Below are 56621 nucleotides of genomic sequence, written 5' to 3'. Positions count from 1 at the left end.
GAATGCGGGGAGCACCGCGGGCCCCGGCGGGCGGTGCGAGAACAGGGCCGCCTTGCCGACCGCCGTGGCGACGGCCCTGCGGCTGCCGACGGCGTACGCCGCCTCCTCGTCCGCCCAGCGTTCGGTGCTGTACGCCACCGCCGTCCGCAGGGGCAGGAGGAACGGGTTGGCGCGGGCCGCCAGTTGCGTCACCAGCAGATAGCGGTGGTGGCGGCCGGTCAGGTGCGCGCGCTCATGGGCGACGAGCGCGTCACGCTCGCGGGCGTCCAGGCAGTCCATCATCGCGGTGGAGACGACGACCCGGCCGCCCCGGCCGCGGCCCGCCGGAAGGGCGTACGCGTACGGCTCGGGGGACGGGACCAGCGCGAGGTCCCCCGTGGCGCCGGGCCCGGTGGTCCCCGGCAGGGCGCGGGCGGCGCCGATCCGGGCCCGGGCGTGCCGCAGCAGCGTGCCGCCGCAGGCCACCAGCACCGCACCCAGCACGCCGATCGCGATCAGTCCCGCCTTCTCGTCGTACGGCACGGCGGCGCGCACCTCGGGGTCCGACCAGCCGTCGGGCAGCGGGTTGCCGGGGAGCTGGGCGGTGCCGACCACCATGAGCAGGGTCAGGCACAGGGTGCTGCACAGGGCCAGTGTCGAACCCACGACGGCCAGCAGCCGGGTGGCGCTCCTGGGGTGCAGATGCTGTTCCGCGAGACGCGCCATGGGCAGGGCGGTCAGCGGCAGGACAAGTGGCAGGTAGACGAAGACGCCCATCGCGATGACTATCGGCCTTCTGGAGCGGTGGGATCGCCGGGGTCGTCCGCCGCGCGGGAGAGCAGCGCGCGGAGCCTGGCCTCGTCGCCGGGGGACAGCGCGGACACGAACCGGGCGAGGACGGCCGCCCTGTCGCGTTCGCCGTCCAGGACGCGGCGCATCCGCAGGGCGGCGAGGCCCGCCTCGTCGGAGGCCGGGGTCCAGGCGTAGGAACGGCCCTGGCGACTGCGGGTCACGGCCTTCTTCGCGTAGAGGCGGGAGAGGATCGTGATGACCGTGGTGTAGGCGAGGTCGCCGTCGAGGTGCTCCTGCACCCAGCCGGCCGTCGCGGGGCCGTCCGCCGTGCGCAGCACGGTCAGGACCTGGGACTCCAGCTGTCCCTGGCCGCGCCTGGGCAGCCGTCGGCCGTCCCCGGTGCCGCCGTCGTCCGTGCCAGTGGGCCTGTTCATCCGCCGCATCCTACTGAGTGGCCGGATACGGGTGTGCCGCCCGCCGTGCTGCCGACGGCCACCCGCGGTTCTTCTACACAGTTGTAGAGTTTGCTGGGTTCCCGCACCACAGGCAACGCAACGTATGGAGACGTCATGGCCCTTTGGGATCGGATCAAGGAATCCGCGTCGACGATGCAGACGCAGCTGGAGGCGAAGAAGAACGACCTGAAGAGCGGGGCGTTCCGGGACGCGAGCATGGCCATGTGTGCCCTGGTCTCCGCGGCGGACGGTTCCATCGACCCGTCCGAGCGGCAGCGCGTCGCCTCGCTGATCGCCACCAACGACGTGCTGCAGAACTTCCCGGCGGACGACCTCCAGCGCCGGTTCAACGACTACGTCAACAAGCTGACCGCGGACTTCGCCTTCGGCAAGGTCAGCATCCTCCAGGAGATCGCCAAGGCGAAGAAGAAGCCCGCCGAGGCGCGTGCCGTCATCCAGATCGGCATCGTGATCGGTGGCGCCGACGGCGATTTCGACAAGTCGGAGCAGGCCGTCGTGCGCGAGGCGTGCTTCGCGCTGGACCTGCCGCCGCACGAGTTCGACCTGTAGGGCTTCCCCCGCGAGGCGTACGGCCCGGGCCCTCGGGCCGGGCGCCTCGCGGACGCCCCTGGACCGGTCCGTCAGAGCTCCTTCGCCGGCCAGTCCAGCAGCCGGGCACCGATCACCGCGGTCTGCAGGGTGTAGCGGTGCATCGGGTCGGAGGGGTCCGAGCCGGTCAGCTGGTGTATCCGCTCCAGCCGGTACGTCAGCGCGCGCACGCTCAGCGAAAGCCGACGGGCCGTCTCGGCGGCCACACAGCCCGCGTCGAAGTACACGGACAGCGTCCGCAGAAGCGGTTCCGCGCCGCCCCGAGCCTCCTTGAGCGGGCCGAGCTCGCTCCGCACCAGATCGGCCATCGCCTGCCGGTCCCTGGTCAGCACCGGGTAGACGAGCAGGTCGGCGGCGTACAGCACGGGGTCGTCGAGGTTCATCCGCTGGGCCAGATCGAGGGCGTCGAGCGCCTCGTCGTACGAGTGGACCACCCCGCCGGGGCCACGGTGCGGGCGGCCGACCGCGACCTGGCCGCCGTCCGTCGCGACGTGCGCCTGCTTCGCGAAGTACCGCAGGACGTCCGGCTGACTGCCGGGGGCTATGCAGACGAGGCGGCCGTCCTTCGTGGTGAGCAGGATCTTCCGGCCGCTGAAACGGGAGAGCAGTGCCGCCTCCACGCTGCGGGGCACGGCGTCGGACTCGCTGTAGGCCTCCGGGCCCGCCGCCACGGCGACGGCGTGGGCCCGTGAGAGCCGCAGCCCGAACCGGGTGGCGCGCTCCGCGAGCCGCCCCAGGTCGCTGCGCCCGTACAGCAGGTCGTCGATGAACTCCCGCCGCGCCGCCTCCTCACGGCGCACGGTGATGCGCTGCGCACGCTCGAAGCCCTCCGCGAACGCGTCCACCGTCTGTTCCACCGCGCCCAGCACGGCGTCGGTGACGGCCGCACCCGTGGTGGTGAGCGGCCAGGCCGCGCGGGTCTCCGCGAGATGGAGGCGCACCAGCGCGCGCAGCTGATGCCCGGCCTCCGCTGCCTCACGGCCGAGCGTGCGCCGGGTCTCCAGCTCGTCCCGGGTGAGACGGCGGCCGGTCTCCGCGACCTCGGCCAGGATCCGGTCGTAGCCCTCCAGGAACCGCTCGGGGATCTCGGGCTCCGCCACGGCACGCTCCTCCACACATCGACAGCATCGGCACCTCGCCATCCCGTCAACGCACGGAAGCCTGTGCCGGTGCCCGGCAGGGCGATCCCGCAAAGGCTGCCGGATTCCGGCAATGCGCCAGGACTGCCCCGGCTGACAGGATCGGTTCAGCAACACACGGGGGAATCACGGGGGTTACGGGGGATCACGGGGGAAGGAACCGGTTGCTGCGGGACCGTTCGCGGCGACGCAGCGCCGGTGCCCCCGTGCCGCCTGCCGCCGCCCGGTCTCCCCGGACCGTACGGCATCGCAGGGGGTGGGCCGGATGACCGAGTTCTTTTCCGCAGCAGTCGCGTTCCCGGCCGTCGTCTTCGGCGGCGCACTGGTGGTCGTCGTCTGTTTCTGGCTGCTGGTGCTGGCCGGAGCGGCCGGGCCCGACTCCTTCGACGCAGACCTCGACGCCGAAGCGGTCGGCTTCGGCGGGGTGCCGGTCTCCGTTTCGGTGTCGCTGTTCATCGTCTTCTCCTGGTTCACCGGCCTGGCCGGCTCGGTCCTGGTGCTCCGCAGCGGAGCCACCGGCACCCCGCGGGCCGCACTGCACCTCGCCGTCCTGGCGGGGGCGCTCCTGATCGCCTGGGGGGTGGTCCGCATGCTCGTACGCCGCTTCCGCCGGCACTTCCCCGCGGAACCTCCTCCATCCCGCGAGGACTTCGTGGGTCAGGTCTGCACGATCCGTACGGGATCCGTCAGCGACGACTTCGGGCAGGCCGAGGTCGCTGCCGCCGACGGGTCGACCGCGATCGTGCAGGTGCGGCAGCCGCTGCGGCCGTCCGCGCCCGGTGACGTGTTCACCTCCGGCAGTACGGGCCTCCTGTACGCGTACGACGCCGACGGCGAGTTCTTCTGGGTCTCGCCGTACGACGCGTCGCTCGCCCCGCGCCCGCTGCCGCGCAAGGCCGGCTGACCCCGCCTCCCCTTCTCCGGGCCCCCGGCCCGTGGTTCCGCGCGCCGTCGTGCGGACCGGGCCCCCCTTCCTCTTCCTCGTACGTCATCACCAGCCGCAAGGACTGACATGGATGCCATCTCCTGGGGCATCGGCGTGCTCGTCGCCGTTGTCCTGCTCATCACCGTCGCTCTGGTCTTCGTCATCACCCGTCTCTTCCGCAAGGTCGAGCAGGGGAAGGCCCTGATCATCTCCAAGACCAAGAAGGTCGACGTCACCTTCACCGGTGCGGTCGTCCTCCCGGTGCTGCACAAGGCCGAGACCATGGACATCTCGGTGAAGACCATCGAGATCCGCCGCACCGGGCGCGAGGGCCTGATCTGCCAGGACAACATCCGCGCCGACATCCACATCACGTTCTTCGTCCGGGTCAACAAGACCATCGAGGACGTCATCAAGGTGGCGCAGGCCATCGGCACGGAGCGGGCGAGCGACAAGGTCGCCATCCAGGAGTTCTTCGCCGCGAAGTTCTCCGAGGCGCTCAAGACCGTCGGCAAGCAGCTCGACTTCGTCGACCTGTACACCAAGCGTGAGGAGTTCCGGGACCGGATCATCCGGGTCATCGGGACCGACCTGAACGGCTACCACCTCGACGACGCCGCGATCGACTTCCTCGAGCAGACGCCGATGGCGCAGCTCGACGGAGCCAACATCCTGGACGCGCAGGGCATCCGGAAGATCACCGAACTGACGGCGATCGAGCACGTACGGACCAACGAGTTCCAGCGCACCGAGCAGAAGGAGATCACCCGGCAGGACGTCGACGCCCGCGAGACCATCCTGGAGCTGGAGCGCCGGCAGGCGGAGGCGGAGATCAAGCAGCGCCGCGAGGTCGAGACGCTGCGGGCCCGCGAGGAGTCGGCCACCGCCCGGGTGCAGGAGGAGGAGCGGCTCGGTTCGCAGAGCGCGTTCATCCGCACCGAGGAGCAGCTCGGCATCCAGCGGGAGAACCAGGCACGCGAGGTCGCCGTCGCGCAGAAGAACCGTGAGCGGGTCATCGCGGTGGAGAACGAGCGCATCGAGAAGGACCGGATGCTGGAGGTCATCGGGCGCGAGCGCGAGACCGAGCTGAACCGGATCGCCGCGACGAAGGAGGTCGAGGCCGAGCGCCGTGAGGTGGCGGACGTGATCCGGGAACGGATCGCGGTGGACCGCACGGTCGCCGAGCAGGAGGAGTCGATCCTGACCCTGCGGTCCGTCGAGGAGTCGGAGCGCACCCGCCGGTCCGTGATCATCGCGGCCGAGGCGGAGGCGCAGGAGAAGCTGGTCAAGGACATCAAGGCGGCGGAGGCCGCGGAGGCGGCGGCGGTCCACCTGGCGGCCGAGCAGCTGACGCTCGCGGACGCCCGGCTGAAGACGGCCGACCTCGACGCGCAGGCGAAGCTGCGGCTGGCGGAGGGCATCCAGGCGGAGTCCGCCGCGGCGGGGCTTGCGGAGGTCCAGGTCCGGGACGCGGAGGCCGTGGTCACCGAGAAGGCCGGTCTCGCGGAGGCCCAGGCGACCGAGGCCCGGCTCAGGGCCGAGGCGGAGGGCGCGCGCCTGAAGGCGCTGGCGGCCGCGGAGGGTACGCAGGCGCAGGCGACCGCCGACGCGGCGGTGATCGGCGAGAAGCTGAAGGCCGAGGCGGAGGGGCTCACCCAGAAGGCCGCGGCGATGGCCGCGCTCGACGAGGCGTCGCGCGGGCACGAGGAGTACCGGCTGCGGCTGGCCGCGGAGAAGGAGATCCGGCTGGCGGAGTTCGATGTGCAGCGGCAGGTGGCCGAGGCGCAGGCGACGATCCTGGCGACGGGTCTGGAGAACGCGGACATCGACATCGTGGGCGGGGACTCGGTCTTCTTCGACCGGCTCGTGTCGTCGATCTCGCTGGGGCGGAGTGTGGACGGGTTCGTCGACAACTCCCGTACGGCGCAGGCCCTTGCGGGGCCGTGGCTGGACGGCAGCTCGTCCTTCACGGACGACCTGACCCGGGTGCTGGGGTCGGTGTCCTCGGGGGACGTGCAGAACCTGACGGTGTCGGCGTTGCTGATGCAGCTGATGCGGGGGACGTCGGGGGCGGCCTCGGGGCAGGTACGGCAGTTGCTGGCGGCGGCGGAGGAGCTGGGGCTGGCGGGGATGACGGTGTCGTCGCTCGCGGGCGGGTCGTCGCTCGCGGGCGGGTCGTCTCCCACGGGTGGGTCGTCTCCGGCGCCGTCGAAGAACGGGGCCGCGCCTGCGGGGGTGGCGTAGCGGGGGGCTGTTCCTGCCCCGGGGCGAAGGGTTCGGCCCCGCCCCGGGCGAGGGTTCCGTCCTCAATCGCCGGACGGGCTTGATTGTGCCGGGCTGGGTGTGAGAGCGCGCCTGTTCGCACGGCGATGCGCTCCGGAGAGGGCGTTGTCAGTGAGTGTTATTTCGTAGGGAGCCGTGCGCATGGACCGTGACACCACACTCACCGACGGCGGTGCCTACGAGGTGCTCCGGCGGCGGCTCGCGGCGCAGGCCGATGAGCTCGTCCGGCGGGCCGAGGCGCTCAACGCGCGGCGGACCGAGGAGTTCGGGTCGACCGGGCTGCGGCTGCTCGCCACCGAGCAGGTGCACACCGAGCGCCCCTCGCAGGCCCGGGACCTGGTCGCCGTCGGCGACCGGCTGCTGTTCGGCTTCGAGCGCGGCCCCGGTGTCGGCGGGGAGACCGGGGTCGGTGACGTCCTCGTCCTGCGGGAGGCCGGCCTGGACGAGGTGACGGGCGAAGGGCCGCTGGCCGACGAGGCGTTCGTACGGGAGTTCGCGGGCCTGCACCGCTACTTCCGCGATGCCCGGCTGCTGCGGCTGCGCAGGGTCAACGGCCGGCTGATCGCCGTGTTCCGCACCGGGGAGAGCGCCGAGGACGTCCGTGTCCTGCGCTGGGCCCTGGGCCCGGACGGGACGCCCGGGGAGTTCCTGGACGCCCGGGGCGAGAAGGACCACGTCTTCCCGCCCTCGCACGACTTCGACTGGACCCCGGCCGGCCGGGACGCCCACCGGCCCGGCCGGCACCCGCACATCGCCGTCGCCGAGGACGCGCTCTTCGTCGACACCCTGGGCGGCACGCTCACCGTCAAGACCGAGGACGACACCGAGACCCCGGACGGGATCTACGAGGAGCCCGTCGACGAGCCGCTGCAGTCCCTGGCGGACGCCGACGTCGAGTACGCGCGGGCCGGGCCGCTGGTCCTGCTGCGGGTGCGCCCGTACAAGGAGGAGGCCTGGCGCCACCTGGTCTTCAACACCCTGCTCGGCCGGGTCCAGCGGCTGGATGCGATCGGGCCGTCCTGCCACCGGCTCCCCGAGGACCAGGGGATCATCTTCCCCGGCGGCTACTACCTGACCACCGGCGCGGCCAAGACGTTCGACACCGCCGAGGAGCTCACCGACCCGGTCTTCGAGGGCGCGGTCCGCTCGCCCAACGGCGAGGACGTGCTGTACGTCTTCCGGTCACGCGACGAGAGCCGCACCCTGCTCCTGCCGTACAACCTGATCCGCCAGGAGGTCGCCACCCCGCTGCTCGGCCGGGGGCACGCGCTCCTGGACGACGGCACCCTCGTCCTGCTCAAGGGCGGCGAGGACGGGCCCGCCCGTGTGCACCCGTTGCAGCGCTGGCGGACCCCGTACGCCTCCGACACCTACGCCGCCGCGCGCCCCGCCGGGACCGGCCCGCTCGCCCGGACCGGCAACGCCGACCTGGTGCGCGGGATCTCCGACTGCCTCGCCCTGGCGCACGGCATCCGCGACATGACGCCGACCGCCGCCGTGTACACCCGGCTCGTCGCCGACTGCGCCAGGGCCGGCGACCGCTACCACTGGCTCACCGACCCCGAGCTGGGCGGACTCGGCGAGCCCCTGACGGAGATCGGGGCCACCGCGGGCCAGGTCCTGGCCGAGTTCGGGACGGTGCAGGAGCTGACCCGGCAGGCCGCCGAGGCCCTGGAGGAGACGGCGGCCCGGCTCACCGCCCTGGTCCGCCGCATCCGGGGCGAGGCGCCGCGCACGGCGGCCGCCTGGGTCGACCAGCTCACCGAACTCCGCCGTACACACGGTCACTTGGCGACGCTCTCGGAGATGCGGTACGCCGACACCCAGCGCATCGCCAAGCTGTCCGCCGAGGCCGAGGACGACCTGGCGTCGGCCGCCCGGCGGGCCGTCTCCTTCCTGGCCCGCGAGGACGCCTTCGCCGGGTACCACGAGGAGCTCGCCGCCCTCACCGCCACCGCCGACGCGCTGACCGCGGTCGCTGACGCCTCGGAGGTCGGCGACCGGCTGACGGCGATCACCGAGGGGCTGGCGACCGTCACGGACGTGGTGGCCGGGCTCGACATCGGGGACGCCACCGTCCGTACGTCGATCCTGGAGCGGATCGCCGGGGTGCTGGGCGACGCCAACCGGGCCCGCGCCACCCTCGACGCCCGCCGCCGGGAGCTGCTGTCGCAGGAGGGCCGGGCCGAGTTCGCCGCCGAGTTCGCGCTGCTCGGGCAGGCCGTCACGGGGGCGCTGGCCGCCGCCGACTCCCCCGAGGCCTGCGACGAGCAGCTGGCGCGGCTGCTGCTCCAGCTGGAGAACCTGGAGTCCCGGTTCGCGGAGTCCGACGACTTCCTCGGCCGGCTGACCGAGCGCAGGACCGAGGTCCACGAGGCGTTCTCGGCCCGTCGGCAGACCCTCCAGGACGCCCGTGCCCGGCGGGCAGAGCGGCTCGCGGACTCGGCCGCCCGGGTGCTGGAGACAGTCACCCGGCGCCTGGCCGCGCTGGAGGACCTGGACGCCGTCCACACGTACTTCGCCTCCGACCCGATGGTCGCCAAGGTCCGGCGCACCGCCGAGGAGCTGCGCGAGCTGGGCGAACCGGTGCGCGCCGAGGAGCTCGACGGGCGGCTGAAGGCGGCCCGCCAGGAGGCCGGGCGCGCGCTGCGGGACCGCGGCGAGCTGTACGCGGACGGCGGCGCGGTCCTCAAGCTGGGCCGCCACCGGTTCGCGGTGAACAGCCGGCCCTTCGACCTGACCCTGGTCCCGCACGGCGACCGGCTCGCCTTCGCGCTGACCGGCACCGACTACCGGGCGCCGGTCACCGACCCGGAGTTCGCGGCGACCCGCCCGTACTGGGACCGGCTGCTGCCCTCGGAGTCCCGGGACGTCTACCGCGCCGAGCACCTGGCCGCCCGGCTGCTGGACGAGCACGGCGCCGACGCCCTGGCGGACGCGCGGGACCTGGCCGGACTCGTCCGGGAGGCGGCAGCGGCGGCGTACGACGAGGGTCACCAGCGTGGCGTCCACGACGAGGACGCCACCGCGATCCTGACCGCCCTGCTGGAGCTGTACGCCGGTGCGGGGCTGCTGCGGTACGAGTCCGCTGTGCGCGCCGCCGCGCAGCTGTTCTGGGCGCACGAGGCGGACGAGGCGCTCCGTACGTCCTGGGCGCGCCGGGCCGTGTCGCTGGCGCGGGCCCGCGACACCTTCGGGCTCGCCCCCGCCATCGCCGTGCTCCAGGAGGAGTGGGCGGCCGTGATGGGCGCGGGGAGTACGGCCGCCGTGTACCTCTTCGAGGAGCTGACGAGCGGCCCCGCCGGCTTCGTGACGAGCGCCGCCACCCGCGAGTTCCTGGAGAAGTTCCGCCGGGCGACCGGGACTTCGGCGTACGACGACGACCTGGCCGCCTTCGGTGACGACCTGCCGGCCCGGCGCCAGCTGGTCGAGGGCTGGCTCGGCTCGTACGCCGCCGCGTCCGGCACCGACGTGGACGCCGGGGACCTGGCGGAGGCCGCGGCCGTGGAGCTCTGCCCCGGCCTGGAGCGGTACGACCGCGACGCCCCGCTCACCGCGACCGTGGACGGACTGCTCGGCGACCACCCCCGTGTCGAGAGGGGGTCGCTGACCGTGCGGCTGGACGAACTCCTCGCCCGTACCGCCGAGTTCCGCGCCGAGGGCGTGCCCGGCTTCCGCGCCTACCAGCGGCTGCGCACCACGCTGGTCGACTCCGAGCGCGCCCGGCTGCGGCTGGACGACCACCGGCCGCGCGTGATGTCGGCGTTCGTCCGCAACCAGCTGCTGGACGAGGTGTACCTGCCGCTGATCGGCGACAGCCTCGCCAAGCAGCTCGGCACCGCGGACGCGGACCGGCGCACCGACTCGCAGGGCCTGCTGCTGCTCGTCTCCCCGCCCGGCTACGGCAAGACGACGCTCATGGAGTACGTCGCCGACCGGCTCGGCATGGTCCTGGTGAAGGTCAGCGGGCCGAACCTCGGCCACGACGTGACGTCCCTGGACCCGGCGCAGGCGCGCGGGGCGACCGCACGCCGCGAGGTCGAGAAGATCAACTTCGCGCTGGAGTCGGGCAACAACACCCTGCTCTACCTGGACGACATCCAGCACACCTCGCCGGAGCTGCTCCAGAAGTTCATTCCACTCTGCGACGCCACCCGCCGCGTCGAGGGGGTGCGGGACGGTGAGCCGCGCAGCTACGACCTGCGGGGCAAGCGGTTCGCGGTGGTCATGGCGGGCAACCCGTACACCGAGTCCGGGGACCGGTTCAGGATTCCGGACATGCTCGCCAACCGGGCCGACGTGTGGAACCTCGGCGAGGTGCTGAGCGGCCGGGAGGACGTGTTCGCGCTGAGTTTCGTGGAGAACGCGCTGACCGCCAACCCGGTCCTCGCCCCGCTCGCGGGCCGCTCCCGCGCCGACCTGGCGCTGCTCGTGCGCATGGCGTCCGGCTCCGGGCTCGCCGCGCGTGCCGACCAGCTGGAGCACGCCTACGCGCCGGCCGAGCTGGACCGGATCGTGTCCGTCCTGCGCCATCTGCTCACGGCCCGGGAGACGGTCCTCGCGGTGAACGCGGCGTACATCGCGTCGGCGGCGCAGACCGACGCGGCGCGCACCGAGCCGCCGTTCCGGCTCCAGGGCTCGTACCGCAACATGAACAAGATCGCCGAGCGGATCGTGCCCGTCATGAACGATGCCGAGCTGTCCGCCGTCGTCGACGACCACTATGCGGGCGAGGCCCAGACTCTCACCACGGGCGCCGAGTCGAACCTGCTGAAGCTGGCCGCCCTGCGGGGCACGCTCGGCCCGGCACAGGCCGAGCGCTGGGCGGCGGTCACCTCCGCCTACGTACGCACGCAGGCCCTCGGCGGGCCCGACGGCGACCCCGCCTCCCGGGCGGTCGGTGCGCTGGGCCTCCTCGCGGACCGGATCGCGGCGGTCGAGGCGGCCATCGAGCGGGCGACGGGCCCCGACGGGGTGACGCGGGCCCACGCCCCCGTCACGCGATGATCACCGACACGCCCGACTGAACCGGAGGGAGCAAGGCATGCTGGGTTCCGTGACCTCACTTCCCCAACAGCCCCAACGCCCCGCGAGCAGTGGCCACATGGTGGTCTGCGGCGACGACGCCCTCGCCCGCAGGCTCGCCGTGGAGCTGCGCTACGTGTACGGGGAGCGGGTCACGCTCCTGGTCCCCCCGGGCCGGGAACCCAGCAGGCCGGACCTGCCCCTGACCCAACGGGCGCGGGCGGGCGCCCTGTTCGGGCGGATGTCGGCCGCGATGATGCGCAACGGGACGGCCGGCGGGAACGGCACGGGCGACACGAACGCCGGCGTCGAGGCCGTCCGCATCATGGAGGCGCACGAGCCCTCCGACGACGTGCTGGAGGAGGCAGGCGTGGACCGCGCCGCCGCGCTCGCGCTCGTCTACGACGACGACGAGCTCAACATCCGCGCCGCCCTGACGGCCCGTCGGCTCAACCCGCGTCTGCGCCTCGTCATCCGGCTCTACAACCGCAAGCTGGGGCAGCACCTGGAGACGCTGCTCGACCAGGCGGCCGCCGTCGCCATGCCCGGTCTCGACCCGGCCGTGCTGGACGCCTCCACCACCGTCCTCTCCGACGCCGACACCGCCGCACCGGCCCTCGCCGCCACGGCCCTGACCGGCAGCAGCAAGGTCATCCAGGCCGAGGGACTGCTCCTGCGCGCCGTCGAGCGCACCCCGCCGCGTCCGGGCGAGCTCGCCGATCCGGGGCTGTGCACCCTGGCCCTGCTCTCCTCCACCAGCCAGGACCCGGCCGGCAGCGAGGGCTCCGACAGCAGCGGCGACGAGGGCCCGCAGCTCCTGCCCGACCTGGCGACGGTGAACGCCGCCACGGGCCGGGGCACGATCGTCCTGGAGGCCATCAGCCAGGCGGGGCCCGACCAGGCACCCACCCGCATGGGAGGCAGGGGCGCACCGCTCGGCCAGGTCTTCTCCCGGCGGCTACGCTGGTCGGCGCTGGGCGTCGCGGCGGCCGTCGTCGCCCTGGCCGTCGCCTCGGTGGTCACCACGGGGGACAGCCCGCTGCACGCCGCCTATCTGACCCTGCTGGACCTGCTGGCGATGGGCGACCCGGCGGTCGAGGACACCGATTCGGCGTCCCGCCAGGTCATCCAGCTGCTCTCCGGCATGGCCGGGCTCCTGCTGCTGCCGCTGCTGGTCGCCGCCGTCCTGGAGGCGTTCGGCTCGCTGCGCACCGCGTCCTCCCTGCGCCGGCCCCCGCGCGGTCTGTCGGGCCATGTGGTCCTGCTGGGTCTCGGCAAGATCGGTACGAGGGTCCTGGTGCGGCTGCGGGAGCTGGACATCCCGGTGGTGGTCGTCGAGGAGGACCCGGAGGCGCGCGGCATCCCGCTGGCCCGCAGCCTGCACGTCCCGACGGTCCTCGGCGACGTGACCCAGGAGGGCGTCCTGGAGGCGGCCAAGATCCGCCGGGCCCGCGCGCTGCTCGCCCTGACCAGCATCGACACGACGAACCTCGAAGCCGCGCTGTACGCCCGCTCGGTGAAGCCGGAACTGCGGGTGGCGCTGCGCCTGTACGACGACGAGTTCGCCACCGCCGTCTACCGCACCCTGCGCACGGCCCACCCGCAGGCCCTGACCCGGTCCCGCTCGGTGTCCCATCTGGCCGCGCCGTCGTTCGCCGTCGCCATGATGGGGCGGCAGATCCTCGGCGCGGTGCCGGTGGAGCGCAAGGTGATGCTCTTCGCCGCCCTGGAGGTGGCGGGCCACCCGCAGCTGGAGGGCCGGACCGTCGACCAGGCGTTCCGGGCGGGCGCCTGGCGGGTCCTGGCCCTGGACGCCACCCCGCCGGCCGACCGCCTCCCGGACCTGGCCGCCGTACCGCCGTTCGACCCGGACGGCCCCACCGGCCCCGGTGCCCCGGACCGGCCCTCCGGCCTGGTCTGGGACCTGCACCCGGGCTATGTGCTGCGGCGGGAGGACCGGGTGGTGATCGCCGCGACCCGGCGCGGGCTGGCCGAGCTGCTGCGCGGGCAGCGCTCGGTCTCCCGCCGCTGAGCGGGGGGCGGGGTCCGGGGGCCGGGCCGCCGGGGGCGCGCGGGCCCGGGAGCGCCCGCTAGCCGATGAGCGTCTCCTTCGGGCGGACCACGCAGAACTCGTTCCCCTCCGGATCGGCCAGCACGGTCCACGACTCGTCGCCGGTCTGGCCGACGTCCGCGTGGCGGGCGCCGAGAGCGAGGAGGCGCTCGATCTCGGCCTCCCGGTCCTCCGCGGCGGACGTCAGGTCGAGGTGCAGACGGTTCTTGCCCGCCTTGCGGTCCGTCACCGGCATGAAGCAGATGCCCACGGGTGAGGTCTCGTCCGGACCGATCACGACCTCCCTCTCCCGCTCGGACAGGATGCGCCAGCGCAGCGCTTCGGCCCAGAAGCGGGACAGGGCGGGCAGGTCGTGGGTGTCGATGACGATGTGGTGCAGCGAGACGGGCATGTCGGCCAGTGTTCCCGGCCTCCGCCCTAGAGGAACATCCCCATCGCCTGCCGCACCTCCGTGAGCGTCGCCTCGGCCACGGCGTTCGCCCGCTCGTTGCCGGCCCGCAGCACGTCACGTACGTACCCCATGTCCTGGGCGTACTCCGCCCGGCGGGCGCGGATCGGGGCCATCGCCGCGTTGACGGCCTCCGTCACGGTCCGCTTGAGACCGGCCGCGCCGCTGTTGCCGATCTCCTCGGCGACCTCGTGCGGGTCGCGGCCGAGGCAGAGCGCGGCCAGCAGCACCAGGCTCGACACCCCGGGCCGCAGCCCGGGGTCGTAGGTGATGTGCCGGTCGGCGTCGGTGGTGGCGCCCTTGATCAGCCGGGCGGTCTCGTCGGCGTCGGCGCCGAGGGCGATGGAGTTGCCGCGGCTCTTACTCATCTTGGTGGCGTCGGTGCCGAGCAGCAGGGGCGCGGCGGAGAGCAGCGCGTCGGGCTCGGGGAAGACATCGCCGTACCGCTCGTTGAAGCGCCGGGCGACGGTGCGGGTGATCTCCAGGTGGGGCAGCTGGTCCTGGCCGACGGGGACGAGGTTGCCCTTGCAGAACAGGATGTCGGCGGCCTGGTGCACCGGGTAGGTGTACATGAGGCCGCTGACGGCGGACTGCCGGGAGTGCGCGATCTCGTCCTTCACCGTGGGGTTGCGGCCCAGTTCGGCGACGGAGACCAGGGACAGGAACGGCAGCAGCAGCTGGTTGAGGGCGGGGACCGCGCTGTGGTTGAAGACCGTCGTACGGGCGGGGTCGATCCCGATGGCGAGATAGTCCAGGAGCAGCCCCTCCACATGCTCGGTGAGCCGCTCGGCCACGTCCCGGTCGGTGAGGACCTGATAGTCGGCGATCAGCACGAAGACGTCCACGCCCAGGTCCTGGAGGCGCACCCGGTTGTGGAGGGTGCCGAAGTAGTGGCCGAGGTGCAGGGCCCCGGTGGGCCGGTCGCCGGTGAGGACGCGGAAGCGTCCGGGGTCCAGGGCGAGCTGCTGTTCCAGTTCGGCGCTGCGGCGCACCGCGGGACTGACGGAGAGGTCGGCGGTCGTGGTCACGGGGGTCTCCTCGCTGGTGGTGTATGCGTGGAGGACGGCCCGTCACGGGGCACCGGGGCAGCGAAAAGGGCCGTCCGAAGATCGAACGGCCCTGGTTCCGTGCAGAGAAGGTGGCCGCTCCTAGGAGGAGCGCCACCAGTTTCGGCACGGTACGGAGGTCATGGCGCGAGTGTAGCGCGCAGCGGCCTTCCGGCACGGGAGCGTTTTCCTACTTGTCGCCGCCACCGACGTAGAAGAGCAGCATGACGAACCCGGCGAACAGGTGCGTCGCGAAGACGTAGACGAAGACGCGCAGGGCGACGCCGCGTTCCTTCCAGCGTTCGCTCTCGCTCATCAGGCGTTCCTCCGTCCGGCGGCCGCGGCGGGCGCCGTGTCCAGGGTACGCAGGGCCCGGTGGACAGGTGTCCTGGAGCGGGTGGAATAGGGAGAGGGGGTGCTCCGTTGTAGGGTGTGTTCACATAGTTCAACGTTCAACCAATAGCCACGGACCACGTGCTCAACACTTCTCGCTCAACACCTTTGGAGGCGGGCGCCATGCAGTTCGGGATCTTCACCGTCGGGGACGTCACCACCGACCCCACGACCGGTACGACACCGAGCGAGAACGAGCGGATCAAGGCGACCCTCGCGATCGCGCTCAAGGCCGAGGAAGTGGGCCTGGACGTCTTCGCGACCGGCGAGCACCACAACCCGCCGTTCGTCCCGTCCTCGCCGACGACCACGCTCGGCTACATCGCGGCCCGCACCGAGAAGCTGATCCTCTCCACCTCGACCACGCTGATCACCACCAACGACCCGGTGAAGATCGCCGAGGACTACGCCACGCTCCAGCACCTGGCCGACGGCCGCGTCGACCTGATGATGGGCCGCGGCAACACCGGGCCGGTCTACCCCTGGTTCGGCAAGGACATCCGTCAGGGCATCCCGCTGGCGATCGAGAACTACGCGCTGCTGCACAAGCTGTGGCGCGAGGACGTCGTCGACTGGGAGGGGAAGTTCCGCACCCCGCTGCAGTCCTTCACCGCGACCCCGCGCCCGCTGGACGGTGTCCCGCCGTTCGTCTGGCACGGCTCGATCCGCTCGCCGGAGATCGCCGAGCAGGCCGCGTACTACGGCGACGGGTTCTTCCACAACAACATCTTCTGGCCCATGGAGCACACCAGGAAGATGGTCGACCTCTACCGGCGCCGCTACGCCCACTACGGGCACGGCACCGCCGAGCAGGCGATCGTGGGCCTCGGCGGCCAGGTGTTCATGCGGAAGAACTCGCAGGACGCGGTGCGGGAGTTCCGCCCGTACTTCGACAACGCCCCGGTCTACGGACATGGGCCCTCCCTGGAGGACTTCACCCAGCAGACCCCGCTGACCGTCGGCTCCCCGCAGGAGGTCATCGAGCGGACCCTGTCCTTCCGCGAGGACGTCGGTGACTACCAGCGCCAGCTGTTCCTGATGGACCACGCGGGGCTGCCGCTGAAGACGGTCCTGGAGCAGCTCGACATCCTGGGCGAGGAGGTCGTGCCCGTCCTGCGCAAGGAGTTCGCCCGCCTGCGCCCGGCCGGAGTGCCGGACGCCCCCGTCCACCCCGCGGTCGCCGCCGCCCGCGCCGCCGCCGCAGACCCGAAGGAGCTCCGATGACCGTGCCCGCCACCGCCCCCCTGAAGATCGTCGCCGTCGCGGCCGGTCTCAGCAGCCCCTCCTCCACCCGGCTGCTGGCCGACCGGCTCGCCGGGGCGGCCCGCGAGAGGCTGGCGGCCGAGCAGGACCGCCGCGTCGAGGTCGAGGTCGTCGAGCTGCGCGACCTGGCCGTCGACATCGCCAACCACCTGGTCACCGGCTTCCCGCCGGCCGGCCTGAAGAAGGCGCTCGACGCGGTGACCGGGGCGGACGGACTGATCGCCGTGACGCCCGTCTTCACCGCCTCGTACAGCGGGCTGTTCAAGTCCTTCTTCGACCTGGTCGACAACACCGCGCTGACCGGCAAGCCCGTCGTCATCGCGGCGACCGGCGGCACCCCTCGCCACTCGCTGGTCCTGGAGCACGCGATGCGCCCGCTCTTCGCCTACCTGCGGGCCGTCGTCCTGCCGACCTCCGTGTACGCGGCGTCGGAGGACTGGGGCAGAGACGGGGACGAGTACACCGAGGGGCTGCCCTCCCGGATCCGGCGCGCGGGCGGCGAGCTCGCCTCCGCAGTGACGGGCCGGACCGTCTCCGGCGCCTCACGGACCCCGACCCTCGACGACGGCGAGGACGCGCTCGTCCCGTTCGAGCAGCAGCTCGCCGGACTGCGGGTCGGCTGAAGCCGGCCCCGGGGGCCTGAGCGGCCCCCGGAGTCCGTGTTGACTACAGTTGCTCCCTGTATGCCGTAAATGTTGAACACACTGGAGGCAGACATGGGCAGGATCGTCGTGGGCGTCGACGGGTCGGACCCGTCGATCAAGGCGCTGCGCTGGGCCGTACGCCAGGCCGAGCTGACCGGCGACACCGTCGAGGCGGTCAACAGCTGGGAGTACCCCGCGACCAGCTGGGGGTCCATGATGCCGGGCATGCCGGAGGACTTCGACCCGCAGGCGGTGGCGACCGTGGCGCTCAACGAGGCGCTGGAGGAGGCCCTCGGCGCCGAGGGAGCGGCGGCGGTCGAGAAGATCGTCGTGATCGGCAACCCCGCCCAGTCCCTGCTGGAACGCTCCAAGGGCGCCAACCTGCTGGTCGTCGGCGCCCGTGGCTACAGCGGCTTCAAGGCGACGCTGCTCGGCTCGGTCAGCCTCCATGTCGCCCAGCACGCGAGCTGCCCCGTCACCGTCGTCCGCGACTGAGCGGACGGTACGCACGAGAGCGGGCGGGCCCCCGGCACCCGGGGACCCGCCCGTTCGCCGTGTCCGCCTCCCGCCCGTTCGGCGTCACTTCCGGTCCGACGCGCTCTCCCTGCTGCCGCGGGTCACCCTCGCGGGTGTAGTAGGCGTAGAACATCGTGGCGAGCGTCCCCGCTCCGACCACCAGTCCGATGAAGCCCGACATCAGGACGCTCCTGCCGTTCAGGCTGGACAGGAAGCCGACCGCGCCTCCGGCCAGCACGCCGAACGCCGTCGCGCGCAGCTCGCGCGGCAGGGACCACCGGACCTGCGCGAGCAGGTAGCAGAGCGCGGCGAAGGCCACCCCGGAGACGACTCCGAGCCAGATCTGGCCGCTCGTGGTCGCCCCGCCGTCCCGGTTGATGAAGAAGGCCCAGAAGCCGAGGATCACGCCCAGCACCAGGGGCACCGCCCAGGCGAGCGCGGTGTGCCGGTGTTCCTGCTGGGCGGGGGCGGGGGCACGGGCATGCGTCCGCCGGCGCACCGGCATCGTTGCGTGTGTGGCCATGGCGCACAGCTCCTTCCGTCGCCCCCGTCCTCTCAGCGCACACCCGGCCGGGCCGCCCGGCAACTCGAATGGCGTACGGCCCGGAGCGCCCCGCCGCCGCACGGGATTGGCTGGTGCCTGTGCGGACCTATCTCTCAGCGGCTCTGTCGGCGGTACTGCTCGTCCTGCTCGCCGTGCTGGTCCCGTTGAGTGCGCTCTCGGCCTGGGTCGACCTGGAGCTCGACGACACCGACCGGTATCTCGCCGCCGTCTCCCCGCTGGCCTCCGACGACGACGTACGGAACACCGTGGCCACGCTGGTCACGGACGAGGCGATGAAGAACATCGACGTCGGGCCGCTCCAGGACACGGTCGAGCAGTTCCTGCACGAGACCGCCCTGTCGTTCACGACGACCGAGGCCTTCCAGCGGGCCTGGGACAGCGCGAACCGGACGGCGCACCAGGACGTGACCGCCTCGCTGCACGGAGAGGACGGGCAGGCGGTGACCATCGATCTGGCCCCGGTGATCGAGGAGGTCAAGAAGCAGCTGGTCAGCGACGGGGTGCCGTTCGCCGACCGGATCCCGGTCCGGGAGACCTCCATCACCGTGCTGTCCGCCGACCGCGCCGACGAACTGAGGTCCTCGTTCCGGTGGCTCAGGTACTGCAGCGTCTGGCCGGCCGTGGCGACCGTGGTGCTGCTCGTGCTGGTGCTGGGCCTCACGCTCGTACGCGGCGGTCTGCGGGCCTGCCTGACGACCGCGGCCGTGGCCGGTGGCGGGCTGGTCCTCGGCGCGGCCCTGCTGCGGATCGCGGTCGCCGTCGGCCGCGACCGGGTGCTCGACCAGGTGCCCGGCACCGACCGGGACGGAGCCGCCGCCGTGTACGACGCGCTGACCGCTTCCCTGCGCACGACGGTGTGGATCGTGCTGCTCGTGGGCGCGGTCCTGGTGGTCGGCGGTGTGGTCGGGCGGGCCGTGGCGGGCCGGCCCTCCAGGTCCTCCAGGCCCTCCTGAGCCCGACATGCGGGGGTGCGTGGGCCGGGCGAGAGTGGGATGCGTGAGAGCCCAGGGGGCGAGTGAGAGGTCTGCCGTATGCGTGCCATCGCTGTCAGCGCGTTCCGTGCGGAGCCCTGTCCCGTCGAGATACCGAAGCCCGACCCCGGGGCCGGCGAGGTCCGGGTGAAGGTCGAGTACGCCTCCCTCAACCCGCTCGACCGGCGGACCGCCGACGGCACCCCGGAACGCGCCGCGTTCCCCCTCGTCCTGGGTACCGACTTCGCGGGCCGGGTGGACATGATCGGCAGCGGCGACAACACCTTCCGGGTCGGCGACCCGGTCTTCGGCCGGGTGACGGCGCCGCCCCACGGCCGCTGCGGGGCGTACGCCGAGTACCTGTGCGTCCCGCAGGACTCCCCGATCGCCCTGGTGCCGCGCGACATGCCGCTCCAGCTCGCGGCGGCGCTCCCCACGGCCGGGACGACCGCCGCGCAGATCCTGTCGAGCACGGCCGTACGCAGCGGACTGAGCCTGCTGATCGTCGGGGCGACGGGAGGCGTCGGCAGCTTCCTCACCCAGCTCGCGGCGGCCCGGGGGACCGCGGTCGTCGCCGCCGTACGGGGCGACGAGCGGCGGCGGATGCGGGCGCTCGGCGCCACCGCCACCGTCGACACGACCACCGGCCCCGAGGCGCTGGAAACGGCCGTGCGCGATCTGTACCCGGACGGCGTCGACGCGCTCGTCGACCTCGTCTCCGCGGACTCCGCCTCGTTCGCCGCGTACACCGCCCTGGTCCGCGACGGCGGGGTCGCGGTGACCACCCGGGGCGTCGCGGCCCCGGCCGGCGTCGCCTGGGCCGACTTCCGGATCGCCCCGACCGCCGCGGTGCTGGACGAGCTGGCCGCGGCGGTGGCGCGCGGCGAGCTGACCGTGCCCGTCGACATGGAGCTCCCCCTGGAGAAGGCTCCTCAGGCGCTCGCACAGAACCGCGCGGGCGGGGCGCGCGGCAAGACCGTCTTCGTCATCTGAAGGACACCGGACCGGGAGAGACTCATGGCCGACCAGGACATCTTCGAGAACATCGACGGGCTGATCACCGAGGAGCGCGCCCTGCGCGCCCGCTCCACCGCCGAACTGGGCCTCACCGGCGACGAGCGGGTACGGCTGCGTGAGGTGGAGGTCCAGCTGGACCAGTGCTGGGACCTGCTGCGGCAGCGGCGCGCGCTCAGCGAATACGGCGAGGACCCCTCGGAGGCGAAGGTGCGCCCCGCCTCCGAGGTGGAGGGCTACCAGAGCTGACTAAGGGCTGTCCCGCAGGCGTTCCATCTCGCGGCGGTCCCGCTTGGTCGGGCGGCCGGTGCCCCGGTCGCGGACCGGGACCTGGAGGGCCACCTCGCGCGGCGGCGGGGGCGGGCTGTTGTCGACGAAGCACTCCGCCGCGACCGGCGGGCCCACCCGCTTCTTCACGATCCTGGAGACGACCACGATCCGGTCCCGGCCCGCGTGCCGCAGCCGCACCTCGTCGCCCGTACGCAGGGCCTGGGCGGGCTTCGCGCGCTCGCCGTTGACCCGCACATGTCCCGCGCGGCAGGCGGCGGCCGCCTGCGACCGGGTCTTCGTCAGCCGGACGGCCCAGATCCAGGCGTCGACCCGGACGCTTCCCTCCGCCTGCGGCGCCTCACCGGAAACCATGCGTACGACTGTAGTGCGATGAGGCGCCGTGGTGGGGTCAGGAGCCGAAGCCGCTGATGACCTCACCCATGTCGTAGCTGTACAGCTCCCGCTTGCACACCCCGCACTTGCTGGGCGCGTGCTCGCTGAGCGACCACAGCTTCGGCGGCAGGCCGTCGCCCCGGCCGTGCGCGAGGTACAGGTCCTCGGGGCCGAACGAGCTCTCCAGGATCTTCGGGTTGGCGACGAGCTGCGTCGTGCCGTCCACGGTCTTCGGGGTGGCCTGCAGCAGCCGGCCGTTGTCGTAGGCGTTGCTGCGGTGGAAGTACCACGTGCCGTCGTAGCGCGTGACGCCCTGGATCTTGTGCCAGAGGGCCTCGCCGCCGAAGGTGCCGGTGTCCGGCAGCCCGTACGCCAGGTCCGCCTTGGCCGTGGTGCCCGCCGCGCCCTCGACCGCGGCGGTCAGCGCGGTCATCGGGTAGGTGCCGACGCGGCCGTGGCTGGACCCGCCGTTGTTGACGTTGCAGTACTCACCGAGGACCATGTGGTCGTCGCCGGTCCGGTCGAGCGAGATGTACGAGGCCTTCGGGCGGCCGGTCGCGTAGCACTGGTTGCCGCTGGTGGTCCCGCTGTTCTTCGCGGTGGTAAACTTCAGCGTGGCGATCTGGGGCATCACGTACCGGTAGCCGTAGGCGTACCAGACGTTGTTCTGACGGCCGACCCGCTTCTTGTCGACGACGTTGCTGACCAGGCCGTCCGGTGTCGGGTCGTGGACCGAGGAGTCGTTGTCCGGGTTGAGGTCCATGATCTTGCGGAGGTCGAAGACCCGCATGCCGTTGGCCGTGTCGGCGACGTACAGGTAGTTGCCGTACCAGACCATGCCGCCCGCGTGGATGCCGTTCTGCGCCTTGCAGGAGGCCGTCACACCGGAAGCCGCCGTGCACTTGCCCTCGCTCGCGTGCAGCGCGTCGAAGGAGATGTGGTCCTTGGAGTTCAGGTAGGGCCAGGCCAGCAGCACATGGCGGTACTTCTTGGTCGCCTGGTTGAAGAAGCTGACCCGGATGCCCTTCTCGTTGCAGGCGTCGGACGCGGATGCCTGCACACAGTTGTCACGGCCGGAGGCGTAGTCGCTGCGGCCGGGGTTCTGGTCGTCGTAGCCGGCCACCGCGACGGGTTCGGCGTCGGACGTGCCCCAGTCCTCGTCCTCCTGGGCGTCGGAGACGCCGGTGATGGCCTGCGGGATCCACTCGGAGGAGGTGGCGTCGTCGTCCGCCCAGCAGACCCGGGGCGCGGCGACCAGGTCGGGACCGTAGATGGCGGCGTCACCGCAGGTGGAGTTCCATCCCGCGTCCCGGTTGGCCTGCGTCACGAGTTCGGTGAGGCCCTGCTTGGGCAGGGCGGCGTCCAGCTTGCCGACCAGCCCGGTCAGGCCCGTGCCGGTCTCCAGCGTGAAGTCGCCCGGGCGGCCGGGGACCACGGCCTGGGCGTCGGCGCCGGCCGACGCCGAGGAAGAGGTGCCCGCTCCCGCGAGGTCGTCCTGCTCCCCTTCGGGCGCGTCCTCGAAGCCGTCGTCCGGCATGCCCTCATGGCCCGGGACGGGATCGTCCGCCGCGACGGCACGCGGGGCGTCGGCGGTGGCTGCCGTGGCACCCGCGGCCGGCACCAGGGCGGACAGCAGCGCGCCTGCTGTCACGGCACAGGCAGCGAGGCGTGTTCGGCGGGATGGTCGTCCCATGTGGGGGCCCTTCGTGAGTGCGCGTACTGATCGGCCGGTGCGCTGACCTGACATCAGGCACACCGGCCGGTCACGCTAACAACGCAACTCTGTTCCCCGTGGGCGCATTTGAACGACACCCATCAGCAGTGCACCGCACGGACACAGGCCGTAGACGGGCTTCCGGTTCCGGCTGCCCCGTGCGTCTCAGACGCCGATGTCGCTGCCGTCCTTGCGCCAGACGGCGACGACCGACGGGCGCACGATCCTGCCCCGCCCGTCCGGCCAGGTGCTCGCCGGCTTCTCCACTGAGGCGCCGTCGACCTCGCCCGGGTGCTGCACGGCGACGAGGACACGGCGGTCCTGGATCACCGGGCCGCAGGTCTCCGCACCGGTCGGCACGGTCAGGAACTGCTTGAGCTCGCCCCGCCGTTCGCCCTGCGTCGCGACGCCGAACAGACCGTCGTGCGAGCCGAGCTGGTTGCCGTCCGTGGAGATCCACAGGTTGCCGTGGTCGTCGAAGGCCACGTTGTCCGGGCAGGAGATGGGGCTGACCTTCTCCTTCGGGAAGCCGGAGAAGTACGTCGACGGGTCCTCCGGATCACCCGCCACGAGGAACAGCCGCCAGGCGAACCCGTCCCCCGCCGGGTCGTCCCAGTTCTCCGCGAGCTCCAGGATCTGGCCGTGCTTGTTGGCGTTGCGCGGGTTGGCCTCGTCCGCGCCGGCCTTGCCCGCCTTGCCGCGGTCGGTGTTGTTGGTGAGGGCGATGTAGACCCGGCCGGTGCGCGGCGAGGGCTCGACGTCCTCGGGGCGGTCCATCTTCGTCGCGCCGACCTTGTCGCCTGCCAGCCGGGTGAAGACGTACACCTCCTCGGCCGTCATGCCCGGGACGTGCGAGGTGGTGCCCGTGGCGAGCGGGATCCAGACGCCGCTGCCGTCGAACTCGCCGTCGGAGGGGAGCTTGCCCGTGCCGTCGAACTCCGCGGCCGGGGAGTCCCCGGTCAGCTTGGCGACGTACAGCGTGCCCTCGTCCAGCAGCGTCAGGTTGTGCTCCCGGGCGGCCCGCGAACTCCCCTTCTTCATCCGCTTGCTGGAGACGAACTTGTAGAAGTAGTCGAACCGTTCGTCGTCGCCCATGTAGACCACGGGACGGCCGTCGGCGGTCAGCCGGGGCTGCGCCGCCTCGTGCTTGAACCGGCCGAGCGCGGTCCGCTTGCGGGGCGTGGAGTCCGGGTCGTACGGGTCGAGCTCGACGACCCAGCCGAAGCGGTGGGCCTCGTTGGGCTCCTGCGCGAGGTCGAAGCGCTTGTCGAACCGCTCCCACTTGCGCTCGGTCGCGGTGGTTCCGATGCCGTACCGCTTGTCGGTGGCGCTGGAGCCGTTGGCGAAGTACTGGTTGAAGTTCTCCTCGCCGTGCAGCGTGGTGCCCCAAGGGGTGGTGCCGCCCGCGCAGTTGTTGAGGGTGCCGAGCACCTTGCGGCCGGTGCGGTCGGCGGAGGTGCGCAGCAGCGGGCTGCCGGCGGCGGGGCCGGTGACCCGGAATTCGCTGGTCGCGGTGAGACGGCGGTTCAGCGGGTGGCGGGTGACCGGGGCGAGCCTGCCGGTGCGGTTCTCCTCCTGGACGACGACCACGGAGAGTCCGTGCGCCGCCCAGGCGATCTCGACCTGCTCACGGGTCGGACTGGCCGGATCGTAACCACGGAACATCAGGATCTCGTCCGTGTACTCGTGGTTGGCGACCAGCACCTGACGGCCGCGCTCGCCGCCCAGCGGGAGCAGGGAGAGGAAGTCGTTGTTGTAACCGAACTGGCCCGCCTGCGCCTTCGCGGACTGCTTGTCCGGGTCGAAGGCGGGGGCGCCGCGCAGGATCGGTTCGCCCCAGCGGATCACCACGTTCTGGCTGTAGCCGTCGGGGATCGTGACCTTGTCGTCCGTGTTCGGTGCGACGGCCGCGAAGCGCAGGCCCCGGGCGCCCGGGGCCGTGGGCTTCGGCCTGCCGCCGGTCCGTCCCGCGAGCGGTGCGGCCTCGGCGCTCGGGGCGGCGGGCCCGGCGAGAGCGGCGGTCCCGGCGGCCGCGGCCACGGTCACCACTGCGGCGGCGCGCATCATGGACCGGCGCGACAGGGCACCGGCGATGATGTCGCCGGCGTACTCGTTGTCGCTGGTGTTCGGAACCTCCTGGAAGCAGGCGTCACCGCAGCGGTAGCGGCAGGTCAGCGCAGAGCGCCCGCCCTGGTGCGAGCCGATGAGCGGAAGCAGTTCGCGCACGTTTTCGTCCCTCCGTCTGTGTGTCACGCGGTGACGGTAGGGGCGCATCCACGCCGTTCGAGGGACTGCCGGTGAACGGAGGGTGAAGTCCGGGACACCGCTCCACTTCCGGCCGTACGGGCCCCCGTCCAGGACTCGATGACGACTCGGTTGGGGCTCGGTTGACGCAGGGGCGGGCCGCGCAACCGAACGGCCGGATCCGGCCGCTAACCTTACGTATCCGCCCTGGCCAGGGATCAATTCCCGCAGTACGGACATTTATCGCACCCAACTCATGCGAAAGGCCTCGCCCATGGGCATTCGGAGCTTGCTGCGCAAGGTGTTCGGCCGCACGGAGCAGGACGAGCCGACCACGGCCACCGTCCCGCCCCAGGCCGAGCGCACCCAGCCCACGGAGCCGGAGCCGGAGACCGCCACTTCGGCGGCCGAGCCCGCGAAGGCCTCGGTACCGGCCCCGGCCTCCTCCTCGGACCGGTCCGCCGGTACCGAGCACGACAGCGGACAGGCGTCGGACCTGGTCGCGGCGGCCTTCGACAAGGCGTCAGCCACCTCGACGGGCGCGACGACCTCCGCACCCGCGCCGAAGGTTCCGGCCCAGGGGTCGGACCCGGAGGCGAAGCCGGCCGCGCCGACGGCCGACACCGCGGACGCCGGGAAGGACGCTGCCGCCGACGCGGCGGCTCCTGCTGACACGGCCGCGGAGCCGGCCGCGGAGGCCGTGGTCGAGACCGAGGCGGCCGCCGTCGCGCCGATCACGATCGACATGGACCCGGAGCCGGAGCCGGAGGCCGAGAAGCCCGCCGCCGAGGCTCCGGTTGCTGAGGCGCCCGTTGCCGAGGCCGAGGTGGAGGCGGAGGTGGCCCCCGAGCCGGCCGTCGTCGAGAAGCCCGTCGAGGAGCCCGCTGCCGAGAAGGCCGCTGCCGAGCCGGTCGCCGTCGAGCCCGAGCCGGAATCGGCACCCGAGCCGCCGAAGGCCGAGGCGGCGGTCGCCGCGCCCGAGCCGGTGGCGGCACCCGAGGCCGTGACCGCACCCGAGCCCGTCGCCGTACCGGAGCCCGTCGTCGTACCGGAGCCGGAGGCCGCCGAGCCGGTCGCCGCGCCCGAGCCCGTCGCCGAGCCGGAAGCCGCGCCCGAGGTCAAGTCCGCCCCGGCCGGCAAGCCCGCCGTCACCCTCGCCCGGGTCAAGGCCGCGGCGCCCGCGCTCGTGGCCCCGTACAAGGCCGCGCAGGCCGGGCTCAAGGCCCACGGGCTGACCGGGCTGCGGGCCACCGTGTACCTGGTGCTCGACCGCTCCGGTTCCATGCGGCCGTTCTACAAGGACGGCAGCGCCCAGCACCTGGGTGACCGCACGCTGGCGCTGGCCGCGCACCTGGACGCGAACGCCACCGTGCCGGTCGTCTTCTTCTCGACCGACATCGACGGCACCGGGGCGGTCGACCTCACCGCCCACGAGGGCCGGATCGACGAGCTGCACGCGGGCCTCGGCCGCCTCGGCCGTACGAACTACCACCGGGCCGTCGAGGAGATCGTCACGCACTACGAGAAGTCCGGCGCCACCGGCCCCGCGCTGGTGATCTTCCAGACGGACGGCGCCCCGGACGCCAAGGTCGCGGCCAAGGAGGCCCTGGCGGACGCGGCACGGCTGCCGCTGTTCTTCCAGTTCGTCGCGTTCGGCGACGAGGACGCGAAGGGCTTCGACTTCCTGCGCAGGCTGGACGTCGAGAACGCCGGGTTCTTCCACGCGGGCCCCGCCCCGCGCGAGGTGCCCGACGCGACGTTCTACCGGGAGGTGCTCGCCGGGCTCCCCGCCTGGGCCGCCGCCCGCGGGGTCGTCGCGGAGGACTGATCCGCCGGCAGCCGTACGGTCACGGCGAGCCCGCCCTCCGGGCCGGGTACCGCCGTGACCGTACCGCCGTGGGCCAGCGCGATGGAGCGCACGATCGACAGGCCGAGCCCCGAGCCCTGCCCCATCCGGTCCCGCCCCTCACCGCGCCGGAACGGCTGGAAGAACCCGGCAATGTCCCCCTCGGCCACCACCGGGCCGGTGTTGCGGACCGCCAGGACCCCGTCCGCCGACAGTGACACCCCCACCCGGCCGCCGGGCACGTTGTACCGCACCGCGTTGGACAGCAGATTCGCCGCGAGCTGCGCGAGCAGCTGCCTGTTGCCCCGTACGACACAGGGCTCGGCCGCGACCGTGACCTCGGGCCGGATCGCAGCCGTCCGCTCCGCCGTCGCCAGGGGCCGGGCCGCCTCCTCCGTCACCACCTGCGCCAGGTCGACCTCCGCGCGCTCGCTGTTCGCCAGCCCCCGTTCGCTGCGCGCCAGCACCAGCAGCCCCTCGATGAGCCGCTCGCTGCGCCGGTTGTTGTCCAGCAGCGTCTGCCGGGTCCGTACGAGGTCCTCCGGCGACGGGTCGTCCAGCCCCACCTGGATCGCCGCCCGCTGGGTGGCCAGCGGGGTCCGCAGCTCGTGCGAGGCGTTGGCGATGAACCGCCGCTGGCTGTCGAAGGCCTTCTCAAGACGGGCCAGCAGCGCGTCGAGCGTCTCCCCGAGCTCCTTCAGCTCGTCGTCCGGGCCGCTGGACGCGATCCGCTCGTGCAGGGTGTGCTCGGAGAGCCGTCGCGCCTTCGCCGTCATCGCGTGGACGGGCCGCAGCACCCGGCCCGCTGTCCACCAGCCGACCCCGACCGCGCACCCCGTCATGACGAGCAGCGCGGCGACCGACCAGTACAGGAGCTCCCGGCTCGCGGCGTCGCTGACGTCGTCGGTGACGTCGTAGACCGTGGGCGGGCCGAGGCGGCCCCGTGCGTGCAGGGGGCCGTTGACCGCGAAGCCCGGCTGGGCGACCGCGGCGGACGTGGCGATGGCCCGCGCCTGCGAGTCCGTACCGGCGCGCGAGGCCAGGTTGACCGTGGTGAGCAGCGCGGTGCCGAGGACCAGGAAGACCCCGCCGTAGACGAGGGCGATCCGCATCCGGATCGTGGAGTGCCGCACGTGCGCCGTCCCCGTGGTCCGCATCAGCCCCAGCAGCCCGCTCACAGGGTGTATCCGACGCCCTGGACGGTGCGGATCAGCGCCGGTTCCCCGAGCTTGGCGCGCAGCTTGCTCATGCAGACGCGGACGGCGCCTGTGAAGGGGTCGGTATGGGCGTCCCAGGCACGCTCCAGCAGCTCCTCCGCGCTGACCGTGCCCCCGTCGGCCTCCAGCAGCAGCTGAAGGACGGTGAACTCCTTCGGCGACAGGTCCAGGTCCCGCCCGTCACGGGTGGCGGCCCGGCGCACACTGTCGAGCCGGATGCCGTGTCTCTCCAGCTGCGGCGGCACAGGGCGGGCGCTGCGCCGTCGCAGGGCGCGCACCCGGGACACCAGCTCGGGGAACTCGAAGGGCTTGCTCACGTAGTCGTCGGCGCCGAGGTCGAGCCCCTCCACCCGGTCCTCCATCGTCCCGGAGGCGGTGAGCATCAGGATCCTGGTCCGCGAGCCGGCGGAGACGAGCCTGCGGGCCACGTCGTCACCGTGCACCCGGGGGAGGTCGCGGTCCAGGACGACGACGTCGTAGTCGTGGAGCCCGAGGTAGGCGAGCGCGGCGTCGCCGCTGTACACGGTGTCGACGGCGAATCCGGCCCGCCGCAGCCCGGTCGCCACCAGCTCCGCCAGAATCTCCTCGTCCTCGGCGACCAGTACCCGCATCGTGTTGTCCCCTGCCTCGTGCACGCGTGCCCACTCCTCCCAGGATGCGTCTTTGGTACGGGAAAGGATGTTTCGCAAAGCTCTCCGCGCCCCGGGCCGCCGTTATCGATGTGAGTGGATCTCCCACGGGCCGTTAGGATTTCGACCATGGCGGCCACTGGATCCGAGAAGCAAGAGCGCGACGTGGTGAAGAGTTACTACGTATCGACCCCCATCTACTACGTCAACGACGCTCCTCACCTGGGCCACGCCTACACGACCGTCGCAGGCGACGTGCTCACCCGCTGGCACCGCCAGCGCGGCGAGAAGGTGTGGTACCTCACCGGCACGGACGAGCACGGTCAGAAGATCATGCGCACGGCCGAGGCGAACAACGTCACGCCCCAGGCCTGGTGCGACAAGCTCGTCGAGGAGTCCTGGAAGCCCCTCTGGGAGCACCTGAACATCGCGAACGACGACTTCATCCGTACGACGGAGAAGCGGCACACCGACCGTGTGCAGGAGTTCGTCCAGGACCTGTTCGACAAGGACCAGATCTACAAGGGCGGGTACGAAGGCCCGTACTGCGTCGGCTGCGAGGAGTACAAGCTCCCGGGCGACCTGATCGAGGCCGAGGACGGCACGAAGCTGTGCCCGATCCACAAGAAGCCGGTGGAGCTCCTCAAGGAGGAGAACTACTTCTTCAAGCTCAGCGAGTACGGCCCGAAGCTCATGGAGTTCTACGCGGCCAACCCGGGCTTCATCCAGCCCGAGTCCGCCCGCAACGAGATCGTGAACTTCGTCAAGCAGGGCCTGCAGGACCTGTCGATCTCGCGCTCCACGTTCGACTGGGGCGTCCCGGTGCCGTGGGACCCGAAGCACGTCATCTACGTGTGGATCGACGCGCTCCTCAACTACGCGACGGCGGTCGGCTACGGCGCCAACCAGGAGAAGTTCGACGGCACCTTCCCGGCGGACGTGCACCTGATCGGCAAGGACATCCTGCGCTTCCACTCGGTCATCTGGCCGGCCATGCTGATGGCGCAGGGCCTGCCCCTGCCCGGCAAGGTCGTCGCCAACGGCTGGCTGATGGTCGGCGGCGAGAAGATGTCCAAGTCGAACCTGACCGGCATCAAGCCGCAGGACCTGACCTCGCACTTCGGCGTGGACGCCTACCGCTGGTACTTCCTGCGGGCCATCGCGTACGGCAGCGACGGCTCGTTCTCCTGGGAGGACTTCAGCGCCCGCTACACCTCCGAGCTCGCCAACGACTACGGCAACCTCGCCTCGCGCGTCGCGGCCATGGTCGGCAAGTACTTCGGCGGGGCGCTCCCGGAGGCCACGGCCGCCGGTGACGCGGAGCGGGCGGTCCAGGAGGGCCTGGCCAAGGCCGTCGCCTCCGCCGATCAGAAGATCGGCGAGGAGCTGGACTTCCAGGGCGGCATCCTGGCGATCTTCGACTTCGTGAAGCAGGTCAACGGCTACATCACGGAGCAGGAGCCCTGGAAGGTCGCCAAGGACACCTCCCCGGAGGGCCAGGCCCGGCTCGCGACCATCCTGTACACGGCGGCCGACTCCCTGCGCGGTGTCGCGGTCCTGCTGAACGCCGTCATGCCGGACACCTCGCAGAAGCTGTGGGAGTCCCTGGGCGCCGAGGCGTCCCTGGGCACCCTGGCCGACCAGCCGGTGCAGGACGCGGGCCGCTGGGGCCAGCTGCCCGTGGGCGCGACGGTCACGAAGGGCGCGGTGCTGTTCCCGCGTCTGGAGGAGAAGCCCGCGTAAGCGGCGTACGCATGGCAGGAGCCCGGGTCCCGGACACATCCGGACCCGGGCTCCTCCGCGTCGCCCACCGGCGCGTGTTCCGTCGTCACAGGGCCAGCGACGCGGCGTCCCCCATCACGATCACGGGGTTCTTCGCGGGGTCCAGGGTGAGCAGCAGCTCCCGCATCCGGTCCTCGGTCAGCGAGACACAGCCCTGGGTGGGCCCGCCGTGGTCCACGTGGATCCAGATGCCGCCGCCCCTCTCCTCACCGAGCGGCCGGGTGCGGTCGAGCGGACTGGTGCCCGGGATCCGGTTGTAGTTGATGGCGACGACATAGTCGAAGGAGCCTTCGAGCGGCTCCCCCAGGAAGCCCTCGCCACTCACCGCGAAGCGGTGCTGCTCGTCGTACGGGAGCAGCGCGCCCGGGTCGGGCAGCCTGCCGCCCGCGTCGGTGAGGCCGAAGACCCCGACGGGTGAGCGGAGGTCATCGGCGAGATGGTGGTCCGTCCAGCCCTCCATGCCGTTGTGGGCGGGCCAGGGGCCCGCCCCGGGTCTCCAGCCGAGAGCGGGGTCGTCGAAGCTGTAGAGCGTGACCGCGGAACGGTTGGAATCGGGGCCCTGACCGGTCACCACGACGGCCTGCCGGGCCGTGGCCGGGATCTGCGCCCGGGTCTGCGGGCCCAGATCCGGAATCTCCGCAGGGGGGCGGAGGCTCTCCACGGGGCGCGGCGGGGCGGGCGAGGCCTCGGGGGCGGCCGCGCCGCGGGGCGCGGAGGGGTCGGTGGTCTGCACCGCCCCGGCGGAACAGCCGATGACCAGCAGGAACAGGGCGACGAGCAGGACGTACGGACGACGCGGGACGGACACGGTGCGGGACTCCTCGGTCGGGGGCGGACGAGCACTTCCCGTGCCAGTCCTTGCCGGGCCCGACGGCGCCGAATCGGAACCGGGGCCATCCGGATGTACCCGGTTCGTGCACCCGAGGGCCGGGAAGTCCGGCAGGGTCCACCCGTACGCAGGCAAAGAGCCCGGAACCGCCATGGGTTCCGGGCCCTCCGCCGAGGGGCCACCGGAGGATCCCGCCCTACGCCGAAACAGCCCCCGGCCGGTGGCCGGAGGCTGTTTCACGTGGAACCGAAGCGGAACTGCTGACGCTTACTTCGCGCCGGTGTCCCTCGCCACCGAGTCCTTGGCCTCGGCCTTCTCCTTCGCCGGCGCGGCCGGCTTGCGGAGCTGGATGTTCAGCTCACGCAGGCGGGTCTCGTCCAGCACCGTGGGCGCACCCATCATCAGGTCCTGGGCGTTGCCGTTGAGCGGGAAGGCGATCGTCTCGCGGATGTTGGGCTCGTCGGCCAGCAGCATCACGATGCGGTCGACGCCCGGGGCGATGCCACCGTGCGGCGGGGCGCCGAGGCGGAAGGCCTTGAGCATGCCCGCGAACTCGTGCTCGACGGTCTCGCGGTCGTAACCGGCGATCTCGAACGCCTTGATCATCAGCTCGGGCTCGTGGTTACGGATGGCGCCGGAGGACAGCTCGATGCCGTTGCAGACGATGTCGTACTGCCAGGCGAGGATGTCCAGCGGGTCCTTCTCCTCCAGGTCCTTCAGGCCGCCCTGGGGCATCGAGAAGGGGTTGTGCGAGAAGTCGATCTTGCCGGTGTCCTCGTCCTTCTCGTACATCGGGAAGTCGACGACCCAGCAGAACCGGAAGACGCCCTCCTCGAAGTGGCCGGCGCGCTTGGCGGCCTCGACACGGACGGCGGACATGATCTTGGAGACCTCGTCGAACTCGCCCGCGCCGAAGAAGACCGCGTGGCCGGGGGCCAGGGACAGCCGCTCGGTGAGGGTCTTGACGTCCGTCTCGGTGAGGAACTTCGCGATCGGGCCGGCCAGCGTGCCGTCCTCGCCGACGCGGACCCAGGCGAGGCCCTTGGCGCCGTGCTCGACGGCGTACTCGCCGAGGCCGTCGAAGAACTTCCGGGACTGGCCCGCGGTGTCCGGCACCGGGAGGGCGCGGACGTGCTTGCCGGCGAACGCCTTGAAGCCGGAGTCGGCGAAGACGTCGGAGATGTCGACGAGCTCCAGCTTGGCCCGCAGGTCCGGCTTGTCGTTGCCGTACTTCAGCATCGACTCGCGGAAGGGGATGCGCGGGAACGGCGAGGTGACGTGGCGGCCGTTGCCGAACTCCTCGAAGAGCTCGGTCATGAGCTTCTCGATCGGCTGGAAGACGTCCTCCTGCTCGACGAACGACATCTCGACGTCGAGCTGGTAGAACTCGCCCGGCGAACGGTCGGCGCGGGCGTCCTCGTCGCGGAAGCAGGGCGCGATCTGGAAGTAGCGGTCGAAGCCGGAGATCATCAGCAGCTGCTTGAACTGCTGCGGCGCCTGGGGGAGTGCGTAGAACTTGCCCGGGTTCAGCCGGGACGGGACGACGAAGTCACGGGCGCCCTCGGGGGAGGTCGCGGTGAGGATCGGCGTCGCCATCTCGTTGAAGCCGAGGGCCACCATCTTGGAGCGGATGGAGGCGATCACGGCCGAGCGCAGCATGATGTTGCGGTGCATGCGCTCGCGGCGCAGGTCGAGGAAGCGGTACTCCAGGCGCCGCTCCTCGTTGACCCCGTCCTCGGCGTTGATCGTGAAGGGCAGCGGGCCGGCCTCGCCCAGCACCTCGACCTCGGTGACCTCGATCTCGATCTCGCCGGTCGGGAGCTCCGGGTTGACGTTGTCGGCGCCGCGCGCGGAGACCTTGCCGTCGATCCGGACGACGGTCTCCTTCGTCAGCTTCGCCAGGGCGTCGTTGCCGGGCGTGCCGGGGCGGGCGACGAGCTGCACCAGACCGTAGTGGTCACGCAGATCGATGAAGAGGATGCCGCCCAGGTCTCGGCGATTGTGCAGCCAGCCGCTCAGCCGGACGTCGGTGCCGACGTCAGAGGCGCGGAGCTCGCCGCAGGTGTGGGACCTGTACCGATGCATCGTCGTTCATCCAGTCTTCGCGGTCGGGGGTGGAATGACACCCCAGGCTACCGCCCGTGGACGCACCGCTTCATTGGCATTGTTGCCGCACGGCTGTCCGAGGCGTGCCCGACGGCCTCCCGGGGACGGCTGTCGTGCGCCTTCCCTCGGTGGCGACCGCGCAGAACATCTTCCTAAAGTGGGGCAATGCGCACCGAGGAGATCCTGGCTGCGATCGGGACCGGACTGTGGAGCTGGGACAGCTCGTCGGGGACGGTCACGCTCGACGCCGAGGCGGCGCGGCTGGTGGGACTGCCCGCCGAGGCCACGATCCGCCCCGGCGAGGAGGTGCGCCCCCGTTTCCACCCCGCCGACTGGGAGGAGATCGACGGAATCGTGAACTTCGCGATCGCGGAGGGCACGGTGGCCGAGGCCAGGATGCGCATCGTGGACGAGCAGGGCGCGGTCGTCCGCACGGTGCGCACCCGGTCCAAGCCGGTCCCGCTGGACACCCCGGGCCGCCACGCGTACGTACTGATGGGCATCCTCCAGGAGGTCGCCCAGCCCCCGGAGGCCACTGCGGCGCACACGCCGCTCACCGGCGACTGGCGGCGGTCACGCGAGGCGTTCCTGCTGGACGCGGGGCGGGCGCTGGCCGAGGCGGTGTCCACCGAGGAGGTCCTGAGGGTCGCCGGTTCGCTCTCCATGCCCGGCTTCTCGCCGGACGGACTCGCCGTCTTCGGGGTCTCGGGCGAGCGGCTGACGGTCATCGGGCACCACGGGCACAACGTCGGCGACGAGAAGCCGTTCACCGACATGCCCCTGGAGACCGACTACCCGGCCGCCGAGGTCGTACGGACCGGCCAGGCGATCTACCTGGAGTCGCCCGAGGAGTACCGGCGGCGCTTCCCGGCCACCTGGCCCCTCGCCGAGGAGTTCGGGCGCCAGTCCTGGGCCTTTCTGCCGCTGATCTCGTCCGGGCACACCACGGGTGCCTGGATGGCCGGCTTCCGGCACAACGTGGCCTTCTCGCCGGACGAGCGCTCCGTGCTGTCGACGGTGGCCAGGATGCTGGCACAGGCGCTGACCCGCGCCGGTGCCGCCGAGACCGAGCGCGAACTGTCGCTGGGCCTCCAGAGGGCGATGAGGCCGTCCCTCGGCCCCGATGTGCCCGGCCTGACGGTGGCGGCGCGCTACATCCCGACGGGAGGAGGGCTCCAGGTCGGCGGCGACTGGTACGACGTGATCCCGCTCCCCAACGGCCGTATCGCCCTCGTCATCGGTGACGTCCAGGGCCATGACGTGCGGGCGGCGGGCCTGATGGGCCAGCTGCGGATCGCCCTGCGCGCCTACGCCTCCGAGGGGCACCGCCCCGACGCCGTGCTCTCCCGGGCCTCGCGGTTCCTGTTCGGGCTGACCGAGACGTACGACCTCGCCGACGGCGAGGACCGTTCCGACGCGACGCGCTTCGCGACCTGCCTGTACGCGGAGGCCGATCCCGAGACCGGGACCCTGGACGTCGCCCGGGCGGGCCATCCGGACCCGGTGGTGATCAGCGTCGACGGCACCGCGGTGATCCGGCAGACCGCCGGGGGGCTGCCCCTGGGCGTCGAGAAGGACGCCGACTACCCGACGACCCGCGTCGTCCTGGGGTCCGGCGAGACGATCATGCTGTGCACGGACGGGCTCATCGAGACCGGCGGACACGACATGGCCACCGGATGGACCAGGCTCAGGCCGGTCCTGGAGAAGAACGCCGAGGACCTGGAGGAGCTCGCGGACGCCCTCGTACGGACGGTGCACGGCCCGGACTCGCACTACACGACCGGGCCGCTGGTCGACCGCCGTGAGGACGACATCGCCGTCCTGGTGCTGCGCCGCGACGGAGCGCGGACCCGCAGGACGCCGAGGCGGCGCTCGGCCATGACCATCGCCCAGGCCGAGCCGGAGCGCGTCGCGTCGGCCCGGCAGCAGCTGCGGGAGCTGCTGCACGACTGGGCGGACGCGGAACAGGTCGACTCCGCGGAGCTGATGGTCTCCGAGATGTCCACGAACGTGCTCGTCCACACGGACGGGGACGCGCTGCTCGTGGCGGAGGTGAGGGGCGAGCGGGGCGAGCGGCGGCTGCGCGTAGAGGTGGCCGACTCCAGCGACGAACTGCCGCACAAGCGGCGGCCGGGGGAGATGGCCTCCAGCGGCCGCGGACTGGTGCTGATGGAGATGCTCGCCGACGCGTGGGGGGTGGACCCGCGCGGCGAGGGGAAATCGATCTGGTTCGAGCTGTACGAGTCGGCGGAGCCCGCGGAGCTCGGCGGCTCCGCAGGCTCATGAGCGCTCGGGGACCGCGCCTCCCCGGCCGCCGGCCGCCTTGCGCAGCTCGCCGATCACCCCGAACCCCGCGGCGCACAGCGGCACCGCCAGCAGCATGCCCAGCAGCCCCGCGACGCTCGCGCCCGCGGTCAGCGCGATCATGACCATGGCGGGGTGCATCTGGACCGTACGGCTCTGGATGAGGGGCTGGAGCACATGGCCCTCCAGCACCTGGACGGCGAGCACCACTCCCAGCGCCCAGAGCGCGATCACGAAGCCCCGGTCGGCGAGCGCCACCACCACGGCGACGGCACCGGAGATGAAAGCCCCGAGGTACGGGATGTAGGCGCCGACGAAGACCAGGGCACCCAGCCCCACCGCCCCGGGCACCCGCAGGATCAGCAGGCCCACCGTGATGCACAGCGCGTCGATCAGGGCGATGAAGGTGGTGCCGCGCATGAACCCCTCGACCGCTTCGAAGGCCCTGCGTCCCATGGCCTCCACGAGGGCGCCCGTCCCGCGCGGGGCGACCGCGTGGGCGAGGTGGGCGGCCCGGTCGGAGTCGCGCAGGAAGAAGAACGTCAGCAGCAGGGCCAGGACGGCGGTGGTCACGAGCGAGCCGATGAGGCTGATCCCGGTGAGCAGGCCCCCCGCCGCGCTCGCGCCGAACTTCTCGACGAGGTTCTTGGCGTTCTCCGCCAGGTCGTCCACATCGGCGACGCCCGCGATGTCGAAGTGGTCGATGACCCACTGTGCGGCTTCCTTCAGCGAGGCCACGATCTGGTCGCCGGTGTCGACGAGGACGGTGACCACGATGTACCCGGCGCCGCCGACGACCGCGACGAGCGCGGCGCAGGTCAGCCCGGCCGCCACCGATCTGTTCACCTTGTGGGCGGTCAGCCAGCGGTGGACGGGCCCGAGGAGTGCCGTGCCGAGCAGCGCCAGCAGGACCGGGGTGACCGCGGTCTTGAGCGTCACGCACAGCCAGACGGCCACCGCCGCGACACCGGCGACCAGCAGCAGAACACCGCACCAGGCGGCCGTCCGCCGCGCCACGTCGGGCAGGAGGGGCTTCCGGGCGGGCAGCTTCCGGGTGGGCAGCTTCCGGGTGGACACCCTCCCACCCGATCACGGGCGGGGAGCGGTGTCCCTCCCGCACGGGCGTACGGGTGACGGGCCGTCACCCGTACGTCCGGCAGGGCGGGTCGACCGCGCCGTGGCCCGCCGGCCGTCCACCGCCGTGGACGGCCGGGGCGGGTCACATGCCGTGGACGGCCGGGACCTTGCCGAGCCGGCCGGCCTGGAAGTCCTCGAAGGCCTGCTTGAGCTCGTCCTGGGTGTTCATCACGAACGGCCCGTAGTGCGCCATCGGCTCACGGATCGGGCGCCCGCCGAGCAGCACGACCTCCAGGTCCGGTGTGTTGCCGTCCTGCGTCTCGTCCGCGCGGACGGTCAGCGAGGACCCCTTGCCGAAGACCGCGGTCTGCCCGGTGCGGACGGGCCGGCGCTCCGCGCCGACGCTCCCGCGCCCGGCGAGGACGTACGCGAGGCCGTTGAACTCCTCGCGCCAGGGCAGGGTCGCCTCGGCGCCCGGGCGGACCGTCGCGTGGACCATGGTGATGGGGGTGTGGGTGATGCCCGGACCCTCGTGACCGTCGAGCTCACCGGCGATGACGCGGAGCAGCGCACCGCCGTCGGGGGAGGCGAGGAGCTGGACCTGGCCGCCACGGATGTCCTGGTAGCGGGGCGCCATCATCTTGTCGGCCTTGGGCAGGTTCACCCAGAGCTGGAGGCCGTGGAAGAGGCCGCCGGACATGACGAGCGCCTCGGGCGGCGTCTCGATGTGGAGCAGCCCGCTGCCCGCGGTCATCCACTGCGTGTCGCCGTTCTCGATGGCCCCGCCGCCGCCGTGGCTGTCCTGGTGGATGAAGCTCCCGTCGATGATGTACGTGACGGTCTCGAAGCCGCGGTGGGGGTGCCAGGGGGTGCCCTTCGGCTCACCCGCGGCGTACTCCACCTCACCCATCTGGTCCATCATGATGAACGGGTCGAGGTGCCGGTAGTTGATCCCGGCGAAGGCGCGCCGCACCGGGAACCCCTCGCCCTCGAAGCCGCTCGGCGCGGTCGTGACGGTCAGCACGGGGCGCGCCACGGCCTCGGCCTGGGCCGCGACCTTCGGCAGGGTCAGCGGGTTTTCGACGGTCACTGCGGGCATGGGAGCCACCTCCGGGAGTCTTCTGATCCCAATTTAGTTGAACGGTGAACATCTAGCAAGGCGACATCCATTCCCGCCGCCGCTCCCGCCCCTCCGGACAGCACCGAGGGCCCGCACCTTTCCGGTGCGGGCCCTCGGGCGGCCGGTGTGCGGCGGGCGCCGCTCAGCCGTCTGCGCAGCAATGGCGTCTAGCCGTACATGCGGCGCATCGCGAAGTCGACCATCTGCTCCACCGCCTTGGCGTCGAAGACCATGCGGTGATCGCCCTCCATGTCCAGGACGAAGCCGTAGCCCGTCGGCAGCAGGTCGATCACCTCGGCCCCCGTGATCACGAAGTACTTGGACTCCTTGCCGGCGTAGCTCCGGAGCTCCTTGAGCGTGGTGAACATGGGGATCACCGGCTGCTGGGTGTTGTGGAGGGCCAGGAAGCCCGGGTTGTCGCCGCGCGGGCAGTAGACCTTCGCCGTGGCGAAGATCTGCTGGAAGTCCTCGGCGGACAGCGATCCGGTCGTGAAGGCCCGTACCGCGTCGGCCAGGGACGGCGGCGAGGGCTCGGGGTACAACGGCTGCTCGCCGTAGCCGCCGCCCATCTGCTGCTGTGCGCCCGGGTTCTGGTCGTAGCCATACATGCCGCAAAGAGTAATCGGACACATCTGTGCCTTGAGGGGTTGCGTCTTATTACTGACGGGTAGCATCATCGTGGGGGTCAGGTGATATACCCACGCCAGGCCGTCCGTCGCCCGATCCTCACTCCTCCACGGGGCGCTGCGCGCCACTGCTATTGATTACGGAGCCTTCCCATGGGGCACTACAAGTCGAATCTCCGCGACATCGAGTTCAACCTCTTCGAGGTCCTCGGGCGCGACAAGCTGTACGGCACCGGTCCGTTCGCGGAGATGGACGTCGACACCGCGAAGAGCATCCTGGACGAGGTCACCCGCCTCGCGGAGAACGAGCTCGCCGACTCGTACGCCGACGCCGACCGCAACCCGCCGGTCTTCGACCCCGAGACGAACACCGCGCCCGTCCCGGCCTCCTTCAAGAAGTCGTACCAGGCGTTCATGGACTCCGAGTACTGGCGCCTGGGCCTGCCCGAGGAGATCGGCGGCACGACCTCCCCGCGCTCCCTGATCTGGGGTTACGCGGAGCTGCTGCTCGGCTCCAACCCGGCGGTCTGGATGTACTCCTCCGGCCCCGCGTTCGCCGGCATCCTCTTCGACGAGGGCAACGAGGCGCAGAAGCAGATCGCGGAGATCGCCGTCGAGAAGCAGTGGGGCTCGACGATGGTGCTGACCGAGCCGGACGCCGGTTCGGACGTCGGCGCCGGCCGCACGAAGGCGGTCGAGCAGGAGGACGGCTCCTGGCACATCGAGGGTGTGAAGCGCTTCATCACCTCGGGCGAGCACGACATGTCCGAGAACATCCTCCACTACGTCCTGGCGCGCCCCGAGGGCGCCGGCCCCGGCACCAAGGGCCTCTCCCTCTTCCTGGTCCCGAAGTTCCACTTCGACTGGACCACCGGCGAGCTCGGTGCGCGCAACGGCGTGTACGCGACGAACGTCGAGCACAAGATGGGCCTCAAGGCGTCGAACACCTGCGAGATGACCTTCGGCGACCAGCACCCCGCCAAGGGCTGGCTGATCGGCGACAAGCACGACGGCATCCGCCAGATGTTCCGCATCATCGAGTTCGCCCGCATGATGGTCGGCACGAAGGCCATCGCGGCCCTCTCCGCCGGTTACCTCAACGCGCTGGAGTACGCCAAGGAGCGCGTCCAGGGCACCGACCTGTCGCAGTTCATGGACAAGACGGCCCCCAAGGTCACCATCACGCACCACCCCGACGTGCGCCGCTCCCTCATGACGCAGAAGGCGTACGCCGAGGGCATGCGCTCCCTCGTGCTGTACACCGCCTCCGTCCAGGACGCGATCCAGGTCAAGGAGGCCGCGGGCGAGGACGCCAAGGCGCTCAACGGCCTCAACGACCTGCTGCTCCCGATCGTCAAGGGCTACGGCTCGGAGAAGTCCTACGAGCAGCTCGCGCAGTCGCTCCAGACCTTCGGCGGCTCCGGATACCTCCAGGAGTACCCGGTCGAGCAGTACATCCGCGACGCCAAGATCGACACCCTGTACGAGGGCACGACGGCGATCCAGGGCCAGGACTTCTTCTTCCGGAAGATCGTCCGCGACCAGGGCGCCTCGCTGAACATCCTCTCCGAGGAGATCAAGAAGTTCCTCGCGAGCGCCCAGGGCAACGAGGAGCTCTCCGGCTCGCTGGACAACCTCGCCAAGGCCGCGGTGGACCTGGAGGCGATCGTCGGCACGATGATCACCGACCTCACCGCGACCGGCGAGGACGTCAAGAACATCTACAAGGTGGGCCTCAACACGACCCGCCTGCTGATGGCCTCCGGCGACGTCGTCGTCGGCTACCTGCTCCTCAAGAGCGCGGTCGTGGCCTCCGAGAAGCTGCGCAACGCCTCCGCCAAGGACACCGCCTTCTACCAGGGCAAGATCGCCGCGGCGAAGTTCTTCGCCGCGAACGTCCTGCCGGGCGTCTCCGCCGAGCGCGCGCTGGCCGAGGCCGTCGACAACTCGCTGATGGAGCTGGACGAGGCCGCGTTCTAGTCCTCGCCCTCGCGCGTCCGTCACCCGGCGCCGCCACCCGGACACCCCGGGTGGCGGCGCCGTCGGCGTAGCCGACAACTTTCCGGACACGGGGCCGCGCCCGCCGTCGTACACCGTTAAACGTCCCGGTCCGCCGTCGTTAAAGTGAGGAACATGAGCTCTCCCCTCCGCTTCGACCGCGGGCACACCGACGATCTGATGGCCTTCCTGATGGCCGCCCCCTCCCCGTACCACGCGGTGGCCGCGGCCGCCGCACGGCTGGAGAAGGCCGGATTCCGGCAGGTCGAGGAGACGGACGCGTGGGACGCCTCCCTGGGCGGGAAGTACGTCCTGCGGGGCGGCGCCATCGTGGCCTGGTACGTGCCGGAGGGCGCCGACGCCCACACCCCGTTCCGGATCGTGGGGGCCCACACCGACTCCCCCAACCTCCGGGTCAAGCCGCTGCCCGACACGGGCGCGTACGGCTGGCGCCAGATCGCCGTCGAGGTCTACGGCGGGACGCTCCTGAACACCTGGCTGGACCGGGACCTCGGTCTCGCCGGCCGCCTCTCCCTCCGCGACGGCACGCACCGGCTGGTCAACATCGACCGGCCCCTGCTGCGGGTCCCCCAGCTGGCCGTGCACCTGGACCGGTCCGCCAACCCCGACGGCCTCAAGCTCGACCGCCAGAAGCACATGCAGCCGATCTGGGGCCTCGGTGAGGTCGAGGAGGGCGACCTCATCCGCTTCGTCGCCGAGGCGGCGGGCGTCGACCCCGCGGAGGTCACCGGCTGGGACCTCATGCCGCACGCCGTCGAGCCGCCCGCCTACCTGGGCCGGGACCGTGAGCTGCTCGCCGGTCCGCGCATGGACAACCTGCTCTCGGTGCACGCCGCGACGGCCGCCCTGGCCGCCGTGGCCTCACAGCCGGACGCCGAGCTCCCGTACATCCCCGTGCTGGCCGCCTTCGACCACGAGGAGAACGGCTCCCAGTCCGACACCGGCGCGGACGGCCCGCTGCTCGGCACGGTCCTGGAGCGCTCGGTGTTCGCCCGTGGCGGCTCGTACGAGGACCGCGCCCGGGCCTTCGCCGGAAGCGTCTGTCTCTCCTCGGACACCGGCCACGCCGTCCACCCCAACTACGCCGAGCGGCACGACCCGACGCACCACCCGGTGGCCAACGGCGGACCGATCCTCAAGGTCAACGTCAACATGCGCTACGCGACCGACGGCGGCGGCCGTGCCGTGTTCGCCGCGGCCTGCGAGAAGGCGGGCGTGCCGTGGCAGACGTTCGTCTCCAACAACTCGATGCCGTGCGGCACGACGATCGGCCCGATCACCGCGGCCCGGAACGGCATCCGGACCGTCGACATCGGGGTGGCGATCCTGTCCATGCACAGCGCGCGCGAACTGTGCGGCGCCGACGACCCGTACCTCCTGGCCAACTCGCTCACGGCGTTCCTCGCGGGCTGACCCCCGCACCGCCTTCGACCGCCCCAACCGCCTCCGTGGACATGGTTGTTACCGGGCCGGGTACGCGACCCGTACACCGGCCCGGATTCACCGGGCCGTCGAGGAGGCGGAAATCATGGGACTCGGAGGATGCATTCTCCTGATCGGTGCCGGAGCGATTCTGGCCTTCGCCACCGACTGGGAAATGGATACCGTCAACGTCGACCTGGTCGGCTGGATCATGATGCTCGTCGGCCTCGTCGGGGTCTTCGTCTACGTGAGCATCGCGCGCCGCCGCCGCATGGTCGTGCCGCCCACCACCACGGTCGTCTCGGAGGACGAGCGCCGCTACCGGTGACGCCGCGCCCCGGCAGGCGGCGTGGCGCCGCCTGCCGGTCCGCCGTCAGCCCTGCTCGTCCATCCCGGCCAGCACCAGCGGGAGCCTGGACGTCCCTCCGGCGGTGACGTTCACGGGGACGCCCCAGTCCTGCTGGTGCACATGGCAGGCCGGGTACTCGTTCGCCGGGTCGTCGTCGCAGGACGCCGCCATCGCGGACACGTGCAGGACGCCCTCGGTGACCCCGTCCGCGAGGACCAGGTCACGGCTCAGGTCCGTCCCCGGTCCTGATCCCTCGGCCAGCAGCTCCGGCGGGGTCGAGGAGACCAGCAGCCGGGTGGAGGGGCCGTACCGGGTGTCCAGCTTCTGCCCGGCGGGGGCCTGGAAGACCACGTCCAGCCGCAGGGTGCCCGCGGCGACCTCGGTGGCCGCGCGCTGGGTGCGGTGGGCCCGGTCCGCGACGCGCACGGCCTCCTCGGGAAGCCGCAGCCTGGTCAGCCGGTGCCGCGCGGACTCGACGACCACCAGGTCGCCGTCCACCAGCACCGCGTCGCTCGGCTCCCGCAGGTCCGTGGCCAGCGTGGTGACCTCGCCGCTCTCCGGGTCGTACCGCCGCAGCGCGTGGTTGTAGGTGTCGCTCACGGCGACGGAGCCGTCCGGGAGCGCCGTGACGCCCAGCGGGTGCTGGAGGAGTGCCTGGCCGGCCGGGCCGTCGCGGTGGCCGAAGTCGAAGAGACCGGTACCGACGGCGGTGTGGATCGCGCCCTCCCGGTCCACGTAACGCAGCGCGGAGGTCTCGGAGTCGGCGACCCAGAGCCGGTCCCCGGCCGCGGCCAGACCGGACGGCTGCGCGAACCACGCCTCGTCCCCCGGCCCGTCGACCAGACCCTCGTTGGTCGTTCCTGCGGCGACCCGCACCGTGCCCTCGGCGGGGTCGTACGTCCACAGCTGGTGCACCCCGGCCATCGCGATCCACAGCCGGTCCTCGAACCAGGCGATGTCCCACGGCGACGACAGGTCCACCTCACCGGCCGGGCCGCTGGTGGCGGAGCCCTGCCACCACTGGCGGCCGGTCCCGGCGAGCGTGGTCGTCAGGCCCGTCGCGAGGTCGAGCGCCCTGATCGCGTGATTGACCGTGTCCGCGACGGCGATCCGGCCGTCGGGCAGGACGGCGAGACCCTGCGGTTCGCTGAACCTGGCCTCCTCGGGGCCGCCGTCCGCGAATCCGCGCTCACCGGCGCCGAAGTGGCCCCGCACGGTCTCGCCGTCGGCGTCCAGCTCCACCAGGCGGTGGCGGGTGGTGTCCGAGACCAGGAAGCCGCCGTCGGGGAGGACGAGCGCCTTGCTGGGGAAGCGGAGGTGCGTGGCGACCGGCTCCGGAGCGACATAGGGGCCGTCGCCGCGGCGCAGGGTGCCCTTCGCGGCGTGCTCGGCCTCCAGCTCCTCGACCAGCTTCTCGATGGCATGGGCGTGGCCCTCACCGGCGTGCTGGGCGACGACGTAACCCTCGGGGTCCACGACGACGAGCGTCGGCCAGGCCCGGACGGCGTACTGCTTCCAGGTGGCGAGCTCGGGGTCGTCGAGGACGGGGTGGTGCACCTCGTACCGCTCGACGGCGTCCACCACGGCCTGGTGCTCCGCCTCGTGCACGAACTTCGGGGAGTGGACACCGATGATCACCACGGTGTCGCGGTGCTTCTCCTCCAGCTCGCGCAGCTCGTCCAGCACATGCAGACAGTTCACGCAGCAGAAGGTCCAGAAATCCAGGATGACGATGCGTCCCCGCAGGTCAGCAAGGGTGTACTGCCGGTCGCCTGTATTGAGCCAGCCGCCCTTGCCGATCAGTTCGGGGGCGCGGACACGTGCACGTGCTGTCATGCCACCAGTCAACAGCACCGTGGCCTGCGCGCATTCCGGCGGGGCGTCGGGGAACCTGTGATCCATGAGACTTCTCGTACGTGAGCGACTGTTCGGCGTCGGCGACGACTACTGGATCGAGGACGCGGACGGGCGGAAGCTCTTCCTCGTCGACGGCAAGGCCATGCGGCTCCGCGACACCTTCGAGCTGAAGGACACGGACGGCCGGGTGCTGGTGGAGATCCGCCAGAAGCTGATCAGCCTGCGTGACACGATGCTCATCGAGCGGAACGGCGAGGAGCTCGCCAAGATCAAACGGAAGCGGCTCTCGCTCCTGCGCAACCACTACCGGGTGGCCCTGGTGGACGGCACCGAGCTGGACGTCAGCGGCAAGATCCTGGACCGCGAGTTCGCCATCGACTACGACGGTGAGCTGCTCGCCCAGATCTCCCGACGCTGGCTGACCGTCCGCGACACCTACGGCGTCGACATCGTGCGGGAGGACGCCGATGTACCGCTGCTGCTCGCGGTGGCGGTGTGCGTGATCGTCCTCGCGGACAAGGAGCACGACAAGGAGCACGGCGACGACTGACCGGCTGCCGGCAGGGACCGAGGGCGCCGGTTTCACGTGAAACCGGCGCCCTCGGTCCGTCTGCGTACGGCTCAGGACAGGCGCCGCGCCGCGAGACCCAGGCGGCGGTCCTTGAGGGCCGGGAACTGCTCCCGGGTGGTGGTGGCCTTCGCCGGGTCGAACTCCACGGTGAGCACCTCCTCGGCGGCGCCGGCCTCGGCGAGCACCTCGCCCCAGGGGTCGACGACGATGCTGTGGCCCGCCTGCTCGACCCCCGCATGGGTGCCTGACGAACCGACCGCCAGGACGTACGCCTGGTTCTCGACCGCGCGGGCCTGGGCCAGCAGCGTCCAGTGCGAGCGGCGGCGCTCCGGCCAGCCGGCCGCGACGATCAGGGTCTCGGCGCCCGCGTCGATCAGCCCCCGGAACTGCTCGGGGAAGCGCAGGTCGTAGCAGGTGGCGAGGCCGAGCGTGGTCTCCGGCAGGGCGACGGTGACGAGTTCCTCGCCGGCCCCCATCATCACCGCCTCGCCCTTGTCGAAGCCGAAGCGGTGGATCTTGCGGTAGGAGGCGGCCCGCTCGCCCTCGGGCGAGAACACCAGCGAGGTGTTGTAGAGGGTGCCGTCCTCGGCGCGCTCGACGAAGGATCCGGCGTGCAGCCAGACGCCGGCCTCGGCCGCCGCCTTCGCCATGATGTCGTGCGTGGGGCCCCGCAGGGGCTCGGCCTCATCGGCGAACGCGGTGTAGGCGAAGGCGCCGACCGGCCAGAGTTCGGGGAGGACGACCAGGTCGGCTCCCCGTTGGGCCACGACCAGTGAAGCCGCGCGCTCTCTACGGGAATTGACCGATTCATCCGGGTTTACTGCGATCTGGATGAGGGAGCCGAGCACACTACCACCGTCCTGGCATGGAAGCCGTCAACGCGGGCCTACGATCGTCACACGAAAGCACTGCCGGGGTGCCTGCTCGCAGCGTAACTTAGCGAGCGAACCTCCCACGCAGCCCGCAGACAGCGACGTCGGTGCCGGCCCTCCCGTCGGCACTCCCTGCTCTTCAGCCCATGCACCGCAGAACCGCACGAGGGGTCCCGTGACCGTCCATCCCAGCCTCCAGACCTATGCCGATGCCTGGACCCACTCCATCGAATCGATAGCCGAGCTGGTCAAGCCACTCGCAGAGGGGGAGTGGAACCGCCGGACACCCTGCCCGGGCTGGTCGGTGCGCGACATCGTCTCGCACGTCATCGGCATGGAGTGCGAGCAGCTCGGCGACCCCCGTCCGATCCACACCCTGCCGCGCGACCTCTACCACGTGCAGAACGACCACCAGCGCTACATGGAGATGCAGGTCGACGTACGGCGCCACCACACCGCGCCGGAGATGACCTCGGAGCTGGAGTACACGCTCATCCGGCGCATGCGTCAGCTGCGCAACGAGTCGCGCGCTCCCGAGACCATGGTGCGGGCACCCCTGGGCGCCGAGCAGACACTGGAACTGGCGCTGCGCATGCGGGCCTTCGACGTCTGGGTGCACGAGCAGGATCTGCGCACCACGCTGGGACAGCCCGGCAACCTGGATTCCCCCGGCGCCCTGATCGTCCGGGACACGCTGCTGATCGGGCTGGCGAAGGTGGTCGCCAAGGACGCGGGCGCGCCGCCCAACTCGGCCGTGGTCTTCGACGTGCACGGCCCGCTGGAGTTCCTGCGCACGGTCAGGGTCGACGGCGAGGGCCACGGGTCGGTCGACGGTGCGCCGTCGCTGGGCCCCGCGGCGACCCTGGGGATGGACTGGGAGACGTACTACCGGCTGGCCTGCGGACGGGTCCGGGCGGGGGCCGTGGAGGACCGGATCAAGATCGAGGGTGACCAGGAGCTGGCGGCCGAGATCCTGCGCCACTTCGCCGTGACCCCGTAACACCGCGGCCGGCGGCGCCCGTCCGTGACGGACCGGGACGGGCGCGCCGCCGCCGCGCTGTCAGGCGGGCACGTGTACGGCTTCGACCCGGCTGACGACATGGTGGTCGCGTTCCCTGTGCGTGGCCCTGGCGTGCAGCCGCAGGATCTGTACGACCCCGAGCGCCTCCAGGACGAAGACCGAGGAGAACGCGATGCGGTAGTTGTCCCCGGTCGCGTCCAGCAGCACGCCGACCAGGAACAGGGTCGTCATCGAGGCGACGAAGCCGCCCATGTTGACGATGCCGGAGGCGGTGCCCTGGCGTTCCGGCGGATTGGCCGGCCGGCCGAAGTCGAAGCCGATCATCGAGGCCGGGCCGCAGGAGCCGAGCACCACGCACAGGGTGATCAGCAGCCACATCGGCGCATGGTCGCCGGGGTAGAAGATCGTGCACGCCCAGAGCAGCGCCGTCGTCGCGACCGTGCCGAGGGCCAGTGGGGCGCGCGCCGCGTGGTGGCGGGCGATGACCTGCCCGTAGACGAGCCCCACCACCATGTTGGAGAGCACGACCAGGGTGAGCAGTTCACCGGCGGTGCCCCTGCTCAGTCCCTGCGCCTCGACCAGGAACGGCATGCCCCACAGCAGCAGGAAGACCATGGCGGGGAACTGCGTGGTGAAGTGGACCCACATGCCCAGGCGGGTGCCCGGCTCCCGCCAGGAAGCCGCGATCTGCTTCCGCACGTATGTCGCTCCGGCGTGCTCGGCGGGCGGCGGCTCGTGGCCCTCGGGGTGGTCCTTGAGGAAGAGCAGCAGCAGGACCAGCACCAGCACCCCCGCCAGCGAGCTGCCGACGAAGGTCGCGGTCCAGCCGAACCCGTGCAGGGCGCGTGCGATCACGAGCGTCGAGACCAGGTTGCCCGCCATCCCGAAGAGCGCGGCCACCTGCCCGATCAGCGGCCCGCGCCGGGCCGGGAACCACCGGGCGCCGAGCCGCAGCACGCTGATGAACGTCATCGCGTCACCGCAGCCGAGCAGGGCACGGGAGGCGAGAGCCATGCCGTACGAGGGGGAGAGGGCGAAGCCCAGCTGCCCCAGCGTGAAGAGCACGACCCCGATGGTGAGGACCTTCTTGGTGCCGAGCCGGTCGACCAGGAGGCCTACGGGTATCTGCATGCCGGCGTAGACGAGCAGCTGCAGGATGGAGAACGTCGACAGGGCCGAGGCGTTGACGTCGAACCGGTCGGCGGCGTCGAGTCCGGCGACACCCAGGCTCGTACGGAAGATGATGGCGACGAAGTAGACGGCGACACCGATGCCCCAGACCCAGGCGGCACGCCGGCCGCCGGGCGGGTCCCCGGGCAGGGAGAGGGTGGGGGCGGCCGAGGTCATCGGTCATCACCCCGGACCAGCACCTTGACCCGGCTGACATGGCGCCGTACGACCGCGGCGGCGCCCTCGGCGTCGCCGGCCCTGATGGCCTCCAGCAGCTCTCCGTGCTCGGTGATGTTGGCGGCGATCCGGCCGGGATGCGCCTCCATCACGGCGACGCCCATCCTCAACTGCCGGTCGCGGAGCTGGTCGTAGAGGCGCGAGAGGATCTCGTTGCCCGCGTTCTTCACGATCTCGGCGTGGAAGCAGCGGTCCTTGACGGAGACCGCGGCCAGGTCGCCCGCCTCGGCGAGCTCCCGCTGCTCCTCCAGGAGCTGTTCGAGCCGCGCGATCAGCTGCGCCGGGGCGGGCACCGCCTTGCGTGCGGCGAACTCCTCCACGATCAGCCGGGTCTCCACCACGTCGGAGATCTCCTGCGCGGAGACCGCCAGCACCAGCGCGCCCTTCTTCGGGTAGAGCTTGATCAGCCCTTCGACCTCCAGGCGGAGCAGTGCTTCCCGCACCGGGGTCCGGGATACGCCGACGGCCTCGGCCAGGTCGCCCTCGGTGAGGAGCGTGCCGCCCTCGTAGCGGCGGCCGAGGACCGCCTCCTTGACGTGGGTGTAGACGCGTTCGGCTGCGGGTGGCGGCTTGGGGACGGCGGGTGCGGCAGGCATGCACACAGCATAGATACAAGATGGGTGCGTCCGCTCGCCCGTCCGCGATCCGGACCCGGTGCCGCTTTCCTGGCTCCCGCCACGGGCTCAGCGCCGGAGAGCCTCCGCCGGTTCGATGCGGCTGGCGCGCCAGGCCGGGTACAGCCCGGCCAGCACGCCCGTGACCAGTCCGGCCAGCGGCGCCGCGGCCACGGTCCCCGGATGGACGACCGGGGTCCATTCCTTGGCCATGGCCACGATCACCACGGTCGCCGTCCCCAGCGACGTACCCACGAGTCCGCCGAGCGTCCCGAGAGCTCCCGACTCCGCGAGGAACTGGGCCGTCACATGCCGGCCCCGCGCACCCAGCGCCCTGCGCAGCCCGATCTCCCCGGTGCGTTCCAGGACGGCCACCAGCGTGGTGTTCGCGATGCCCACGGCCCCGATGACCAGGCAGATCCCGGCCAGGACGAGGAAGAGCTGGTCCAGGTCCGAGGTCACGTTGTTCCGCAGCTTCCTGGGATCGGGCGGCGGGGTCGAGCGGAAGCGCTCCGGGTGGGCGGGGTCGAGAGCCAACGCCGCTTCCTCCGCTATCTGCCGCGCGGCGCCCATGTCGGTGCTGACGAGCATCTTCGCCCGGTCACCGGCGGCGGGCGGCCCCCACAGCCGCTCCGCGACGGTACGCGGCACGATCACCGACAGGAGCAGCTCGGATCTGCGGTCGACATCGTCCAGGATCCCGATGACCAGGAACGGCCGCTCACCGATGAAGACGGCGGGCCGGGTCTCCAGCGTGGTGATGCCGAGCCGGGCGGCCACCCCCGCCCCGAGGACCACGACGTCCTCGCCCGTACGTTCGTGGAAGGCGTCGAAGACCCTGCCCTGGGCCAGTTCGGGACCGGCCGCCCGCAGCACCCCGGCGGAGGCCGCGACGATCCGCGTCGGCTCCTCGTTCCCGCCCGTGGCGACCGGCGCGGCCCGCACGGTCCTGGCCCGTTCCGACGCGACCGTCCAGTAAACCCCGGCCGCCCGCACCCCGTTGAGCCTGCCGAGGCGGGCATCGGCGTCCGCGGGGAAGGAGTTGGCGACCTGGGCGGCGTCGCTGCCGCCCGTGTCCTCGACGGTCACCTCGGTCGCCGTGAGGGTGTTGAAGCGCGAGTCGATCTGGGACGACGTGGTGGCCGTGAGACCGAGGACCGCGACGAACGTGCCCACGCCGAGCACGGTGCCGAGCCCCGTCAGCGCGGAGCGCAGGGGCCGCTGGAGCATCCCCGCGACCGCCTCGGAGACGAGGTCGCGCGGCAGGAGCCGGGACAGGGGCACGACCCGGCGGCGGCGGAACGGATTCCTCATGCCGCGCCTTCCGGCCCGGCCGGCACGCGGTCCGAGGGCGCCCCGGACAGCTCGCCGAGCACTCCGTCCTGGATCCGCAGCGTGCGCCGGCCGCGCCGGGCGACCTCACCGTCGTGCGTGATGACCACCAGGGTCATGCCGTCACGGTGCAACTCGTCCAGCAGTTCGAGTATGGAGAGGGCCGTGCCCGAGTCGAGGTTCCCGGTCGGCTCGTCGCAGAGCAGCAGGGCGGGCCGGGCGGCGAGGGCGCGGGCGATGGCCACCCGCTGGCGCTCACCGCCGGACAGCCGCGTCGGCAGGCTGTCCATCCGGTGCCCGAGACCGACCCGGCGCAGGGCCTCCTTCGCCCTCCGGCCGCGCTCGGCGCGCGGTATGCCCGCGTACACCATCGAGAGGGCGACGTTCTCCCACGCGCTCCGGTGCGGCAGGAGGTGGAACGACTGGAACACGAACCCGATCCGGCGTCCCCGCAGCCCCGTGCGCTCCGCGTCCGAGAGCGTGCCGGTCGCGACCGAGTCGAGGAGGTATTCGCCGCCGGTCGGGCTGTCCAGCAGCCCGACGATGTTGAGGAAGGTCGACTTCCCGGAGCCCGAGGGGCCGACCACGGTGATGTACTCCCCGGCCACGATGCGCAGATCGGTCGGCCGGAGAGCGGTGACCGGCGGGGGCCCGGTGTACGTCAGCTCGACCTGGCGCAGCTCGATGACGCTCCGCCCGGCGTCGTACCGTCCGGTTGTCTCCATGGGGGTGTGTCCCTCCGTCATCCGGCCTTCCCCGCAGCCGGTTTCACGCCCACGATCACCCGGGCCCCGGGCGCGAGGGCGTCCGCCGTCTCCGGCCGGACCTCCACATAGCCGTCCCCCGACGTCCCCGTCCGGACGGGGACCCGGCGGCGCTGCCCCTTCTCGTACACCGTGACGACCGTCGTGCCGTCGACCCCGGCCGAGACCGCGGAGACGGGGACGACCAGCACCTTCCCGTCGGACGCCGCGGCTTCGACGGTGAGGCGGACGTCCTGGGACGCGAGCGCGGGCGGCAGCGGCTTGTCCGGCTTCACCGTGTACGGGAAGCCCGACACCTGCGCTGCCGCCCCCTCGCCGGCTTCGCCCTCCGCGCCCGTACCGTCCGCCGCGCCGTCGGCGGCCGGCGTGCCGGGCGTGTCCGAGACCGACGTGATCCGGCCGGTCACCTCGGCGCCGGTCGCCTCCGACAGGATGCGCACGCGCTGCCCCCGGCGTACGAGGCCCTTCTGCGCGGAGTCCAGCGAGCCCCGGACCACCAGCTCACCGGCCGAGAGCACCATCAGACGCTCGCCGGGCACGCTGCCGGGCTGCGCCGTGAGCGAGTCCACACGGGCGGGGAAGTCCTTGAGGAAGACGATCTCGGATGCGGGGACGACCGGTCCTGCCGCCGCCTCCGCCTCGGTCAACGCCTGCCGGGCCTCTGCCAGGTCCTCCCGCGCATAGCGCAGCGGCCGGCCGCCGGTGTCGTCGGCCTCCAGCTCCTCCAGGGCCCGGCGTGCGGTCTTCTCCGCCGTACGCGCCGCGCTCACCGCCTCCTCGCCGCCCTCGGCCTCCAGCGGGTCGTATCCGATGGACCTGTAGAAGGACCGCACAGCCGCCTGCGTGCCCGGACCGTACGTACCCTTCGGATCCGAACCGGTGGAGTGGCCCAGGCTGTTGAACGCCTTCTGCACCTGGGCGACGTCGTTCCCCCGCGCACCGGGCTTGAGGTCGCGGTACACCGGCACAGTGCCCTTGAGCACGAAGAGCGGCCGGGCGGAGACCTCCAGGAGCACCTCGCCCTGCCGTACGGTCCCACCCGCCTTGGCCTTGACCTTGGTGACGATCTGCCGGGCGACCTCCTCGCCGCTCGCGCCCACCGGGGTGACCGGAACGGACTGAGCGGCCGTCACGGTGCCGCGCGTCACCACGGTGTCGGTGATGACCCGTTGCTCCACCGGGGCGGTCAGCACGTCGCGTTCCGGCGGGGCCGTGTCGGCGGCCACCTGGGCCGGCGACTTCACGAAGGCGGAAGCCGCGACACCGCCACCGGACAGGAGGAGCGCCCCGACCGCGACGGCGACGACCGTACGGCGACGACGGGCGGTGCCGTCGCCCGCGTGCGGACGGCCCGGACCGGAACCGTCCTCGGAGGGGGAACCCTCGTCGGAGAGGGACCCCTGGCCGGAGAGGGAACCCTGGCCGGAGGCGGAGGCGCCCCCGGATACCGCGCCGCCGTCGGAGGCGGAACCGGAATTGATTCCTCTGAATTCGCTCATGCCGTGTCCGCTCCCAGCCGCCCCTTATCAGCCCTGACCGAGCAGAGCCGCGGCATTCTTGACCCGCGCCTCGGTGTTGGACCGGACGGATTCCAGCATCTCGCCGTTCTCCTCGATCATTCGCTGCTGATAAGCGGAATCCAGAGCTTGATCAATTCCGAGGTAATTCACCTCCAGCCGGCACCGCATGTCCGCGACAGCGGTGTTCTTCTCCTCCTGGGTCGCCGTCGTCGATTCCGACCAGCGGGGATCCTCGGCCGCCGCGGAAAGACTTCCCAGGGGGTATCCGGCCGCCTTCATGCACTTCTTCCATCCGTCGATCATCCCGACGAAACGCTCGTCCTTCGTCACGAGGTCGGCCGCCTTGCCGCGCAGCGCCAGGACGGCGTTGACCGGGCCGTTGCCGGCGGCGGTGCGCAGGCTCTCCTTCGGCGCTCCCTCGGGCAGGTCGTCACCGGATCCCCCGGTGTCCGGCGCCGGCGCGCCGTCGGCCAGCTCGGCGTCGGCCTCGCCGACACAGCCGCCCTCGGGGACGGCCTTCCCGGCCACCGTGTCCCGCTCCGAGGGGCGGACCTTCTCCTGGGACTTCCCGGTCAGCACCAGCTCCATCACGGCACGGTCCCCGCCCGTCGCCGCCCCGCTGCCCGACTCGGCCTGCCCCTCGCCGCCCCCGGGCTTCGGGTGGTAGCCGTACTGCGCGGCGTCGCTCTCGCTGCGGAAGGCCAGCGCGCCCTCCCCGCCGGAGCGGATCATCGCGAGCACCGGGTCGGGAACGGGCTCGGCCGGGTAGGTGAAGCCGAACCTCTTCATGCAGGTGGAGACCAGTACGGCCTTGGCCCGCTGGATGCTCTCCTCCTGTTCCCTCGTCGGCAGGTACACGTCGAGCGGCAGCGGTACGTCGGTGTCCGCGGTCGGCGTCGGGATCGCCCCGACCTTCACCGGCCCCTCGTCGGACTTCCCGTCCCCCTGGCCCGATGAGCAGCCTGCGGCACCCGCCACGGCCACCACGGCGACGACCGCCGCCAGAGCCCTCTTCGCCGACCTCATCACGCCCGGTTCCCCTCCGTCATGGCGCCTCCCGGCCGGCCCTCCCCGGGCCCGGCCGCGGGAGTGCGGCGCCGGTGTACTGCTTGCCCGGCACCGCACACGCCCCGTCAACTCATGCTACTGGTAAGCCAGTTGCTGGATCAGGTCGTCCCGATGGAGGCGTAGGTGTCGCAGTTGTAGACCTTGCTCTTGTTCGACGACTCGCCCCAGCACGCCACATAGGCGATGCGGAGGTTCTCCGTCAGGTTCCCGATGCCGACCTGCCGGGTGCCGGCCCCCTTGGAGTTCCAGACCGATCCGCTGGAGGAGGAGGTGGACCAGACACCGACGGCGGAGTGCCCGTCGGCCTCGTCGTCGTCCACCCAGAGGTCGTCGCCGTTGGCGATGAACTTCGCCGAGGCGGCGTAGTCGGTCGAGAAGGACCAGGGACCGTCCGCGCTCGCCGCCGCCATACCGGAAGCGCCGAGAGTGAGGCCGCCGGCCGCGACGGCGACCAGCGCCGATCGGCCGAGACGCGTGGTGAGCATGCTCATTTCTATTCGCCCTCCGTTCACCCGTCCGAATTCCGGACGGAAGGTACCCAAGACCCGTCGGCACCGGAAGTACCGGGGCCAGCGAGACAGTAGGCAGGAGGGTCCGGAGATAGCCATGTTTCACGGGGTTGCTGTCACGTTCCCGCCATCAGATCAGGACACGGAAAGCGACTGACTTCGGCCAGAAAACAAAGTTCCGGCCAGAAAGATTCGGGCGAACCCGGCATACCCATCCAGGCCAACCACGAGTGTCGGTGCGGTTGGTTACATTCAAATTGCAGGTCAACACAGGGGGGCAACGTGAGATCGATAATCGAGCACCACAGAGTCGAACCCGAATCGTCCAGCAGCACCCATGCCGCGTCGGACAGGACCCGGCAGCCACTCCACGCACATCAGTCCCGGCGGGCCGCGATAGCGCCGGCCTCCCGCACCTCGGGACGGGAGAACAGCGAGACGAAGCGCATCATCCAGTTGTTGATCAGCGGCCTGAGCGATGAACGCATCGCCTACGAGATGTCGCTGAGCACCCGGACCGTCCAGCGCCGCATCCACCGGCTGATGGAGGAGCACGACTGCGTCAGCCGCTTCTCCCTCGGGTTCCACATCGGCCGTACGCACGCGACGGCCGCCTGATCCGGGGAGGGGCAGACCTACGGAGCAGGCGCCGCGCGCCCGGCCGTACGGCGCCGGGGGCCACGTTCCGGATCCCCCGGCGCGACCCCCGGTCCGCGTCGCACACATGACGCGGTTCACTCTTACGGGCGTACAGCCATTCGGCACCCTCATGAGTCTCATGACAGGGCGGCACTCCCGTGCGACGGCCCTTTCAGGGACACTTGGAGCATCTACCTTGAAATACGGCATTACGGGCATTCGCCGCGCCTCCGTAGCGGCCACGGTCTCCCTGACGGCGGGGGCCGTCCTCGCGAGCGGGGCGTTCGCCTCGGCGGCAGTGGCGGCGACACCGCCGACGCCCTCGATCACCGCCAAGGGCGGCTTCGTGATGAACAACGGAACCGCGAAGACGCTCTACGGCAAAGCCGCGGACACCCGCCGCTCGACCGGCTCCACCACGAAGATCATGACCGCCAAGGTGGTCCTGGCGCAGAAGAACCTGAACCTCGACGCCAAGGTCACGGTCCAGAAGGCGTACAGCGACTACATCGTCTCGAAGAACGCCTCGTCGGCCCGGCTGATCGTCGGCGACAAGGTCACGGTCCGCCAGCTCCTGTACGGCCTGATGCTGCCGTCGGGCTGCGACGCGGCGTACGCCCTCGCCGACAAGTTCGGCTCCGGCTCCACGCGCGCGGCCCGGGTGAAGTCCTTCATCGGCAAGATGAACTCCTCCGCGAAGAGCCTCGGCCTGAAGAACACCCACTTCGACTCGTTCGACGGCATCGGCGGCGGATCGAACTACTCCACGCCGCGCGACCTGACGAAGATCGCAAGCAGCGCGATGAAGAACTCCACGTTCCGCACGATCGTGAAGACGAAGTCGACGAAGCAGAAGGTCACGACCAAGACCGGCGGCTACCGCTACATGTCGTGGGCGAACACCAACGCCATGCTGGGCAGCTACACCGGGATGATCGGTGTGAAGACCGGCTCCGGCCCGACGGCCAAGTACTGCCTGGTCTTCGCCGCGACCCGTAACGGCAAGACGGTCATCGGGACCGTCCTGACCTCGACGTCCGCGACCACCCGGACGGCCGACGCGAAGAAGCTCCTGGACTACGGCTTCAAGAAGTAGCCCGGCCGGCGCACAGGGGAAGGGGTCCGTCGCACCGTGCGACGGACCCCTTGCCGTGTTCTCGTGCGGCTCGTCAGCCCCAGGTGATCAGACGCTTCGGCTGCTCCAGGACCGCCGCGACATCCGCGAGGACCTTGGAACCGAGCTCGCCGTCGACCAGCCGGTGGTCGAAGGAGAGCGCCAGCGTCGTCACCTGACGTGGCTTCACCTTGCCCTTGTGGACCCACGGCTGGAGCTTGATCGCCCCGACCGCGAGGATCGCGGACTCGCCCGGGTTGAGGATCGGCGTACCCGTGTCGATGCCGAAGACGCCGACATTGGTGATGGTCACCGTGCCGCCCGCCATGGCCGCCGGGGACGTCCTGCCCTCGCGTGCCGTGGAGACCAGCTCGCCCAGCGCCTCGCCCAGCTGGGGCAGGGTCTTGTCGTGCGCGTCCTTGATGTTCGGCACGATCAGGCCGCGCGGGGTGGCGGCGGCGATGCCCAGGTTGACGTAGTGCTTCTGCACGATCTCCTGGTTCGCCTCGTCCCAGGCGGCGTTGACCCCCGGGTTCCGCTTGATCGCGACCAGGAGGGCCTTGGCGATGATCAGGAGCGGGTTGACCCGCACCCCCGCCATGTCCTTGTCCTCCTTGAGCTCCGCCACGAGCTTCATCGTGCGCGTCACGTCGACGGTCACGAACTCGGTGACGTGCGGAGCCGTGAAGGCGCTGCCGACCATGGCCTGCGCGATGGCCTTCCGTACGCCCTTGACCGGGATACGGGTCTCCCGGCCCGCCGGGGCCACCGGTGCCGCCACGGGTGCGGGGGCCGTGACGGCCTCCTCGGCCCGTACGGGGGCTTCGGCGGGGGCCGGCGCGGCAGCCGCGTGGACGTCCTCGCGGGTGATGATGCCGCCCTCACCGGTCGGGGTGACCGTGGCGAGGTCGATGCCCAGGTCCTTGGCCAGCTTGCGCACCGGCGGCTTGGCGAGCGGCCGGCTCTCCGTGGCCTTCGCGCGGTGGCCGTTGATCTCGGCCTGGGCCGCCGCTGCGGCCGGGCCCGGGATCTCGGCACCCTTGCGGGCACGGCGCTTGGTGGAGCTCTCGGCCACGCCGTAGCCGACGAGCACCGGCTGACGGCCCTTGGGCGCCTCCGGCTCGGGCTCCTGAACGGGCTCCTGCACGGCCTCGGCAGCCGGCGGGGTCTCCCCGCTGCCCGGCGCCACGTCCACCGCGATGATCACCTCGCCGACGTCCACGGTCGTGCCCTCGGGGAAGCGCA

General features: G+C 71.7%; 48 protein-coding genes (2 of these 48 cut by a window edge). 21 read left to right on the top strand and 27 right to left on the bottom strand.

What is annotated here, in order from left to right; genetic code table 11:
• Together ACIRD8_RS22090 and ACIRD8_RS22085 are read right to left on the bottom strand one after the other, a co-directional pair.
• Positions 1–756, bottom strand: partial view of a M56 family metallopeptidase gene (locus ACIRD8_RS22090; protein ID WP_403993998.1) — the 5' portion only. 198 nt of this gene lie to the left of the window's left edge; the window shows 756 of its 954 coding nt (coding positions 1–756); the start codon lies at positions 754–756; its stop codon lies beyond the left edge, outside the window.
• Between the two features lie 8 nt (positions 757–764).
• Entirely contained in the window at positions 765–1205 is a 441-nt protein-coding gene (locus tag ACIRD8_RS22085; protein WP_403993995.1) for a BlaI/MecI/CopY family transcriptional regulator, read from the bottom strand.
• 135 nt (positions 1206–1340) lie between these two features.
• On the opposite strand from ACIRD8_RS22085, the gene ACIRD8_RS22080 reads away from it, so the two are divergent.
• Positions 1341–1796: a tellurite resistance TerB family protein gene (locus ACIRD8_RS22080; RefSeq protein ID WP_403993992.1), complete on the top strand. Its 456-nt coding sequence runs from the start codon at positions 1341–1343 to the stop codon at positions 1794–1796.
• A 71-nt stretch (positions 1797–1867) separates the two neighbouring features.
• Here the strand turns inward: ACIRD8_RS22080 and ACIRD8_RS22075 are convergent, their stop codons facing one another.
• Positions 1868–2935 (bottom strand): PucR family transcriptional regulator, encoded by a 1068-nt coding sequence (locus tag ACIRD8_RS22075; protein WP_403993989.1) that lies wholly within the window; start codon positions 2933–2935, stop codon positions 1868–1870.
• A 304-nt stretch (positions 2936–3239) separates the two neighbouring features.
• On the opposite strand from ACIRD8_RS22075, the gene ACIRD8_RS22070 reads away from it, so the two are divergent.
• The 4 genes from ACIRD8_RS22070 to ACIRD8_RS22055 all read left to right on the top strand — a co-directional run bounded on the left by ACIRD8_RS22070 (position 3240) and on the right by ACIRD8_RS22055 (position 13239).
• Positions 3240–3878, top strand: a complete 639-nt coding sequence (locus tag ACIRD8_RS22070) for a hypothetical protein (RefSeq protein WP_403993986.1) — start codon at positions 3240–3242, stop codon at positions 3876–3878.
• Between the two features lie 108 nt (positions 3879–3986).
• A complete protein-coding gene (locus ACIRD8_RS22065) occupies positions 3987–6143 on the top strand; it encodes a flotillin family protein (protein ID WP_403993983.1) in 2157 nt (718 codons plus the stop codon).
• A 180-nt stretch (positions 6144–6323) separates the two neighbouring features.
• The gene (locus ACIRD8_RS22060; protein WP_403993981.1) at positions 6324–11189 is read left to right on the top strand and encodes a DNA repair ATPase; all 4866 of its coding nucleotides are present in this window, start codon (positions 6324–6326) and stop codon (positions 11187–11189) included.
• A 37-nt stretch (positions 11190–11226) separates the two neighbouring features.
• A complete protein-coding gene (locus tag ACIRD8_RS22055) occupies positions 11227–13239 on the top strand; it encodes an NAD-binding protein (protein WP_403993978.1) in 2013 nt (670 codons plus the stop codon).
• Positions 13240–13297: 58 nt separating this feature from the next.
• Here the strand turns inward: ACIRD8_RS22055 and ACIRD8_RS22050 are convergent, their stop codons facing one another.
• From ACIRD8_RS22050 to ACIRD8_RS22040, 3 genes are all read right to left on the bottom strand, one after another.
• Positions 13298–13669: a VOC family protein gene (locus tag ACIRD8_RS22050; protein ID WP_403993975.1), complete on the bottom strand. Its 372-nt coding sequence runs from the start codon at positions 13667–13669 to the stop codon at positions 13298–13300.
• 26 nt (positions 13670–13695) lie between these two features.
• Positions 13696–14754 carry a tryptophan--tRNA ligase gene (gene trpS / locus ACIRD8_RS22045; RefSeq protein WP_403993972.1) on the bottom strand — a complete coding sequence of 353 codons (1059 nt, stop codon included), beginning with the start codon at positions 14752–14754 and terminating at the stop codon, positions 13696–13698.
• Positions 14755–14962: 208 nt separating this feature from the next.
• Entirely contained in the window at positions 14963–15088 is a 126-nt protein-coding gene (locus ACIRD8_RS22040; protein WP_222723278.1) for a DUF6126 family protein, read from the bottom strand.
• A 200-nt stretch (positions 15089–15288) separates the two neighbouring features.
• Here ACIRD8_RS22040 and ACIRD8_RS22035 point away from each other — a divergent pair, with 200 nt between their 5' ends.
• The 3 genes from ACIRD8_RS22035 (at position 15289) to ACIRD8_RS22025 (ending at position 17567) form a co-directional block, all read left to right on the top strand.
• Entirely contained in the window at positions 15289–16389 is a 1101-nt protein-coding gene (locus ACIRD8_RS22035) for an LLM class flavin-dependent oxidoreductase (RefSeq protein ID WP_099173365.1), read from the top strand.
• Positions 16386–17051, top strand: coding sequence for an FMN reductase (locus ACIRD8_RS22030; protein WP_403993968.1), 666 nt, complete (start codon positions 16386–16388; stop codon positions 17049–17051). The genes ACIRD8_RS22035 and ACIRD8_RS22030 overlap by 4 nt, the downstream gene beginning before the upstream one ends.
• 93 nt (positions 17052–17144) lie before the next feature.
• The gene (locus ACIRD8_RS22025; RefSeq protein ID WP_403993965.1) at positions 17145–17567 is read left to right on the top strand and encodes a universal stress protein; all 423 of its coding nucleotides are present in this window, start codon (positions 17145–17147) and stop codon (positions 17565–17567) included.
• Here ACIRD8_RS22025 and ACIRD8_RS22020 read toward each other — a convergent pair.
• Complete coding sequence (locus ACIRD8_RS22020) at positions 17548–18111, bottom strand: hypothetical protein (RefSeq protein WP_403993962.1); 564 nt, start codon at positions 18109–18111, stop codon at positions 17548–17550. The genes ACIRD8_RS22025 and ACIRD8_RS22020 overlap by 20 nt on opposite strands.
• Before the next feature lie 119 nt (positions 18112–18230).
• Between ACIRD8_RS22020 and ACIRD8_RS22015 the strand changes: the two genes are divergently transcribed.
• The 3 genes from ACIRD8_RS22015 to ACIRD8_RS22005 all read left to right on the top strand — a co-directional run bounded on the left by ACIRD8_RS22015 (position 18231) and on the right by ACIRD8_RS22005 (position 20387).
• On the top strand, positions 18231–19106 hold the full coding sequence (locus tag ACIRD8_RS22015) for a hypothetical protein (protein ID WP_403994174.1): 876 nt from the start codon (positions 18231–18233) through the stop codon (positions 19104–19106).
• Positions 19107–19184: 78 nt separating this feature from the next.
• Positions 19185–20117 carry an NADP-dependent oxidoreductase gene (locus ACIRD8_RS22010; protein WP_403993959.1) on the top strand — a complete coding sequence of 311 codons (933 nt, stop codon included), beginning with the start codon at positions 19185–19187 and terminating at the stop codon, positions 20115–20117.
• Positions 20118–20141: 24 nt separating this feature from the next.
• On the top strand, positions 20142–20387 hold the full coding sequence (locus tag ACIRD8_RS22005; RefSeq protein ID WP_403993956.1) for a DUF2630 family protein: 246 nt from the start codon (positions 20142–20144) through the stop codon (positions 20385–20387).
• On the opposite strand, the gene ACIRD8_RS22000 is transcribed toward ACIRD8_RS22005, so the two are convergent.
• From ACIRD8_RS22000 to ACIRD8_RS21990, 3 genes are all read right to left on the bottom strand, one after another.
• A complete protein-coding gene (locus tag ACIRD8_RS22000; protein ID WP_403993953.1) occupies positions 20388–20780 on the bottom strand; it encodes an RNA-binding S4 domain-containing protein in 393 nt (130 codons plus the stop codon).
• A 37-nt stretch (positions 20781–20817) separates the two neighbouring features.
• Positions 20818–22452 (bottom strand): hypothetical protein, encoded by a 1635-nt coding sequence (locus ACIRD8_RS21995; RefSeq protein WP_403993951.1) that lies wholly within the window; start codon positions 22450–22452, stop codon positions 20818–20820.
• Positions 22453–22680: 228 nt separating this feature from the next.
• Complete coding sequence (locus ACIRD8_RS21990) at positions 22681–24741, bottom strand: PhoX family protein (protein WP_403993948.1); 2061 nt, start codon at positions 24739–24741, stop codon at positions 22681–22683.
• Between the two features lie 292 nt (positions 24742–25033).
• On the opposite strand from ACIRD8_RS21990, the gene ACIRD8_RS21985 reads away from it, so the two are divergent.
• Positions 25034–26587, top strand: coding sequence for a VWA domain-containing protein (locus ACIRD8_RS21985; protein WP_403993945.1), 1554 nt, complete (start codon positions 25034–25036; stop codon positions 26585–26587).
• Here the strand turns inward: ACIRD8_RS21985 and ACIRD8_RS21980 are convergent.
• Both ACIRD8_RS21980 and ACIRD8_RS21975 read right to left on the bottom strand, forming a co-directional pair.
• Positions 26521–27762, bottom strand: a complete 1242-nt coding sequence (locus ACIRD8_RS21980; RefSeq protein ID WP_403994171.1) for a sensor histidine kinase — start codon at positions 27760–27762, stop codon at positions 26521–26523. The two genes, ACIRD8_RS21985 and ACIRD8_RS21980, sit on opposite strands and share 67 nt — an antisense overlap.
• Positions 27763–27779: 17 nt before the next feature.
• Positions 27780–28433, bottom strand: coding sequence for a response regulator transcription factor (locus ACIRD8_RS21975; RefSeq protein WP_403994168.1), 654 nt, complete (start codon positions 28431–28433; stop codon positions 27780–27782).
• A gap of 147 nt (positions 28434–28580) precedes the next feature.
• On the opposite strand from ACIRD8_RS21975, the gene metG reads away from it, so the two are divergent.
• Entirely contained in the window at positions 28581–30194 is a 1614-nt protein-coding gene (gene metG, locus ACIRD8_RS21970) for a methionine--tRNA ligase (protein ID WP_403993942.1), read from the top strand.
• Positions 30195–30279: 85 nt separating this feature from the next.
• On the opposite strand, the gene ACIRD8_RS21965 is transcribed toward metG, so the two are convergent.
• Both ACIRD8_RS21965 and aspS read right to left on the bottom strand, forming a co-directional pair.
• Entirely contained in the window at positions 30280–31041 is a 762-nt protein-coding gene (locus ACIRD8_RS21965; RefSeq protein WP_403993939.1) for a hypothetical protein, read from the bottom strand.
• 288 nt (positions 31042–31329) lie between these two features.
• On the bottom strand, positions 31330–33147 hold the full coding sequence (gene aspS / locus ACIRD8_RS21960) for an aspartate--tRNA ligase (RefSeq protein WP_403993936.1): 1818 nt from the start codon (positions 33145–33147) through the stop codon (positions 31330–31332).
• Positions 33148–33333: 186 nt separating this feature from the next.
• Here aspS and ACIRD8_RS21955 point away from each other — a divergent pair, with 186 nt between their 5' ends.
• A complete protein-coding gene (locus ACIRD8_RS21955; RefSeq protein WP_403993933.1) occupies positions 33334–35457 on the top strand; it encodes a SpoIIE family protein phosphatase in 2124 nt (707 codons plus the stop codon).
• Here the strand turns inward: ACIRD8_RS21955 and ACIRD8_RS21950 are convergent.
• From ACIRD8_RS21950 to ACIRD8_RS21940, 3 genes are all read right to left on the bottom strand, one after another.
• The gene (locus ACIRD8_RS21950) at positions 35452–36522 is read right to left on the bottom strand and encodes an AI-2E family transporter (RefSeq protein ID WP_403994165.1); all 1071 of its coding nucleotides are present in this window, start codon (positions 36520–36522) and stop codon (positions 35452–35454) included. The two genes, ACIRD8_RS21955 and ACIRD8_RS21950, sit on opposite strands and share 6 nt — an antisense overlap.
• A gap of 172 nt (positions 36523–36694) precedes the next feature.
• Entirely contained in the window at positions 36695–37651 is a 957-nt protein-coding gene (locus tag ACIRD8_RS21945) for a pirin family protein (protein WP_403993930.1), read from the bottom strand.
• A gap of 188 nt (positions 37652–37839) precedes the next feature.
• Entirely contained in the window at positions 37840–38280 is a 441-nt protein-coding gene (locus ACIRD8_RS21940) for an SseB family protein (RefSeq protein ID WP_073750539.1), read from the bottom strand.
• Between the two features lie 171 nt (positions 38281–38451).
• Here ACIRD8_RS21940 and ACIRD8_RS21935 point away from each other — a divergent pair, with 171 nt between their 5' ends.
• From ACIRD8_RS21935 to ACIRD8_RS21925, 3 genes are all read left to right on the top strand, one after another.
• Entirely contained in the window at positions 38452–40278 is a 1827-nt protein-coding gene (locus tag ACIRD8_RS21935; protein ID WP_403993927.1) for an acyl-CoA dehydrogenase, read from the top strand.
• Between the two features lie 153 nt (positions 40279–40431).
• Complete coding sequence (locus ACIRD8_RS21930) at positions 40432–41730, top strand: M18 family aminopeptidase (RefSeq protein WP_403993924.1); 1299 nt, start codon at positions 40432–40434, stop codon at positions 41728–41730.
• Positions 41731–41845: 115 nt separating this feature from the next.
• Positions 41846–42067, top strand: coding sequence for a DUF6458 family protein (locus ACIRD8_RS21925; protein ID WP_099173346.1), 222 nt, complete (start codon positions 41846–41848; stop codon positions 42065–42067).
• A gap of 45 nt (positions 42068–42112) precedes the next feature.
• Here ACIRD8_RS21925 and ACIRD8_RS21920 read toward each other — a convergent pair whose 3' ends face one another.
• Entirely contained in the window at positions 42113–43924 is a 1812-nt protein-coding gene (locus ACIRD8_RS21920; protein ID WP_403993920.1) for an NHL domain-containing thioredoxin family protein, read from the bottom strand.
• A 64-nt stretch (positions 43925–43988) separates the two neighbouring features.
• Between ACIRD8_RS21920 and ACIRD8_RS21915 the strand changes: the two genes are divergently transcribed.
• The gene (locus tag ACIRD8_RS21915) at positions 43989–44495 is read left to right on the top strand and encodes an LURP-one-related/scramblase family protein (RefSeq protein WP_403993917.1); all 507 of its coding nucleotides are present in this window, start codon (positions 43989–43991) and stop codon (positions 44493–44495) included.
• A gap of 71 nt (positions 44496–44566) precedes the next feature.
• Here the strand turns inward: ACIRD8_RS21915 and ACIRD8_RS21910 are convergent, their stop codons facing one another.
• Complete coding sequence (locus tag ACIRD8_RS21910) at positions 44567–45364, bottom strand: carbon-nitrogen family hydrolase (RefSeq protein ID WP_403993914.1); 798 nt, start codon at positions 45362–45364, stop codon at positions 44567–44569.
• Between the two features lie 199 nt (positions 45365–45563).
• Between ACIRD8_RS21910 and ACIRD8_RS21905 the strand changes: the two genes are divergently transcribed.
• Positions 45564–46388, top strand: coding sequence for a maleylpyruvate isomerase family mycothiol-dependent enzyme (locus tag ACIRD8_RS21905; protein WP_403993911.1), 825 nt, complete (start codon positions 45564–45566; stop codon positions 46386–46388).
• Between the two features lie 60 nt (positions 46389–46448).
• Here ACIRD8_RS21905 and ACIRD8_RS21900 read toward each other — a convergent pair whose 3' ends face one another.
• The 7 genes from ACIRD8_RS21900 to ACIRD8_RS21870 form a co-directional block, all read right to left on the bottom strand.
• A complete protein-coding gene (locus ACIRD8_RS21900) occupies positions 46449–47756 on the bottom strand; it encodes a nitrate/nitrite transporter (protein WP_403993908.1) in 1308 nt (435 codons plus the stop codon).
• Positions 47753–48412 carry a GntR family transcriptional regulator gene (locus ACIRD8_RS21895; RefSeq protein WP_403993905.1) on the bottom strand — a complete coding sequence of 220 codons (660 nt, stop codon included), beginning with the start codon at positions 48410–48412 and terminating at the stop codon, positions 47753–47755. Before ACIRD8_RS21895 ends, ACIRD8_RS21900 begins: the two co-directional genes overlap by 4 nt.
• Before the next feature lie 87 nt (positions 48413–48499).
• Positions 48500–49744, bottom strand: coding sequence for an ABC transporter permease (locus ACIRD8_RS21890; protein WP_403993902.1), 1245 nt, complete (start codon positions 49742–49744; stop codon positions 48500–48502).
• Entirely contained in the window at positions 49741–50487 is a 747-nt protein-coding gene (locus tag ACIRD8_RS21885) for an ABC transporter ATP-binding protein (protein ID WP_403993899.1), read from the bottom strand. The genes ACIRD8_RS21890 and ACIRD8_RS21885 overlap by 4 nt, the downstream gene beginning before the upstream one ends.
• 17 nt (positions 50488–50504) lie before the next feature.
• Positions 50505–52025, bottom strand: a complete 1521-nt coding sequence (locus ACIRD8_RS21880; protein WP_403993896.1) for an efflux RND transporter periplasmic adaptor subunit — start codon at positions 52023–52025, stop codon at positions 50505–50507.
• A 27-nt stretch (positions 52026–52052) separates the two neighbouring features.
• Positions 52053–53072 (bottom strand): hypothetical protein, encoded by a 1020-nt coding sequence (locus ACIRD8_RS21875; RefSeq protein ID WP_403993894.1) that lies wholly within the window; start codon positions 53070–53072, stop codon positions 52053–52055.
• Between the two features lie 140 nt (positions 53073–53212).
• On the bottom strand, positions 53213–53599 hold the full coding sequence (locus tag ACIRD8_RS21870) for a hypothetical protein (protein ID WP_403993891.1): 387 nt from the start codon (positions 53597–53599) through the stop codon (positions 53213–53215).
• A gap of 306 nt (positions 53600–53905) precedes the next feature.
• Between ACIRD8_RS21870 and ACIRD8_RS21865 the strand changes: the two genes are divergently transcribed.
• Positions 53906–54241 (top strand): hypothetical protein, encoded by a 336-nt coding sequence (locus tag ACIRD8_RS21865; RefSeq protein ID WP_403993888.1) that lies wholly within the window; start codon positions 53906–53908, stop codon positions 54239–54241.
• A gap of 217 nt (positions 54242–54458) precedes the next feature.
• Complete coding sequence (locus tag ACIRD8_RS21860) at positions 54459–55358, top strand: D-alanyl-D-alanine carboxypeptidase family protein (protein WP_403993885.1); 900 nt, start codon at positions 54459–54461, stop codon at positions 55356–55358.
• A 73-nt stretch (positions 55359–55431) separates the two neighbouring features.
• Here ACIRD8_RS21860 and ACIRD8_RS21855 read toward each other — a convergent pair whose 3' ends face one another.
• Positions 55432–56621: the 3' portion of a dihydrolipoamide acetyltransferase family protein gene (locus ACIRD8_RS21855; protein WP_403993882.1), read on the bottom strand. 202 nt of this gene lie beyond the right edge of the window; only the last 1190 of its 1392 coding nucleotides appear in the window; its start codon lies beyond the right edge, outside the window; it ends in the stop codon at positions 55432–55434.

Source organism: Streptomyces sp. NPDC102451 (genome assembly GCF_044765485.1).
Taxonomy (GTDB): Bacteria; Actinomycetota; Actinomycetes; order Streptomycetales; family Streptomycetaceae; genus Streptomyces.
The sequence above is the reverse complement of the archived record's forward strand: the minus strand, read 5'-3'. Positions and strand labels throughout refer to the sequence as shown.

Excerpts from the sequence above, each read along its gene's own strand:
- ACIRD8_RS22085 (WP_403993995.1), bottom strand. The coding sequence starts at position 1,205 with ATGAACAGGCCCACTGGCACGGACGACGGCGGCACCGGGGACGGCCGA.
- ACIRD8_RS22080 (WP_403993992.1), top strand. The coding sequence starts at position 1,341 with ATGGCCCTTTGGGATCGGATCAAGGAATCCGCGTCGACGATGCAGACG.
- ACIRD8_RS22070 (WP_403993986.1), top strand. The coding sequence starts at position 3,240 with ATGACCGAGTTCTTTTCCGCAGCAGTCGCGTTCCCGGCCGTCGTCTTC.
- ACIRD8_RS22065 (WP_403993983.1), top strand. The coding sequence starts at position 3,987 with ATGGATGCCATCTCCTGGGGCATCGGCGTGCTCGTCGCCGTTGTCCTG.
- ACIRD8_RS22060 (WP_403993981.1), top strand. The coding sequence starts at position 6,324 with ATGGACCGTGACACCACACTCACCGACGGCGGTGCCTACGAGGTGCTC.
- ACIRD8_RS22055 (WP_403993978.1), top strand. The coding sequence starts at position 11,227 with ATGCTGGGTTCCGTGACCTCACTTCCCCAACAGCCCCAACGCCCCGCG.
- ACIRD8_RS22050 (WP_403993975.1), bottom strand. The coding sequence starts at position 13,669 with ATGCCCGTCTCGCTGCACCACATCGTCATCGACACCCACGACCTGCCC.
- ACIRD8_RS22040 (WP_222723278.1), bottom strand. The coding sequence starts at position 15,088 with ATGAGCGAGAGCGAACGCTGGAAGGAACGCGGCGTCGCCCTGCGCGTC.
- ACIRD8_RS22035 (WP_099173365.1), top strand. The coding sequence starts at position 15,289 with ATGCAGTTCGGGATCTTCACCGTCGGGGACGTCACCACCGACCCCACG.
- ACIRD8_RS22030 (WP_403993968.1), top strand. The coding sequence starts at position 16,386 with ATGACCGTGCCCGCCACCGCCCCCCTGAAGATCGTCGCCGTCGCGGCC.
- ACIRD8_RS22025 (WP_403993965.1), top strand. The coding sequence starts at position 17,145 with ATGGGCAGGATCGTCGTGGGCGTCGACGGGTCGGACCCGTCGATCAAG.
- ACIRD8_RS22020 (WP_403993962.1), bottom strand. The coding sequence starts at position 18,111 with ATGGCCACACACGCAACGATGCCGGTGCGCCGGCGGACGCATGCCCGT.
- ACIRD8_RS22010 (WP_403993959.1), top strand. The coding sequence starts at position 19,185 with ATGCGTGCCATCGCTGTCAGCGCGTTCCGTGCGGAGCCCTGTCCCGTC.
- ACIRD8_RS22005 (WP_403993956.1), top strand. The coding sequence starts at position 20,142 with ATGGCCGACCAGGACATCTTCGAGAACATCGACGGGCTGATCACCGAG.
- ACIRD8_RS22000 (WP_403993953.1), bottom strand. The coding sequence starts at position 20,780 with ATGGTTTCCGGTGAGGCGCCGCAGGCGGAGGGAAGCGTCCGGGTCGAC.
- ACIRD8_RS21985 (WP_403993945.1), top strand. The coding sequence starts at position 25,034 with ATGGGCATTCGGAGCTTGCTGCGCAAGGTGTTCGGCCGCACGGAGCAG.
- ACIRD8_RS21980 (WP_403994171.1), bottom strand. The coding sequence starts at position 27,762 with ATGCGGACCACGGGGACGGCGCACGTGCGGCACTCCACGATCCGGATG.
- ACIRD8_RS21975 (WP_403994168.1), bottom strand. The coding sequence starts at position 28,433 with ATGCGGGTACTGGTCGCCGAGGACGAGGAGATTCTGGCGGAGCTGGTG.
- metG (WP_403993942.1), top strand. The coding sequence starts at position 28,581 with ATGGCGGCCACTGGATCCGAGAAGCAAGAGCGCGACGTGGTGAAGAGT.
- aspS (WP_403993936.1), bottom strand. The coding sequence starts at position 33,147 with ATGCATCGGTACAGGTCCCACACCTGCGGCGAGCTCCGCGCCTCTGAC.
- ACIRD8_RS21955 (WP_403993933.1), top strand. The coding sequence starts at position 33,334 with ATGCGCACCGAGGAGATCCTGGCTGCGATCGGGACCGGACTGTGGAGC.
- ACIRD8_RS21945 (WP_403993930.1), bottom strand. The coding sequence starts at position 37,651 with ATGCCCGCAGTGACCGTCGAAAACCCGCTGACCCTGCCGAAGGTCGCG.
- ACIRD8_RS21940 (WP_073750539.1), bottom strand. The coding sequence starts at position 38,280 with ATGTATGGCTACGACCAGAACCCGGGCGCACAGCAGCAGATGGGCGGC.
- ACIRD8_RS21935 (WP_403993927.1), top strand. The coding sequence starts at position 38,452 with ATGGGGCACTACAAGTCGAATCTCCGCGACATCGAGTTCAACCTCTTC.
- ACIRD8_RS21930 (WP_403993924.1), top strand. The coding sequence starts at position 40,432 with ATGAGCTCTCCCCTCCGCTTCGACCGCGGGCACACCGACGATCTGATG.
- ACIRD8_RS21925 (WP_099173346.1), top strand. The coding sequence starts at position 41,846 with ATGGGACTCGGAGGATGCATTCTCCTGATCGGTGCCGGAGCGATTCTG.
- ACIRD8_RS21920 (WP_403993920.1), bottom strand. The coding sequence starts at position 43,924 with ATGACAGCACGTGCACGTGTCCGCGCCCCCGAACTGATCGGCAAGGGC.
- ACIRD8_RS21915 (WP_403993917.1), top strand. The coding sequence starts at position 43,989 with ATGAGACTTCTCGTACGTGAGCGACTGTTCGGCGTCGGCGACGACTAC.
- ACIRD8_RS21900 (WP_403993908.1), bottom strand. The coding sequence starts at position 47,756 with ATGACCTCGGCCGCCCCCACCCTCTCCCTGCCCGGGGACCCGCCCGGC.
- ACIRD8_RS21895 (WP_403993905.1), bottom strand. The coding sequence starts at position 48,412 with ATGCCTGCCGCACCCGCCGTCCCCAAGCCGCCACCCGCAGCCGAACGC.
- ACIRD8_RS21890 (WP_403993902.1), bottom strand. The coding sequence starts at position 49,744 with ATGAGGAATCCGTTCCGCCGCCGCCGGGTCGTGCCCCTGTCCCGGCTC.
- ACIRD8_RS21885 (WP_403993899.1), bottom strand. The coding sequence starts at position 50,487 with ATGGAGACAACCGGACGGTACGACGCCGGGCGGAGCGTCATCGAGCTG.
- ACIRD8_RS21880 (WP_403993896.1), bottom strand. The coding sequence starts at position 52,025 with ATGAGCGAATTCAGAGGAATCAATTCCGGTTCCGCCTCCGACGGCGGC.
- ACIRD8_RS21875 (WP_403993894.1), bottom strand. The coding sequence starts at position 53,072 with ATGAGGTCGGCGAAGAGGGCTCTGGCGGCGGTCGTCGCCGTGGTGGCC.
- ACIRD8_RS21870 (WP_403993891.1), bottom strand. The coding sequence starts at position 53,599 with ATGCTCACCACGCGTCTCGGCCGATCGGCGCTGGTCGCCGTCGCGGCC.